The 56,923-nt window shown below is 56.1% G+C and carries 54 protein-coding genes and 1 pseudogene (1 of these 55 cut by a window edge); 23 read left to right on the top strand and 32 right to left on the bottom strand.

Annotated features, from left to right (window positions below):
* From recC to rppH, 9 genes are all read right to left on the bottom strand, one after another.
* Positions 1-23, bottom strand: the start of a protein-coding gene (recC, locus tag ABLU96_RS06680; RefSeq protein WP_064407263.1) for an exodeoxyribonuclease V subunit gamma. Its footprint begins 3,352 nt before the window's first position; 23 of the gene's 3,375 nt are visible here — the first part of the coding sequence; its start codon is at positions 21-23; the stop codon falls past the left edge of the window.
* 12 nt (positions 24-35) lie between these two features.
* On the bottom strand, positions 36-359 hold the full coding sequence (locus ABLU96_RS06675; RefSeq protein WP_014226656.1) for a prepilin-type N-terminal cleavage/methylation domain-containing protein: 324 nt from the start codon (positions 357-359) through the stop codon (positions 36-38).
* Positions 344-757: a DUF2509 family protein gene (locus ABLU96_RS06670; RefSeq protein WP_014226657.1), complete on the bottom strand. Its 414-nt coding sequence runs from the start codon at positions 755-757 to the stop codon at positions 344-346. Before ABLU96_RS06670 ends, ABLU96_RS06675 begins: the two co-directional genes overlap by 16 nt.
* The gene (locus ABLU96_RS06665; protein WP_064404175.1) at positions 754-1,317 is read right to left on the bottom strand and encodes a prepilin peptidase-dependent protein; all 564 of its coding nucleotides are present in this window, start codon (positions 1,315-1,317) and stop codon (positions 754-756) included. Before ABLU96_RS06665 ends, ABLU96_RS06670 begins: the two co-directional genes overlap by 4 nt.
* Positions 1,308-1,775, bottom strand: coding sequence for a prepilin peptidase-dependent protein (locus ABLU96_RS06660; protein ID WP_038423523.1), 468 nt, complete (start codon positions 1,773-1,775; stop codon positions 1,308-1,310). Before ABLU96_RS06660 ends, ABLU96_RS06665 begins: the two co-directional genes overlap by 10 nt.
* Positions 1,776-1,995: 220 nt before the next feature.
* Positions 1,996-2,790, bottom strand: a complete 795-nt coding sequence (gene thyA, locus ABLU96_RS06655) for a thymidylate synthase (RefSeq protein WP_004124584.1) — start codon at positions 2,788-2,790, stop codon at positions 1,996-1,998.
* Positions 2,791-2,796: 6 nt separating this feature from the next.
* Positions 2,797-3,672: a prolipoprotein diacylglyceryl transferase gene (gene lgt, locus ABLU96_RS06650; protein WP_014226659.1), complete on the bottom strand. Its 876-nt coding sequence runs from the start codon at positions 3,670-3,672 to the stop codon at positions 2,797-2,799.
* A 295-nt stretch (positions 3,673-3,967) separates the two neighbouring features.
* Positions 3,968-6,214 carry a phosphoenolpyruvate--protein phosphotransferase gene (gene ptsP, locus ABLU96_RS06645; protein WP_014226660.1) on the bottom strand — a complete coding sequence of 749 codons (2,247 nt, stop codon included), beginning with the start codon at positions 6,212-6,214 and terminating at the stop codon, positions 3,968-3,970.
* Positions 6,215-6,226: 12 nt separating this feature from the next.
* Positions 6,227-6,757 carry an RNA pyrophosphohydrolase gene (gene rppH, locus ABLU96_RS06640; protein WP_004124593.1) on the bottom strand — a complete coding sequence of 177 codons (531 nt, stop codon included), beginning with the start codon at positions 6,755-6,757 and terminating at the stop codon, positions 6,227-6,229.
* Positions 6,758-7,210: 453 nt separating this feature from the next.
* Here rppH and ABLU96_RS06635 point away from each other — a divergent pair.
* The 5 genes and pseudogenes from ABLU96_RS06635 to ABLU96_RS06615 form a co-directional block, all read left to right on the top strand.
* A pseudogene (locus ABLU96_RS06635) lies at positions 7,211-7,351 on the top strand (hypothetical protein); the annotation flags it as partial.
* 88 nt (positions 7,352-7,439) lie between these two features.
* On the top strand, positions 7,440-8,135 hold the full coding sequence (mutH, locus tag ABLU96_RS06630; protein ID WP_064358522.1) for a DNA mismatch repair endonuclease MutH: 696 nt from the start codon (positions 7,440-7,442) through the stop codon (positions 8,133-8,135).
* An 81-nt stretch (positions 8,136-8,216) separates the two neighbouring features.
* A complete protein-coding gene (locus ABLU96_RS06625; RefSeq protein WP_004105253.1) occupies positions 8,217-8,930 on the top strand; it encodes a TerC family protein in 714 nt (237 codons plus the stop codon).
* 124 nt (positions 8,931-9,054) lie between these two features.
* Positions 9,055-9,273, top strand: a complete 219-nt coding sequence (locus tag ABLU96_RS06620) for a YgdI/YgdR family lipoprotein (RefSeq protein ID WP_004105255.1) — start codon at positions 9,055-9,057, stop codon at positions 9,271-9,273.
* 237 nt (positions 9,274-9,510) lie between these two features.
* Complete coding sequence (locus tag ABLU96_RS06615; protein WP_064404177.1) at positions 9,511-10,551, top strand: NADP(H)-dependent aldo-keto reductase; 1,041 nt, start codon at positions 9,511-9,513, stop codon at positions 10,549-10,551.
* A gap of 99 nt (positions 10,552-10,650) precedes the next feature.
* Here ABLU96_RS06615 and lplT read toward each other — a convergent pair whose 3' ends face one another.
* A complete protein-coding gene (gene lplT, locus ABLU96_RS06610; protein ID WP_047722972.1) occupies positions 10,651-11,844 on the bottom strand; it encodes a lysophospholipid transporter LplT in 1,194 nt (397 codons plus the stop codon).
* Positions 11,837-13,996, bottom strand: a complete 2,160-nt coding sequence (aas, locus tag ABLU96_RS06605) for a bifunctional acyl-ACP--phospholipid O-acyltransferase/long-chain-fatty-acid--ACP ligase (RefSeq protein ID WP_025107411.1) — start codon at positions 13,994-13,996, stop codon at positions 11,837-11,839. Before aas ends, lplT begins: the two co-directional genes overlap by 8 nt.
* A 622-nt stretch (positions 13,997-14,618) precedes the next feature.
* Here aas and galR point away from each other — a divergent pair.
* Positions 14,619-15,635 (top strand): HTH-type transcriptional regulator GalR, encoded by a 1,017-nt coding sequence (gene galR, locus ABLU96_RS06600; protein ID WP_014839434.1) that lies wholly within the window; start codon positions 14,619-14,621, stop codon positions 15,633-15,635.
* On the opposite strand, the gene ABLU96_RS06595 is transcribed toward galR, so the two are convergent.
* From ABLU96_RS06595 to ABLU96_RS06580, 4 genes are all read right to left on the bottom strand, one after another.
* A complete protein-coding gene (locus ABLU96_RS06595; protein WP_014226666.1) occupies positions 15,596-16,075 on the bottom strand; it encodes a GNAT family N-acetyltransferase in 480 nt (159 codons plus the stop codon). The two genes, galR and ABLU96_RS06595, sit on opposite strands and share 40 nt — an antisense overlap.
* Complete coding sequence (locus ABLU96_RS06590) at positions 16,072-16,845, bottom strand: GntR family transcriptional regulator (protein ID WP_004105268.1); 774 nt, start codon at positions 16,843-16,845, stop codon at positions 16,072-16,074. Before ABLU96_RS06590 ends, ABLU96_RS06595 begins: the two co-directional genes overlap by 4 nt.
* Before the next feature lie 68 nt (positions 16,846-16,913).
* Positions 16,914-18,341 (bottom strand): glycoside hydrolase family 1 protein, encoded by a 1,428-nt coding sequence (locus ABLU96_RS06585; protein ID WP_064404179.1) that lies wholly within the window; start codon positions 18,339-18,341, stop codon positions 16,914-16,916.
* A gap of 7 nt (positions 18,342-18,348) precedes the next feature.
* On the bottom strand, positions 18,349-19,686 hold the full coding sequence (locus ABLU96_RS06580; protein ID WP_014226668.1) for a PTS transporter subunit EIIC: 1,338 nt from the start codon (positions 19,684-19,686) through the stop codon (positions 18,349-18,351).
* A gap of 303 nt (positions 19,687-19,989) precedes the next feature.
* On the opposite strand from ABLU96_RS06580, the gene ABLU96_RS06575 reads away from it, so the two are divergent.
* A complete protein-coding gene (locus ABLU96_RS06575; RefSeq protein ID WP_162140818.1) occupies positions 19,990-20,991 on the top strand; it encodes a LacI family DNA-binding transcriptional regulator in 1,002 nt (333 codons plus the stop codon).
* Positions 20,992-21,030: 39 nt separating this feature from the next.
* Here the strand turns inward: ABLU96_RS06575 and lysA are convergent, their stop codons facing one another.
* Entirely contained in the window at positions 21,031-22,293 is a 1,263-nt protein-coding gene (gene lysA / locus ABLU96_RS06570; protein ID WP_025107409.1) for a diaminopimelate decarboxylase, read from the bottom strand.
* A 133-nt stretch (positions 22,294-22,426) separates the two neighbouring features.
* Here lysA and ABLU96_RS06565 point away from each other — a divergent pair, with 133 nt between their 5' ends.
* Positions 22,427-23,353: a LysR family transcriptional regulator gene (locus ABLU96_RS06565; RefSeq protein WP_025107408.1), complete on the top strand. Its 927-nt coding sequence runs from the start codon at positions 22,427-22,429 to the stop codon at positions 23,351-23,353.
* Here ABLU96_RS06565 and ABLU96_RS06560 read toward each other — a convergent pair.
* Positions 23,340-24,032 carry an aspartate/glutamate racemase gene (locus tag ABLU96_RS06560; protein WP_025107407.1) on the bottom strand — a complete coding sequence of 231 codons (693 nt, stop codon included), beginning with the start codon at positions 24,030-24,032 and terminating at the stop codon, positions 23,340-23,342. The genes ABLU96_RS06565 and ABLU96_RS06560 overlap by 14 nt on opposite strands.
* A 136-nt stretch (positions 24,033-24,168) precedes the next feature.
* On the opposite strand from ABLU96_RS06560, the gene ABLU96_RS06555 reads away from it, so the two are divergent.
* From ABLU96_RS06555 to ABLU96_RS06530, 6 genes are all read left to right on the top strand, one after another.
* Complete coding sequence (locus ABLU96_RS06555; RefSeq protein ID WP_004853896.1) at positions 24,169-24,495, top strand: cupin domain-containing protein; 327 nt, start codon at positions 24,169-24,171, stop codon at positions 24,493-24,495.
* Positions 24,496-24,990: 495 nt separating this feature from the next.
* A complete protein-coding gene (locus ABLU96_RS06550) occupies positions 24,991-25,881 on the top strand; it encodes a sugar ABC transporter permease (RefSeq protein WP_014226679.1) in 891 nt (296 codons plus the stop codon).
* A complete protein-coding gene (locus tag ABLU96_RS06545; protein WP_014226680.1) occupies positions 25,874-26,776 on the top strand; it encodes a carbohydrate ABC transporter permease in 903 nt (300 codons plus the stop codon). The genes ABLU96_RS06550 and ABLU96_RS06545 overlap by 8 nt, the downstream gene beginning before the upstream one ends.
* Before the next feature lie 12 nt (positions 26,777-26,788).
* The gene (locus tag ABLU96_RS06540; protein WP_014226681.1) at positions 26,789-27,916 is read left to right on the top strand and encodes an ABC transporter ATP-binding protein; all 1,128 of its coding nucleotides are present in this window, start codon (positions 26,789-26,791) and stop codon (positions 27,914-27,916) included.
* Between the two features lie 16 nt (positions 27,917-27,932).
* Complete coding sequence (locus ABLU96_RS06535; protein ID WP_004105307.1) at positions 27,933-29,219, top strand: ABC transporter substrate-binding protein; 1,287 nt, start codon at positions 27,933-27,935, stop codon at positions 29,217-29,219.
* A 70-nt stretch (positions 29,220-29,289) separates the two neighbouring features.
* Complete coding sequence (locus tag ABLU96_RS06530; RefSeq protein WP_077267776.1) at positions 29,290-30,417, top strand: oligogalacturonate lyase family protein; 1,128 nt, start codon at positions 29,290-29,292, stop codon at positions 30,415-30,417.
* Positions 30,418-30,527: 110 nt separating this feature from the next.
* Here ABLU96_RS06530 and ABLU96_RS06525 read toward each other — a convergent pair whose 3' ends face one another.
* The 3 genes from ABLU96_RS06525 to ABLU96_RS06515 form a co-directional block, all read right to left on the bottom strand.
* Positions 30,528-31,874 (bottom strand): carbohydrate porin, encoded by a 1,347-nt coding sequence (locus ABLU96_RS06525; RefSeq protein WP_049078707.1) that lies wholly within the window; start codon positions 31,872-31,874, stop codon positions 30,528-30,530.
* Between the two features lie 122 nt (positions 31,875-31,996).
* Positions 31,997-33,430 carry a glycoside hydrolase family 32 protein gene (locus tag ABLU96_RS06520; RefSeq protein WP_049078706.1) on the bottom strand — a complete coding sequence of 478 codons (1,434 nt, stop codon included), beginning with the start codon at positions 33,428-33,430 and terminating at the stop codon, positions 31,997-31,999.
* An 18-nt stretch (positions 33,431-33,448) separates the two neighbouring features.
* Positions 33,449-34,690 carry an MFS transporter gene (locus ABLU96_RS06515; protein ID WP_014226685.1) on the bottom strand — a complete coding sequence of 414 codons (1,242 nt, stop codon included), beginning with the start codon at positions 34,688-34,690 and terminating at the stop codon, positions 33,449-33,451.
* Positions 34,691-34,930: 240 nt separating this feature from the next.
* Between ABLU96_RS06515 and ABLU96_RS06510 the strand changes: the two genes are divergently transcribed.
* On the top strand, positions 34,931-35,926 hold the full coding sequence (locus tag ABLU96_RS06510) for a LacI family DNA-binding transcriptional regulator (RefSeq protein ID WP_049083394.1): 996 nt from the start codon (positions 34,931-34,933) through the stop codon (positions 35,924-35,926).
* Here the strand turns inward: ABLU96_RS06510 and ABLU96_RS06505 are convergent, their stop codons facing one another.
* Together ABLU96_RS06505 and kduD are read right to left on the bottom strand one after the other, a co-directional pair.
* Positions 35,927-37,345, bottom strand: coding sequence for a sugar porter family MFS transporter (locus ABLU96_RS06505; RefSeq protein ID WP_064404184.1), 1,419 nt, complete (start codon positions 37,343-37,345; stop codon positions 35,927-35,929).
* 311 nt (positions 37,346-37,656) lie between these two features.
* Positions 37,657-38,418, bottom strand: coding sequence for a 2-dehydro-3-deoxy-D-gluconate 5-dehydrogenase KduD (gene kduD / locus ABLU96_RS06500; protein WP_004124661.1), 762 nt, complete (start codon positions 38,416-38,418; stop codon positions 37,657-37,659).
* Positions 38,419-38,960: 542 nt separating this feature from the next.
* On the opposite strand from kduD, the gene ABLU96_RS06495 reads away from it, so the two are divergent.
* Positions 38,961-40,136 (top strand): oligogalacturonate lyase family protein, encoded by a 1,176-nt coding sequence (locus tag ABLU96_RS06495; RefSeq protein ID WP_014226688.1) that lies wholly within the window; start codon positions 38,961-38,963, stop codon positions 40,134-40,136.
* Between the two features lie 216 nt (positions 40,137-40,352).
* Here the strand turns inward: ABLU96_RS06495 and ABLU96_RS06490 are convergent, their stop codons facing one another.
* The 3 genes from ABLU96_RS06490 to ABLU96_RS06480 form a co-directional block, all read right to left on the bottom strand.
* The gene (locus ABLU96_RS06490; RefSeq protein WP_032694720.1) at positions 40,353-41,048 is read right to left on the bottom strand and encodes a porin; all 696 of its coding nucleotides are present in this window, start codon (positions 41,046-41,048) and stop codon (positions 40,353-40,355) included.
* A 242-nt stretch (positions 41,049-41,290) separates the two neighbouring features.
* Complete coding sequence (locus ABLU96_RS06485) at positions 41,291-42,469, bottom strand: acetyl-CoA C-acetyltransferase (RefSeq protein ID WP_064378369.1); 1,179 nt, start codon at positions 42,467-42,469, stop codon at positions 41,291-41,293.
* A 130-nt stretch (positions 42,470-42,599) separates the two neighbouring features.
* Positions 42,600-43,472, bottom strand: a complete 873-nt coding sequence (locus ABLU96_RS06480; RefSeq protein ID WP_064404185.1) for a LysR family transcriptional regulator — start codon at positions 43,470-43,472, stop codon at positions 42,600-42,602.
* Positions 43,473-43,568: 96 nt separating this feature from the next.
* Here ABLU96_RS06480 and ABLU96_RS06475 point away from each other — a divergent pair, with 96 nt between their 5' ends.
* The 6 genes from ABLU96_RS06475 to ABLU96_RS06450 all read left to right on the top strand — a co-directional run bounded on the left by ABLU96_RS06475 (position 43,569) and on the right by ABLU96_RS06450 (position 48,919).
* Positions 43,569-44,030 (top strand): multidrug/biocide efflux PACE transporter, encoded by a 462-nt coding sequence (locus ABLU96_RS06475; protein WP_025107400.1) that lies wholly within the window; start codon positions 43,569-43,571, stop codon positions 44,028-44,030.
* Positions 44,031-44,166: 136 nt separating this feature from the next.
* Positions 44,167-45,396 (top strand): amino acid permease, encoded by a 1,230-nt coding sequence (locus ABLU96_RS06470; protein WP_032720123.1) that lies wholly within the window; start codon positions 44,167-44,169, stop codon positions 45,394-45,396.
* Between the two features lie 116 nt (positions 45,397-45,512).
* On the top strand, positions 45,513-46,385 hold the full coding sequence (locus tag ABLU96_RS06465; protein ID WP_014226693.1) for an aldo/keto reductase family oxidoreductase: 873 nt from the start codon (positions 45,513-45,515) through the stop codon (positions 46,383-46,385).
* Positions 46,386-46,773: 388 nt separating this feature from the next.
* Complete coding sequence (locus ABLU96_RS06460) at positions 46,774-47,475, top strand: pilus assembly protein PilZ (protein ID WP_014226694.1); 702 nt, start codon at positions 46,774-46,776, stop codon at positions 47,473-47,475.
* A 4-nt stretch (positions 47,476-47,479) separates the two neighbouring features.
* Positions 47,480-48,064 (top strand): helix-turn-helix transcriptional regulator, encoded by a 585-nt coding sequence (locus ABLU96_RS06455; protein WP_025107398.1) that lies wholly within the window; start codon positions 47,480-47,482, stop codon positions 48,062-48,064.
* Between the two features lie 138 nt (positions 48,065-48,202).
* A complete protein-coding gene (locus ABLU96_RS06450) occupies positions 48,203-48,919 on the top strand; it encodes an EAL domain-containing protein (protein WP_032694725.1) in 717 nt (238 codons plus the stop codon).
* A gap of 57 nt (positions 48,920-48,976) precedes the next feature.
* Here ABLU96_RS06450 and ABLU96_RS06445 read toward each other — a convergent pair whose 3' ends face one another.
* The 7 genes from ABLU96_RS06445 to ABLU96_RS06415 form a co-directional block, all read right to left on the bottom strand.
* Positions 48,977-49,564 (bottom strand): type 1 fimbrial protein, encoded by a 588-nt coding sequence (locus ABLU96_RS06445; RefSeq protein ID WP_142395354.1) that lies wholly within the window; start codon positions 49,562-49,564, stop codon positions 48,977-48,979.
* A 77-nt stretch (positions 49,565-49,641) separates the two neighbouring features.
* Positions 49,642-50,637 (bottom strand): fimbrial protein, encoded by a 996-nt coding sequence (locus ABLU96_RS06440; RefSeq protein ID WP_004124708.1) that lies wholly within the window; start codon positions 50,635-50,637, stop codon positions 49,642-49,644.
* The gene (locus ABLU96_RS06435) at positions 50,628-53,114 is read right to left on the bottom strand and encodes a fimbria/pilus outer membrane usher protein (RefSeq protein WP_014839452.1); all 2,487 of its coding nucleotides are present in this window, start codon (positions 53,112-53,114) and stop codon (positions 50,628-50,630) included. The genes ABLU96_RS06440 and ABLU96_RS06435 overlap by 10 nt, the downstream gene beginning before the upstream one ends.
* A gap of 11 nt (positions 53,115-53,125) precedes the next feature.
* Positions 53,126-53,827 (bottom strand): molecular chaperone, encoded by a 702-nt coding sequence (locus ABLU96_RS06430; protein WP_000820820.1) that lies wholly within the window; start codon positions 53,825-53,827, stop codon positions 53,126-53,128.
* Between the two features lie 193 nt (positions 53,828-54,020).
* Positions 54,021-54,629 (bottom strand): type 3 fimbria major subunit MrkA, encoded by a 609-nt coding sequence (mrkA, locus tag ABLU96_RS06425; RefSeq protein ID WP_001493056.1) that lies wholly within the window; start codon positions 54,627-54,629, stop codon positions 54,021-54,023.
* Between the two features lie 402 nt (positions 54,630-55,031).
* Positions 55,032-55,745 carry a winged helix-turn-helix domain-containing protein gene (locus ABLU96_RS06420; protein WP_348862400.1) on the bottom strand — a complete coding sequence of 238 codons (714 nt, stop codon included), beginning with the start codon at positions 55,743-55,745 and terminating at the stop codon, positions 55,032-55,034.
* A gap of 59 nt (positions 55,746-55,804) precedes the next feature.
* Entirely contained in the window at positions 55,805-56,104 is a 300-nt protein-coding gene (locus ABLU96_RS06415) for an antibiotic biosynthesis monooxygenase (protein ID WP_014226700.1), read from the bottom strand.
* A gap of 383 nt (positions 56,105-56,487) precedes the next feature.
* Here ABLU96_RS06415 and ABLU96_RS06410 point away from each other — a divergent pair, with 383 nt between their 5' ends.
* Complete coding sequence (locus ABLU96_RS06410) at positions 56,488-56,697, top strand: YdgH/BhsA/McbA-like domain containing protein (protein WP_014226701.1); 210 nt, start codon at positions 56,488-56,490, stop codon at positions 56,695-56,697.
* The last annotated feature ends 226 nt before the right edge of the window (positions 56,698-56,923 follow it).

Here is a 56,923-nt window from a genome sequence, read left to right as displayed (position 1 = left end):
TTTGAGTGGTACACCCTTAACATATTCGCTCCTGGCTACTGACTGACCGGGCAGTGCAGCCGGGTCATCTGCGCCCGCCTGGCTGCGGGCATCGTGATCGTTACCGTGATGCTGACACATCTTTGCACCGATGTCTGCATGCGGGATACCTGGCGATTCGCGGGAATCACCGGTGGGCTAAGCTGACTGAATCGCCACGCATCGCGCCACAGCTGACGGTACTGGTTGAGCTGCATAAAGCCGTTGGCCAGCCCACGCTGATAGCCCGCCAGCGCAGTCACGGTTGCGATAAGCAAGACTAAAGCCAGCAGCGTTTCGGGCAGGCTAAACCCTCTCTGCCGCCTCAGGGCATCTGGCATAGGCTTGCCTCCTTTAACGGGCAAAAATCGCTCCAGCCGTGAGGCGAAAAGCGGACGCGGTTTTGTTCGATTACGCCTGACTGCCACAGCAGTATGCCGCCGCCATCGCTGCCGCCAATCAGCAATACCGAGGCGTCGCTAAAGACTCGCAGGCAGGCGCGCCAGCCGAGCGCCGCGTTCTGCTGGCAGCTAACCGTTTCCTGAAGCGGCCAGACGAGCCCCTTTCCCCACTGCAGCGCGGAATGCGCGTCAGCGGCATCGCCAAGCGCCCGCGTTTCGCTGGCCGTCTGCGCTAACAGCGAACGCTGCTGCTGGTGCAGCCCCTGGAGTAATAGCGTGCCGAGCGCTAACAGCAGCAGCACCATCAGCAGCGAAGAGAGCCCGCGCTGGCGATTCACAGGTTATATCCCGTTACGCCGTATTCCGCCCGCGCGCGGATTTGCGGGTCGGCGACCGAGTGCGCCGCAAGGGTAATCGATAATTCAGGCGCGAAGCCCGCCCTCTCCAGGCGCGTAACCTGAAACGCGGTGATCTGAATCGCCGCCGGGTTGGTCATTTTCTCCCAGCCTTTGCCGCTGCAGGCGCTTGCGCCGCGCAGGGTTTCCAGCGCGCCATCGCGCAGGCGAAACCCGGTGGTATCCGATTCCGATGACGGCGCGCTATTCCAGACGCCATCGCTGTTGCTATCCCAGCTCACCAGCAGGCAATCACCGCCCTCTGCGATATACAGCGCCTGCCCGTAACAGCGGCCGCGGCAGTATCCGGCGCGCTGCAGATGCTTCGCGACGGTGTAGATTCGCTGCCAGAGCTCATTTTCCAGCGACTGCTGCCGGGTCTGGCGAAGCGCGGCCCACTGCAGCGCCGGAAGAAAACGCGCGCTGCCGAGCAGCAGCACGGAGCTGATGGCCATCGCGATCAGCGTTTCCGGCAGGGAAAAGCCGCGCTGTTTTACAGACACGATGCCGTCTCCTCGCCGGGACACAGGCGGATACGCCCCCAATGAGAAACGATAATGTTCCAGCCGCCCGCCGCGCTTTGCAGGCGGATATGCCCGGCCCAGGCAGTATTACGCAGGCCATAAAACCCCAGCCCCGGCGTCATCGCGCTGAGCGAGACCTCCGGCCATAGCGGTTGCAGCGTGAAAGCGTCCCTGAGGCGACAGTCGGCCATCGTCCCGCTGGCGCTCAGGCACCAGCCCTCCGCGCTTTGGCCGACGCTTAATACCCTGTCGCGGTTGTGCCAGTTGGCGTCATCGCGTAGCAGCACCAGGTAGTCGCGGACCTGGCAGGCGGTTTGCCACAGGCGCTGCTGCCGTTGCCAGCTCTGCCAGCCGTACAGCCCGCTGGCGCCGAGAATGACGACCACGACCATGGTGAGCAGGGTTTCAATCAGGGTATAGCCATGTTCTCTGTTCATGGGCCGAGTATGCGGAGCATTGAGGCTTTATTCGAACGGTAAAATGCGGGTTTGCGGCGCGCGCCGGAGAGTATTAAAGGCGTTGCAGCGGGTTTCAACAGTGCAGGAAATCTGCTCGCAAAAAAGCGTTCCGTCGGGGGAATAAAGCTGGCCGTCGGCCCGGCTGAGGCATAAAAAAACCGGCGCTCGCAGGCGCCGGTTTTTCGTCGTCACTTCCGGATTAAATCGCCACTGGCGCTTTAATCCCCGGATGCGGGTCGTAGCCTTCGATTTCGAAGTCTTCAAAACGGTAGTCGAAAATCGATGCCGGCTTACGTTTGATCACCAGCTTCGGCAGCGCCCGCGGTTCGCGGCTCAGCTGCAGATGCGTCTGCTCCATGTGGTTGCTGTACAGGTGCGTATCGCCGCCGGTCCAGACAAAATCGCCCACTTCGAGGTCGCACTGCTGCGCCACCATATGCACCAGCAGCGCGTAGCTGGCAATATTGAACGGCAGGCCGAGGAATACGTCGCACGAGCGCTGATAGAGCTGGCAGGAGAGCTTGCCGTCGGCGACGTAGAACTGGAAGAACGCGTGGCACGGGGCCAGCGCCATTTTGTTCAGCTCGCCGACGTTCCATGCCGAGACGATAATCCGGCGAGAATCCGGGTCGTTTTTCAGCTGTTCCATCACCGTGCTGATCTGGTCGATATGACGGCCGTCCGGCGCGGGCCAGGAGCGCCACTGCTTGCCGTAAACCGGCCCCAGATCGCCGTTTTCATCCGCCCATTCGTCCCAGATAGTGACGTTGTTTTCGTGCAGATACGCCACGTTGGTGTCACCCTGCAGGAACCACAGCAGTTCATGGATGATGGAGCGTAAATGACAGCGCTTGGTCGTCACCAACGGGAATCCTTCCTGCAGGTTAAAACGCATCTGGTGACCGAAGATGGAGACGGTGCCGGTACCGGTGCGGTCATTTTTTTGCGTGCCCTCATCGAGCACTTTCTGCATCAAATCAAGATACTGTTTCATGGTTCCTCAAGAATTTTGTTGCTGCGGACGACAACGGTACGCCCAGACCATCATGATGATACCCGCAAGCACCATCGGAATCGAAAGAATCTGCCCCATGCTGATGTACTGTACCCAGCCGCCGGTAAACTGGGCATCGGGCTGACGGAAGAACTCCACGATGATGCGGAACAGACCGTAGCCAATGAGGAACAGGCCGGAAACGGAACCGGCCGGACGCGGCTTGCGGATAAACAAGTTCAGGATCAGGAACAGCACGACGCCTTCCAGCGCCAGCTCATAGAGCTGAGAAGCATGACGCGGCAGCGCGCCGTAGGTATCGAACAGCGATTGCCACTCAGGATGCGACGGCAGCAGCGCCAGGTCTTCCGCCCGAGAGCCGGGGAAAATCATGGTGTAGTGGAAGTTCGGATCGACGCGACCCCACAGTTCGCCGTTGATAAAGTTGCCCAGACGCCCGGCGCCGAGGCCAAACGGAATCAGCGGCGCAATGAAGTCGGAAACCTGGAAGAAGGTACGCTTCGTGCGTTTGGCGAAAATAATCATCACCAGAATCACGCCGATCAGGCCGCCGTGGAAGGACATACCGCCGTCCCAGACGCGGAACAGATAGAGCGGATCGTCGAGGAACACCGGCAGGTTGTAGAAGAAGACATAGCCAAGACGCCCGCCGAGGAAAACCCCGAGGAAGCCGGCGTACAGCAGGTTTTCAACTTCGTTTTTTGTCCAACCGCTGCCCGGACGATTGGCCCGACGGGTGGCCAACCACATCGCAAAAACAAACCCAACCAGGTACATCAGACCGTACCAGTGGAGGGAGACCGGTCCAATGGAAAAAATTACCGGATCAAACTCCGGAAAATGCAGGTAGCCACTATTCATCTGTCACCATAAACACTTGTTATTCCGCCGAAAGTGGACAGCGGGGATCGTTCGCGCGCGTCAGAAACGGGCGCTCCAAAGGCTGCGAATGATAGCATAAGCGCGAAGGGCGATCCGCGCCGGACATGTAAAAGATATGTATACGAATGCGAATTCGCGGCTGAGCATTCCCGGAGGCGGCGCGCTGCGCCTGTCCGGGCTACCCAACCCTCAGGCCGCCCGAACCTCGTCAGCGTAGTCCCGGGTCACGGCTAACGCCTTACCCGGGCTACAAATTCATGAACCGTAGCCCGTGCTAGCGGCCGCCGCGAATCAGGCCGCCGAGTCCGCGTCGCTCCATAAAAGCCGCGACCTGATGGCGCACTTCGGCGGTCATCTGCGCTTCCAGGCTACGCTGGGAAAGCTCCTGGGCTTCATTGATATCGATGCGCCGCAGCAAATACTTCACTCTCGCCACCGAACGACCGTTCATCGACAGATGACGATAGCCCATACCAATCAGGATCGTCACGCACATCGGATCGCCCGCCATTTCGCCACACAGGCGCAGGTCGATACCAAAACGCTCGGCGTCGCGGGCAATCATCGCCAGCGCCCGCAGTACCCCCGGATGCAGGCTGTCATACATACTGGCGACCCGGGTGTTGTTGCGATCCACCGCCAGAATGTACTGGGTCAGATCGTTGGTGCCAACGGAGATAAAATCAACGCGGTTCGCCAGCTGCGGCAGCATAAAGACCATCGACGGCACTTCCAGCATCACGCCAAGACGCGGGCGGGGAATGGCGTAGCCGATCATCTCTTCCACTTCGCGGCTGGCGCGATCGATCAGGCGACGAGCCTCATCCACTTCATCCAGGCTGGTGACCATCGGTAGCAGGATGCTGAGGTTTCCGGTTGCCGCGTTGGCCCGCAGCATCGCGCGGACCTGTACCAGAAAGATCTCCGGCTGATCGAGCGTGATCCGAATACCGCGCCAGCCAAGGCACGGATTCTCTTCGCTAATTGGCATATACGGCAGCTGTTTATCCGCGCCGATGTCCAGCGTGCGCAGCGTCACCGATTTCTCGTTGAACATCTGCAGCATGCCCTGATACTGGGCAACCTGCTCCTCTTCGGAAGGGAAGCCGCTTTGCAGCATAAAGGGGATTTCGGTACGGTAAAGACCGATACCGTCGACGAAATTGCCGAGTTTTTCTTCATGCTCGGGGCTCAGGCCCGCGTTGAGCATGACTTTTACCCGCTCGCCGCTTTTCAGTTCGGAAGCGCGTTCAAGATCGTCCTCGGCCAGGCGGCTAAGCTCGTTCTCTTCGCTGATCAGGCGCTGATACTCTTGCAGCAGCACCGGCTCGGGATCGACCAGCAGCTCGCCGCGATAGCCGTCGACAATCAGCGTATGGCCGTGCAGCAGCGAAGGCTGAATATCCGCCCCCATCACCGTCGGAATGCCCAGCGCGCGCACCATAATCGCGGCGTGGGAGTTCGCCGCGCCATCGCGCACCACCACGCCGGCTAAACGATCCTGAGGAACCTCCGCTAAGGTGGTGGCCGACAGTTCATCCGCCACCAGCACGATGCGCTCCGGCCAGGTATTGGGCCCCTGGATACTGTCATCGAGATGGAAAAGCAGCCGCTGGCCCAGCGTGCGCAGATCGCCCGCGCGCTCTTTCAGATAGCCGTCGCTGAGCGCGGCAAACTGTTCGGCGAATTTCTCGATGATCTTCTTCACCGCCCATTCGGCCACCGCGCCTTTATCCACTTCAGCGAACAGCTCGCGGCGCAGGCGCGCGTCGGAAAGCAGGTGCGAATAGAGGTCAAAGATGGCCGCCGTCTCTTTCTGCGCGCCGGCAGCGTAGCGTTTGCTGTAGCGGCGAAACTCATTCGCCGCCTCTTCCAGCGCGCCGGTCAGCCGCTCGCGCTCGGAAGCGGTATCGAGCGTCGAGGCTTCATAAACCTGCTCCATCAGCGGCAGGCTGACGTCCATCCAGCCTTCGGCAATCGCCACGCCTGACGAGGCGGGCAGCGCGCGGATGCGGGTCTGACGATATTGACCAAACAGCGCGTTCAGCTGGGATTGAGAGAGAATGCCGGCGATTTGCGTGGCCAGGGTGACCAGGAAGGACTCTTCGCTTTCGTCAAACTGGCGCAGTTCGCGCTGCTGCACAACCAGCACGCCGAGCAGCTGACGCCGCTGGATAATCGGCACGCCGAGGAAGGCGCGAAAGCGGCCCTCTTTGACCGCGGGAATATATTTAAAGCTGGGGTGCTTTTGCGCGTCGGCGAGGTTAATGGGTTCGGCCAGGCGGCCAACCAGGCCCACGAGGCCTTCGTCAAAAGCGAGCGCAACGATGCGCCCGCGCGGCTTTTTCAACCCGCGCGTCGCCATCAGGTAATAACAGCGTCGGTCATTGTCAGCCAGATAAACCGAACAGACTTCCGTCTCCATCGCGGCGCAGATATCGGTGACCAGGATATCCAGCGCCTCGTTTAAACGCGGCGCACTCGCGACCTTCTCGACTATTTCTCGCAACCGAGTGAGCATAATGTGCGTGGCTTAACCTCTTTTACGTCGATATGCAGGCGCGCTTTGCGGCTTAGGCGTGCTTTCCGCCAGCGCCATGGTGACGCTGGCAAACTCTTTCATCACCCTGCGGTATACGTCGCGCTTAAACGACACCACCTGACGCACCGGGTACCAGTAGCTTACCCATCGCCAGCCATCAAACTCAGGTGTACTGCTGGTTTGCATATTGACATCCGCATCGCTGCCGATCAATTGCAGGAGAAACCACTTCTGTTTCTGGCCGATACATACCGGCTTTGTGTCCCAACGCACCAAACGTTTAGGCAATTTGTAACGCAACCAGTTACGGGTTGAAGCAAGGATCCGCACATCTTTACGGCTTAGCCCAACTTCTTCGAACAATTCCCGATACATCGCCTGCTCTGCTGATTCCCCTGGATTTATGCCCCCTTGCGGGAACTGCCACGAGTGCTGACCATAGCGCCTGGCCCACATAACCTGGCCCTGGCGATTACAGATTACAATACCGACATTTGGGCGGTAGCCATCGTCATCAATCACCGGACTACCTCAAAATAAGCTTCAATGTGAATGATTGTTTCACACTCGTTGGAAACGGTAAACCACTCTGTGAGGGGGATGAGATCGAATAACATTTGAATAACTCACAGTAATACCCGGAGTTATAAACAGCGAAAGCCATACCCGGACGATTTTATTCACTTTTTCTGTGGATAGAGTTGTGAAGAAGTACGGAATTAACCAGGGAAAACCCGGAATCATCCGAACAGCGTAGCGATAGCACATGATTATAATGACCTAATTTTCATAAAGTTAGCATGTTAAAATTTCATAATTCACAGTATAACGTGACGATCATCACATAAGAGATCCTGGAACTGATGAAAGATCGAGCAATGTTGGTTTTATCCACAGATTACGCATGTGCTCTGGGCATATTTTGTCTAAAAACTCGATTTTCCTCTCACGTCAAGGCTGTAAATGGAAACAGTAGTGGGGCTTTTCCCCAGTTATCCCATTTTTCTGTGGATAACAGGGTGTAAGATCCTGTTCATTGTCGGTGACCAGTTCTGGAAAACCCGGTTTCACCATTTTCACAGCGGCAAAAAATCGCAAAAAAAACCATATGAATCATCAAATTGTCATACTTACTCAAGAAAAGGTAAACTCTATCCACAACGGATGAAATTACTGCTCACTTTTTAGTCAGAGGTTTTACGCTATGCCGACCATCGCGCCGCTCTTATCCCCCCCGCAAAGCCAGGAGCAGCTTCTGACCCAGGCGCAGCAGCTGGCAGGCTATTCGCTGGGGGAGCTGGCCCAGCTTGCCGGAATTCCGATTCCGCGCGATTTAAAACGTGATAAAGGCTGGATCGGCATCCTGCTGGAGATATGGCTTGGCGCCAGCGCAGGCAGCAAGCCGGAGCAGGATTTCGCCGCCCTCGGCGTCGAGCTGAAAACCATCCCCATCGATTCATCAGGTCGCCCGCTGGAAACCACCTTTGTCTGCGTCGCGCCGCTGACCGGCAACAGCGGCGTCACCTGGGAGAGCAGCCACGTGCGTCATAAGCTCAAGCGGGTACTGTGGGTACCGGTAGAGGGCGATCGCGCGATTCCTTTGGCCGAACGCCGCGTCGGCGCACCGCTGCTGTGGAGCCCCAGCGAAGAAGAAGATCGCCAGCTGCGTATGGATTGGGAAGAGCTGATGGATTTGATCGTCCTCGGCCAGGTCGAGCGCATCACCGCCCGCCACGGCGAAGTGCTGCAGCTGCGCCCGAAAGCGGCAAACAGCAAAGCGCTGACCGAGGCGGTAGGCGCCCGCGGCGAACCGATCCTCACCCTACCGCGCGGTTTCTATCTGAAGAAAAACTTTACCGCCGCCCTGCTCGCCCGCCATTTCCTTCTCTCCTCGAAATAACGGCCTGGAGATGATTAATTTTTTGTTCTGCCGTGGCGGTTGCATATAATCGCATCTTTCTATTTTGCAGGACTTTGAACGATGTTATTTGCATGGGTAACCGATCCTAACGCCTGGCTGGCGCTTGGTACGCTGACGCTGCTGGAGATAGTGCTCGGGATCGATAATATTATTTTCCTCTCTCTGGTGGTGGCAAAACTGCCCACAGCGCAACGGGCCCACGCCCGCCGTATTGGGCTGATGGGGGCGATGATCATGCGTCTGGCGCTGCTGGCGTCAATCGCGTGGGTCGTCAAGCTCACTAATCCTCTCTTTACCGTGCTAGGCCAGGAGATCTCGTTTCGCGATCTGATCCTCCTGCTGGGCGGGCTGTTCCTGATCTGGAAGGCGAGTAAAGAAATTCACGAATCCATTGAAGGCGAAGAAGAAGGGCTGAAAACCAACGTCCATTCATTTATGGGCGCCATCGTGCAGATTATGCTGCTGGATATTATTTTCAGCCTCGATTCGGTGATCACCGCCGTCGGGCTGTCGGACCATCTGTTTATTATGATGGCGGCAGTGGTAATCGCGGTGCTGGTGATGATGGTTGCCGCCCGTTCGATAGGCGATTTTGTTGACCGCCATCCTTCGGTGAAAATGCTGGCGCTGTCGTTTTTGATCCTCGTCGGCTTTACGCTGATGCTCGAAAGTTTCGACGTGCACGTGCCGAAAGGCTACATCTATTTCGCGATGTTCTTTTCGATTGCGGTTGAAAGTCTCAACCTGCTGCGCAATAAAAAAAATCCGCTGTAGCCCGCTAAAACGCAGCCCTGAAACGGGCTGCAATTCTTTTTTAAGACTTAACTGCTTTTTATGTCTCACAAATCAGGCTATTAATATACTGGTACGAGGTGCGGCTATAATAGGGGTGATAGCGATGAAAAAATGGGCAGTATTGATTTCCGCCGTAGGACTGGCGTTCTCGGTTTCCGGTTGCAGCAGCGATTACGTCATGGCAACCAAAGATGGTCGCATGATTCTGACCGACGGCAAACCCGCCATAGACGACGACACCGGCCTTATCAGCTACGAAGATCAGCAGGGTAATAAAATGCAGATCAATCGTGACGACGTTTCGCAGATTATTAAACGTTAAGTCCCGCCGTCAGGTCGCGATTTAGCGTTTTATCGCACCGTTGAGCAGCGTTCTTTATTCTTCAGCATTCAGAGAAAAGTCGGGATAAACCTGATCTGTCCGCGAGGATTCATCAGGCCGGATTCCGTCAGCCCGGCTTTTTTGATTTTTTTACTTCCCCTTTTTCTCCCCCTCTGCCATTTTTATATTCCTTTGTCGGGGAACGCCTGACCTTGTTGATAAAAAAGGAAGCCGGCTATGCAGTATCACCGTATCCCACACAGTTCTCTTGAAATCAGCACGCTGGGGCTGGGCACAATGACGTTTGGTGAGCAGAATAGCGAGGCAGACGCGCACGAGCAGCTCGATTACGCGGTGAGTCAGGGCATTAACCTGATTGACGTCGCGGAAATGTATCCCGTCCCGCCGCGCCCGGAAACCCAGGGCCTGACGGAAACCTACGTCGGTAACTGGCTGGCGAAGCGCGGCAATCGCGAAAAGCTGATTATCGCCTCTAAAGTGAGCGGCCCTGCCCGCAATAACGACAGCAGCATTCGTCCTGACCACAAGCTGGATCGTAAAAATATCCGCGAGGCGCTGCACGACAGCCTGAAGCGCCTGCAGACCGATTATCTCGACCTCTATCAGGTACACTGGCCGCAGCGCCCGACCAACTGTTTCGGCAAGCTGGGCTACACCTGGGCCGATTCCGCCCCGGTCGTCACCCTGCTGGATACGCTGGACGCGCTGGCCGAATTCCAGCGCGCCGGCAAGATTCGCTATATCGGGGTCTCTAACGAAACGGCGTTTGGCGTGATGCGCTATCTTCATCTGGCGGACAAGCACGACCTGCCGCGCATCGTGACGATCCAGAACCCGTACAGCCTGGTGAACCGCAGCTTTGAAGTGGGCCTGGCGGAAGTCAGCCAGTATGAAGGCGTGGAGCTGCTGGCCTATTCCTGCCTGGCGTTCGGCACGCTGACCGGGAAATACCTCAACGGCGCAAAACCGGCAGGCGCACGCAATACGCTGTTCAGCCGTTTTACGCGCTACAGCGGCGAGCAGACGCAAAAAGCGGTGGCGGCCTATGTCGATATCGCGAAGCGGCACAACCTTGACCCGGCGCAGATGGCGCTGGCCTTCGTACGTCGTCAGCCGTTTGTCGCCAGCACCCTGCTGGGCGCGACCACCATGGAGCAGCTGAAAACCAACGTCGAAAGCCTGCATCTGGAGCTGAGAGCAGAGGTTTTAGCCGAGATTGAAGCGGTGCATCAGGTTTATACCTACCCGGCACCGTAAGGCCGTAAAAGCCCCCGGAGGCGATGCTACGCATCTGTCCGGGCTACAAGTTCGTGCGGTTTGTAGCCCGGACAGGCGCGACGCGCCGCCTCCGGGAGATTATTTACGCCGTCCCCAAATCCACAGGGCAGTAATCGCCAGGGCGAACACCACGCCAAAGCCAATCCCTACGCCGACGACAGGAATACCGATGCTCACCGCCAGCGAATAGAGGCCCAGCATCAGCAGCATCGCCACGTTTTCGCCGAGGTTCTGCACCGCGATAGCGTTGCCCGCGCCGACCGTATGTTTCCCTCGCTCCTGCAGCAGGGCGTTAAGCGGCACGATAAAGAAGCCGCCGAACGCGCCGAGCAGCAGCAGCAGGGCAAACGCCGGCAGCAGCGCCTGCTGGATGGCGAAAAAGATGACCGCCACGCCAATCAATATCCCGGCGGGCATGCAGCGCGACACCGTTTCCAGCGTCACCAGCTTCGCCGCCGCGCCGGCTCCCAGCACAATCCCCACCGCCACCATCGCGTTAAGGTAGGTCGGCATGGCGTTGCTGGTAATGCCCAGCGCCGCCGGCACCCACAGCACCAGCAGGAAGCGCAGCGTCACGCCCGCCCCCCAGAACAGGCTGGTGCCGACTAACGAAAAGCGGGTCTCACCGTTGCGCCATAGCGTCGTACAGGCGCTAAAGAAGCTGTGGGTCATCGGCCTGAAACGCCATGATTGCCCGGGACGCGCCGCTGGCAGCTTCGGGATCCACAGGTTGGCGACCACCGCGCCGGCGTACACCACCGCGCAGACGCCGAGCGCCGCCATGATATGCCAGTCCGCCAGGATACCGCCCGCCATCGAGCCGAGCAGGATCGCCGCAATGGTCGAGGACTCCATCAGGCCGTTCGCTTTCACTAACTTATCGCCGGTGGTCAGCTCGCCGAGAATGCCGTATTTAGCCGGAGAATAGGCGGCAGCGCCGATGCCCACCAGCGTATAGCCAACAAACGGATTCACGCCAAAGCAGATGCACCCCGCGCCGATCAGCTTCAGGCCGTTCGCCACCATCATCACCCGCCCTTTGGCAAAGCTATCGGCAAACTGTCCGACAAACGGCGCGAAGAGAATGTAAGCGCCCACAAACAACATCTGTAATACCGGTTGGCTCCACTCCGGGTAGAACAGCTGCTTCATCAGCGCCAGGGTGGCGAACAACAGCGCGTTATCGCCAAACGCCGAAAGAAACTGGGCGCAGATAACCGCCATCATCCCTTTCGAATACAGCGATGTGTTAGTGTGTACTGACTCACTCATTCGAATCTTCCGCCTGTTCAACCATGCCTTTAAGGGTGACAAAGTCCGGCTTGCCGCTGCCCAGTACCGGGAGCTGCTTCAGCCAGCGAATGTCGCGCGGTACCGCCAGCTCCGGTACGCCGTGTTCACGGGCATAGCGCAGCAGTTTTTCACGATTCAGTTCATTATCGGTGGTAAACAGCACCAGCGCCTCGCCTTTGCTGGCATCCTGTTTAATCGCCGTGGCGTGCATTTTGTCCGGCGAAACCGCCAGCGCCACCTGCTCGACCATCTCCAGGGACACCATCTCACCGGCGATTTTGGCAAAGCGCTTCGCGCGGCCCTGAATCCGCACATAGCCCTGTTCGTCAAAGCTGACGATATCCCCGGTGTCATACCAGCCGGCCTCGACTACGCCGTGCTGATTTTCCGCCGCGGGCGCTTCCAGCACGCCGGGATTCTCCACTCGCAGATAGCCGTTCATGATGTTCGGCCCTTTAAGCTGTAAACGGCCCCCCTCTTCAATACCGGGCATGGCCAGCAGACGCGCGTCCATCCCCGGCAGAATGCGGCCGACGGTGCCCACTTTCGCCGCCATCGGCACGTTGATCGATACCACCGGCGCGCATTCGGTGACGCCGTAGCCTTCAAGAATGCGCAGGCCAAACTTGTCCTGCCAGATCTGCTTTGTGCTCTCCTGCAGCTTCTCCGCCCCGGCGACAACGTAACGCAGGCGATAAAAATCATACGGATTCGCAAAGCGGGCGTAGTTGCCAAGGAAGGTGGAGGTGCCGAACAGCACGGTACAGTTGCGGTCATATACCAGCTCCGGCACCACGCGGTAGTGCAGCGGGCTGGGATAGAGGAAGACCTCCGCGCCGGTAAACAGCGGGGTCAGCAGGCCGACCGTCAGGCCAAAGGAGTGAAACAGCGGCAGCGCCGACATAAAGCGGTCGTTGGCGGTAAAGTCGGCAATGGTTTTAATCTGCTCGACGTTGGCCAGCAGGCTTTTATGGCTATGCACGACCCCTTTCGGATTGCCTTCCGAGCCGGAGGTAAACAGAATCATCGCCGCGTCTTCCGGCTGCTGCGTAACCTGAGCCAGCTTCGGCATCAGCAGATGGCCAAAAATCCACAGCTTATCGGCGGCGGTAACCTCGCCTTTTAAATCTTCGAGAAATACCCAGCGTACCTGCGTCAACTGCTCCGGCAGGTGCCAGAGCTTGCCTTTATCGAGGAAGGTGCGGGAGGTAAAGATGGTTTTGATTTCCGCCGCGGTAATGGCGCTGCTCAGGCCTTTGACCCCGGCGGTATAGTTCATCATCGCCGGGATTCGTCCGCGGGCGATCGCGCCAAAAATCACCGCCGCGCTTATTCCGGCGTTCGGCAGCATCAGGCCGATTTTTTCGCCCTGGGCGCTGTATTTTTCCAGAATGCGCGCCACGAAGAGGGTTTTGGTCAGCAGCTTACGGTAGGTGTCCGGCTGAAAATTGATATCTTCCACGCAGTGTTTGCGCGCGCCGAAGCGGTCCTGGGCCGCCAGCAGCGACTCATACAGCGTTTCGCGCGGGCGCACCGCCATCCGCGCCTCCATCATGATCTGATGCAGCATTTCACCGGCAATTTTACGCCGGTCGCGGGCGCGCGGCGCATCGGGCATCGGCAGATGCGTCGGCGGCAGCAGATGCAGCTGAATGCGCGGGAACAGGCGGCGCTTGACCAGCCCCTTCAGGCGGCTAAAGGGGGTTAGTTCAGCGCCTTCGATTCTCAGCGGCACGATGGTCGCCTGCGACTTCGCCGCCACAAAGGCGGCGCCGTCGTAAATTTTCATCAGCGAACCGCTCACCGAGATCCGCCCTTCCGGGAAAATCACCACCGGGCGCCCCTGCTCAATCAGGCGGACCAGATGTTTTATCGACATCGGTTTGGTCGGGTCCAGCGGCACAAAATCAATAATCGGCTTTAGCGCGCGCATAAACCAGCGATCGCTGATTGAGGAATAGACCGCGAACACCGGGCGCACCGGCAGGAAAAGCGCCAGCAGTACGCCGTCAATAAAGGAGACATGGTTTGGCGTAATCAGCACCTTTTGCTGCTGCAGCGCCTGGGGGTCACCGGTTAACTTGACCCGGTACAATCCTTTGAAAAGTAGTCTGAAAAATCCCAAAAGCATAACAACTCCGTTTGACCGGTTAATCAGTCAAAGCAGGTTACATGAGAAGGGACGGAAAATGCACCAGGAGGAGCGGAATTCAGGACAAAAAAAACCTGCGCATCCGCGCAGGTCGGTGCAAGATAATCAGTACGAAAAGCGTACTTAAAAAACTCACCAATCAATACCTCTGGGATCCTGATTGTCTCGTTTTTCCCGCCGCCGGCGCCAGCCATAAAACGCAAGGGAATGAGCCTAAGTGCAACCAGTTATTACTTTTTTCGCGAACTGTAACAACGGCTAGCAGCGGGCAAAAAAAAACCTGCGCATCTGCGCAGGCTGGTGTAATTAAGTGGTCAACCTGAAGTTGACTCCACCTATCAATACCTCTGGGATAGCCAGAGTATCAATGCAATGAATGGGTAAACCAGCGAACATTCGCAACAGCCAATCGCAAAGTGTAAGCAAAGGTGTGAATTGTCCGTTCCCGGAATAATTCTCCGCACCCCTGTGGGTAACTATTTCACCCGCAACGCTAATCTGCGTCACAATTGCATTAACCCAAAAGTACCAACCCTTGAATCTGCCGCGCTTTCCCGTAACATAAATGCCATGTAAACGCTTACCCTAAAAAAGGCCTGGTATGGCGACTATTAAGGATGTAGCCCGGCTCGCAGGAGTCTCCGTCGCTACCGTCTCCCGCGTTATTAACAATTCACCGAAAGCCAGCGAAGCCTCGCGCCAGTCGGTAGGCGCCGCGATGGAAACGCTAAATTATCACCCCAACGCCAACGCCCGCGCGCTGGCGCAGCAGTCAACGGAAACCGTCGGCCTGGTGGTGGGCGATGTCTCCGACCCCTTCTTCGGCGCGATGGTGAAAGCCGTCGAGCAGGTCGCCTACAATACCGGCAATTTTTTGCTGATCGGTAACGGCTATCACAACCTCCATAAAGAGCGCCAGGCGATTGAACAGCTGATTCGCCACCGCTGCGCGGCGCTGGTGGTCCACGCCAAAATGATCCCCGATGACGAACTGGCCTCGCTGATGCAGCAAATCCCCGGCATGGTGCTGATTAACCGCATCCTGCCCGGCTTCGAGCAGCGCTGCGTGGCGCTGGATGACCGCTACGGCGCATGGCTCGCGACCCGCCACCTGATTCAGCAGGGGCACACCCGCATCGGCTATCTCTGCTCTAATCACGCTATTTCCGATGCTGAAGACCGGCTGCAGGGCTACTGGGCAGCGTTAAAAGAGAGCGATCTGCCGTGCAACGATCGCCTGGTGACCTTTGCCGAGCCCGATGAGAGCGGCGGAGAACAGGCGATAACCGAGCTGCTGGGCCGCGGCAGGAACTTCAGCGCCGTCGCCTGCTATAACGACTCGATGGCCGCCGGCGCGATGGGCGTATTAAACGATAACGGGATTGATGTGCCGCGTGAGATTTCGCTGATTGGCTTTGATGACGTGCTGATTTCGCGCTACGTGCGCCCGCGTCTGACCACCGTACGCTATCCGATTGTCACCATGGCGACGCAGGCCGCGGAGCTGGCGTTAGCGCTGGCGGAGCATCGCCCGCCGCCGGAGATTACCCACCTTTTCAGCCCCACGCTGGTCCGCCGTCACTCGGTGATTGCGCCCCTCGACAGCGATAAATCGTAGCGGTATAAACTGACGGCGCTGGCCGGATAATCCAGGCCTTCGCCGATATACTGCCAGCCAAAACGCTCATAAAAATCGCGGCAGGCGGAGTAGAGAAATAGCTCGGTATAGCCCTGCGCTCTGGCATATCCGATGACGTGCTGCTGTAGTTTTCCCGCCAGCCCCTGCCCGCGCGCCTCAGGCGCCACGTAGAGCGCCGCCATCCACGGATAGAGATCCTGACGGCTGATTAAATCGCAGCGCCACAGGCCGACGGTGCCCAGCAGCCTCTCGCCCTCCACGGCCACAAAGGTAATGGGCAGCGCTCCCGGCGTCTGGCTATGTTCGACAATGCTGGCGAAGAACGCCCGCGGCAGCGCGTCAGCGCCAAACGCTCGCCAGAGCCACTCCGTCACGCATGAAGCGTGCTGCGGCGCAGCGTAGAGGGGGTGAATAATCATACCAGCTTTCCCTGAAAAATCGGTACCGATTCAAAGAGATAGCCGTCAAAGTCCGGCGCGTCTTCATCGGAGAGCTCCAGCAGGCTGTTTTTGACATTTTCAAGATGCTGCCACATTGCCTGCCAGGCCCCCATCACATCGCGTCGGCGCAGGGCGGCAAGCAGCGTTTGCCGGTCTCCGAGCCACTTCAGCCGGTACGCCCGGCTGGCGATATGCACGTTGAACTGCTGCCACAGCGGGCTGCTGTCCATCTGCAGCCAGATGCGCTCAACCGTCGCCAGCAGCATCTGATTTTGCGTCGCGCCGGCCAGCACCAGGTGAAACAGCCGGGCGTTATCCTGGCTGGTATCGTTGGCGGCAATCGCCCGCTGTTCCTGCTCGATAATCCGCTTCAGGTTATCGATATCGGCGCGGGTGGCCATTTTGGCGGCAAAAGCGGCGATATTGCTCTCCAGCAGCTGGCGGGCCTGCAGGATTTCGAACGGCCCGACGTCGCTGCTCAACATCTGTTCTTCCTCGCTATCGTCCTCGTGCGGGATGCGCATCACGTACACCCCGGAGCCCTGGCGAATGTCGACCGTCCCCTGCAGCTCCAGCATCAGCAGCGCTTCGCGGACGATGGTCCGGCTCACGCCGTAGGTCTCGGCGATATTGCGTTCCGGCGGCAGGCGCGACCCGATGGGATAGCGCCCCTGCGCAATCTGTGCGCGTAAATCATCACCTATTTCCTGGTAGGGTTTCTTTTCCGGCGGAATGATAGCCTTCTCCACAATATCACCTGTGCGTTATGAGCCTGCGAGTCAATATCGGCCGCTATCTTAGCAAAATTTCAGCCCGGCTAGCGCCACTCATCGTCAATATCCAGCGTCAATTCCCGGCTCTCGCCTAGCTTACGGAACCAGCTGGCGGACGCCTTGGGCCGCCGCGCACGATTATTTTGCAGATCGATTTCAATCAGCCCGTAGCGATTTTTAAACGCGTTCATCGGCGAAACGTTGTCGGTAAACGCCCACAGCATGTAGCCGTGACAGTTGGCCCCTGCTTCCCGCGCGCGCAGCGTTTGCCACAGATGCTCGCTGATAAAACGGATCCGGTAGTCGTCGGCGATGGTGCCTTCACCATTGCGAAACTGCCCTTCGTTTTCCACGCCCATGCCGCTTTCCGCCACGAACCACGGAATATTGCGGTAGTCCTGCTTGATCCGCATCGCCATATCAAAAACGATTTGCGGATAAATCTCCCAGCCGCGTGAGTGGTTCATCCGCCGCCCCGGTAGCTCAAAGGGCTCATAGTAGTAAGCCGGATGGAACGGCGTCTGCGGATGCCAGGCGCGCGATGGAGCCTTAACCCGATGCGGGTAGTAGAGGTTAATCCCCAGCTCATCAACGGTGTTGTCGCGGATTATCGCCAGCTCCTCCGAGTTATAATCCCAGGAGACCCCGTGCTGTTCGAGCAGAGCCAGTAGCTCAGGCGGGTAGAGGCCGTGGACCAGCGGATCGAGGAAAACCCGGTTATAAAACAGATCGTAGCGTTCGGCGGCGCGTACATCGTGCGGCGCTTTTGAGCGCGGATAGGTGACCTCCGGGTTAAGAATGCAGCCTACCGTGCCGCGATAGCCTTTCTCGCGAAACAGCCGGACCACTTTTGCCGTCGCCAGCACCTTGTGGTGATTCCACTGCATCCAGGTGCCGGTGTTCTGCTCGTAAGGCCAGCGCAGCGCATCCAGATAAACGCGGGTCTGCACCACGATCGGTTCATTGAAGGTGAACCAGCGCGTGACTTTGTGGTGATAGCGGGCGAACACTTTCTCCGCGTACTGCACAAACAGCTCAACCACCTTTTTCGACGCCCAGCCGCCGTACTGCTCCAGCAGATAGCCGGGCAGTTCATAGTGCTCAAGACAGATCATCGGCTCGATGCCGTTGGCCAGCACTTCATCGAAGAGCTGGTCGTAGTAAGCCGCATAGTCTTCATCGACCGTGACGTTTTCATAATCGGTGAGAAAGCGCGACCAGTTAATCGACGTGCGGTAGTGGGTCAGCCCCGCCAGCTTCATCAACTGCACGTCTTCGCGGAAGCGGTTGATAAAATCGGTCGCCACCGCCGGGCCGTAGCCGTTATGCCAGACGCGGCGGTCGTTCTTGTACCAGAGATCCGGCCAGGAATCCTGGCCCGCTTTCTTACCGCACCAGCCCTCGGTTTGCCACGCGGAAGCGGCGGCGCCGAGGATAAAGTCGTGGGGGATCGCCATCTTTACTGTCGTCATTGTGTCCTCATATCTGTTGGCTGGCCTGCTCGTTCTCCGCCTGGCGCTGAGCGTTTTCCGCGCGGCGGGAGGCTATTTTGACGAACGGCAGATAGATCAGCACCGCGGTCAGGATGCAGATAAGCTGCGTCACCACCGCCCCCATCGAACCCGCCGTAGAGAGCCAGGCGTTGATCAGCGGCGGGGTGGTCCACGGCACCATCACCACCGCTTTACCGGCAAAGCCGGCGGCGGTCGCGAAGTAGCCGATGCTGCCGGTCACCAGCGGCGTGATGATAAAAGGGATCGCGAGGATCGGATTGAGCATGATCGGCATGCCGAAAATCACCGGTTCGTTAATATTGAACAGACCCGGCCCAATCGACAGCTTGGCGATCTCTTTCATCTCTTTGCGTTTGGTGGCGATCATGACCGCGATCAGCAGGCCAATCGTCAGCCCCGATCCGCCGATGCTCATATAAACGTCCCAGAACGGCATGGTGATGATATTAGGCACCTCTTTGCCCTGCTCAAAGGCGCTCATATTGACGGTGATGGCTCCCAGCAGCAGCGGTTCGCGGATCGGTTTGATCATCTGGTTGCCGTGGATGCCGATAACCCAGAACAGCTGCGCGACAAACATCAGCAGCAGGATCCCCGGCAGGCTTTGCACCACCCGCTCCAGCGGCTGCTGCACCACCTGATAGACCGCGTCATACAGGTACATGCCGGTGGCCTGATGGAAAATAAAGCCAAAGGTGGCAATCACCGTGGTGGTGATAATGGCCGGGATGAGGGCGGAGAACGACGCCGATACGTTGGGCGGTACGGTATCCGGCATCTTGATCTTCAGCCCCTTGCGGCCCTCCAGCCAGCAGTAGATCTCCACCGACAGAATGGCGATAAACATACCGAGGAACAGGCTACGGGTATCGGAAAACTGGCGCAGCAGCACATCTTTCACTTCATGCATTTGCCCGTCGACCATCATTTCGACGGTGGTCGGCGTCACGCAGATAAAGCAGATCACCGCCAGCAGACCGGGGAACAGGCTCTTGATGCCGTTAATCCGCCCCAGCTCGATGCCGATAAGAAAGACCGCGCCAATATTGAGAAAGTTAAGGGTGGCGTAGTTGATCGCGCTGGTAATGGGTTTCAGCGCCGCCAGAAAAGAGAGCGCCTGAAAGCTGGCGAGTCCGTTTTTCGGATCCAGCACCATATTGGAGATCAGCACCGAAAAGGCGCCGACGATGATCACCGGCATCAGGGTAATAAAAGCGGATTTTATCGCCATGATGTAGCGGTAGCTGTTGAATTTCGTGGCGAAACTCCCCAGTGAGTCGATCAGTTTGTCCTGCAATGCCATAGAGGATACCTCAGGTTTAAGGGCTTTTAGCGCACCAGGTGTACAGCCAAACACCTATTGGCATACCAAAAAATAGCCACTGGGGAGAATAAGTTCTGTGATTAAGCTCCCAACCCGTTCATTGGCATTCCAGAAAGGCGATAATTGGCATACCGCATTTGCGATTTTCTTTTCCCTGCGATCAATTCCTGTAAAAGCGTGATCGCGATGGTTTTTTACCGCGCCATGAAGCCATATCCCCCTGAATGTCTGTGATAAACTGCGGTTCACCACGTGATATCAGGAATCGGATGAATGGCTACAATGCTGGATGTCTCAATTCGCGCAGGCGTCTCTAAAGCGACGGTTTCCCGCGTGTTGAACGGCACAGGTCAGGTGAAAGAGAGCACCCGCCAACAGGTTTTTAAGGCGATGGAAGAGCTGGGCTACCGGCCTAACTTTCTCGCCCGCTCGCTGGCGAACCGCACGAGCAACAGCATCGGTCTGGTGGTTTCCACCTTTGACGGCTTCTATTTTGGCCGCCTGCTGCAGCAGGCTTCTCGCCAGACGGAAGCCTGGGGCAAACAGCTGATCGTCACCGACGGCCACGATGCGCCGGAGCGTGAAGAAGAGGCAGTGCAGATGCTGGCCGATCGCCAGTGCGATGCCATCGTGCTCTACACGCGCCATATGAGCGAAAAGAAGATTATGTCGCTTATTGAGTCTATCGCCATGCCGCTGGTGGTGATCAACCGCGACGTTAGCCAGGCCCGGGAGCGCTGCGTGTTCTTCGAACAGCAGGACGCGGCGTTTCAGGCGGTTGAGTACCTCATTGCCCAGGGCCATCGCGATATTGCCTGTTTGACCGTGCCGATGCACACGCCGACGGGTAAAGCTCGCCTGGAAGGCTATCGCAACGCGCTGAAGAAGCACGGCATCAAGTGGGATCCGGCGAAGGTGAAATACGGCGACTCCACCATGAGCCGCGGCTATGAACTCTGCTGCGAGCTGCTGGAAGAGAAAACGCCGTTTAGCGCGCTGTTTTCCTGTAACGATGATATGGCGCTGGGCGCGTCGAAAGCGCTGCATCAGGCAGGGCTGCGGATCCCGCAGGATATTTCGCTGTTTGGTTTTGATGACGCGCCGAGCGCGAAATGGCTGGAGCCGGGGCTGTCGACGGTCTATCTGCCGATCGATAACATGATCACCACCGCTATCGATCAGGCCATCAAACTGGCCAACGGCCAGCCGATCGAGACCATACCGCCGTTTACCGGCAAGCTGGTGCTGCGCGAGTCGGTCACCACCGGGCCGTATTACGCATAATTAGCGGGCCCGATAAGCGAAGCGCCATCGGGCACCACCTTACAGCTGCTCGAGCGACAACAGCTCTTCAATGGTCTGGCGACGACGGATCAGCCGCGCTTTGCCGTTGTCGAACAGCACTTCCGGCAGCAGCGGACGGCTGTTGTAGTTAGAAGACATCGACGCGCCGTAAGCGCCGGTATCGTGCAGCACCAGATAATCCCCCGGCGCCACCGCAGGCAGCAGGCGGGTTTCCACTTTCCCCCCCTCCTGCTGGGTAAATACATCGCCCGATTCGCACAGCGGCCCGGCCACTACGGTTTCAACCTCCGCCGCGGCGCGCAGATCGCGGCCGTCCGCGGCGAGAGCGGTAATATGGTGATAGCTGCCGTACATCGCCGGGCGCATCAAATCATTAAAACCGGCGTCAATCAGCACGAAGTGGCGGCTGCCCATCTCCTTCACGCTGCGAACCTGAGAAACCAGCACGCCGGACTCCGCCACCAGGAAGCGACCCGGTTCGATCTCAAGCGCGACCGGATGGCCCAGATGTTTAGCGATCTGCTCGCGCGCCGCGTTCCACAGGCCGAAGTAGTGATCGGTATCGATCGCCTCCTCATCTTCGTGATACGGGATCGACAGTCCGCCGCCGGCGGAGATCGCCTGCAGATCCTGCCCGAATTCAACAACCTGACGCACCATCGCGCCGCAGACCTGTTCCAGGTGACCATAGTCGACCCCAGAACCGATATGCATGTGAATCCCCACCAGCTGGAGCTGATAGCGACGCATCACTTCCAGCGCCGCCGTTAAATGGCTGTGCCAGATCCCGTGCTTGCTGTTCTCGCCGCCGGTATTGGTTTTTTGGCTGTGGCCGTGGCCGAAGCCCGGGTTAACGCGCAGCCAGACGCGGTGGCCCGGAGAGACTTCGCCCAGCTGGCTCAGCATATCAATTGAGCCGGCGTTGACCGGGATCTGCAGCTCTTTAACCCGCGCCAGGGTTGCATCGTCGATCAGATCGGCGGTAAAGACGATATCTTCCGGATGCTGATGCGGATCGTACCCGGCCGCCAGCGCGCGCTCGATCTCGCCCAGCGACACCGAATCCACCTTCACGCCCTGCTCGCGCATCAGGCGCAGAATGTGGATATTGGAGCAGGCCTTCTGCGCAAAACGCACCACGTCGAACTGGCTCAATTGGGCAATCTGGCGGCGGATAATCTGCGCGTCGTAAACCCAAACCGGGCAACCGAATTCGGCGGGCAGACGCAGCAGGTTTTCTGCGCTCAGGTCGGTATCGGTAGCGTAAAGCGAGTGTGGCATAAGGAACTCCGGTGCTGTGTGTGCGTTATTTCTGTTTTTTACGATTACGCCACAGCGCGTACGCAATAAAAAATATCGTTTTATTGCCACTCTATGCAAAAATGATATGGCTTGCGCCACTTAAGGAACCCCCATGCCCGCCGTCAACCTGCGTCATATTGAAATCTTTCATGCGGTGATGACCACCGGCAATCTGACCGAGGCCGCACGCATGCTGCATACCTCGCAGCCCACCGTCAGCCGCGAGCTGGCGCGTTTTGAAAAGGTGCTGGGGTTGACGCTATTCTCCCGCACGCGCGGGCGCCTGCAGCCTACGGTTCAGGGATTACGTCTGTTTGAAGAGGTGCAGCGATCCTGGTACGGTCTGGACAGAATCGTCAGCGCCGCAGAAAGCCTGCGCGAGTTCCGCCAGGGCGAGCTGTCGATAGCCTGTCTGCCGGTCTTCTCCCAATCGCTATTGCCGCTGCTGCTGGCGCCGTTTTTAGCGCGCTACCCGGACGTCAGCCTGCAAATTGTCCCCCAGGAATCACCGCTGCTGGAGGAGTGGTTGTCGGCCCAGCGCCACGATCTGGGATTGACGGAAACCCTGCATACCCCCGCCGGAACCGAGCGTACGCCGCTGCTGACCCTGAATGAAGTGTGCGTACTGCCGCAGGGCCATCCGTTAGCGGCTAAGCCGATGCTGACGCCTGCGGATTTTCACGGCGAAAACTACATTAGCCTGTCGCGCACCGATAGCTATCGCCAGCTGCTCGATGCCCTGTTTGTCGAACATCAGGTCAAACGGCGGATGGTGGTGGAGACGCACAGCGCCGCCTCCATCTGCGCGATGGTAAGAGCCGGGGTCGGCATTTCGGTGGTTAACCCGCTCACCGCCCTCGATTATGCCGGGAACGGCGTGGTGGTACGCCGCTTTAGCGTTGAAGTGCCTTTTACCGTTAGCCTGGTGCGCCCGCTGCACCGCCCCGGCTCCGCGCTGGTCGATGCCTTCGCCCTGCATTTGCAAAACAGCATGTCGCGTATCCTGACGCCGCTCGAAGCGGTACTCACGACAGCATAAACTCCACCGCGTCCGCCGCGTGAATCGCGGCCGTATCAAACACCGGCAGCGGGCTGCTCTCTTCCGGCACCAGCAGGCCGATTTCGGTACAGCCGAAAATCACCCCTTCCGCCCCCTGCTCCGCCAGGAGCTCGATGACCTGAAGATAGTAGTCGCGTGAATGCTCGCTAAAGACGCCGAGGCACAGTTCATCAAAAATGATCTGGTTAATCCGCTCACGATCTTCAGCCTCCGGGATCAGCGTGTCGATAGCGAACTGCTGCTGCAGGCGCCCGCGATAAAAATCCTGCTCCATGGTATAGCGGGTCCCTAATAGCGCAACGCGGTTCTGCCCTTTCGCGGTAATCGCCCGTCCGGTCGCGTCGGCAATATGCAAAAACGGCACATCGCAGCGCGTTTCAATCGCCTGCGCGACTTTATGCATAGTGTTGGTACACAGGACAATCCCCTCTGCGCCCGCCTGCTGCAGGCCGGCCGCCGCCTGGGCGAGGATCTCGCCCGCGCGCTGCCAGTCGCCGCTTGACTGGCAGGCTTCAATTTCGTGGAAATCCACGCTGTGCAGCAGCAGGCTGGCGGAGTGCAGGCCGCCGAGGCGCGCTTTAATACCTTCGTTAATCAGCCGGTAGTAAGGAATCGTCGATTCCCAGCTCATGCCGCCTAACAGACCAATCGTTTTCATCATCCCTCCTTGTGTGAGGTTTTCAGTAAAACAAAGTTGTGATCGACTTTCCACTTCTCCCGACGATCGTTTCCTTTTAGAAGATTATGCGATAGATTAAATGAAACATTGTTTCATTTAATTACAGGACCAGCGGATGTTTATTTTTCATAAAGAGACCACCCTTGAAGATCTGGGCAATGGCGTCACCCGCCGCATCCTTGCGCACGATGGCAAGATGATGGCGGTTGAAGTGAACTTCGAAGCGGGCGCTATCGGGCCGATGCATAATCACCCGCACGAGCAGCTCACCTATGTGCTCTCCGGCGAGTTTGAGTTCACCATCGGTGATGAAAAGCACGTGGTCAGCGCCGGCGATACGCTCTATAAGAAGCCGGAAATTATGCACGGCTGCGTCTGCCTGAAGCCGGGCACGCTTCTTGATACCTTTACTCCCGTTCGTCAGGATTTTCTGCAAAAGTAATTTCTCCTGCCCCAGGGCATGCCGGGCGTGCCCACCATTTTCTGAACTTTTCCGCTAATAATAATTGTCATAAAGTATGTCCAGGCATAATGATTAGCAGAGCAATTAATCCCGCCTGAATAGCCTCACTGCGCCTGCCGCTCATCCTTTTTTATGACCTTTCCTCCTGCAAAATGCGCGCGCCAGCACCTTTTTGAAACATCGTTTCGACTTTGATCACATTTCCGCGATCAACCGAATGACTCCGTAATAAATAGCAATAAAATAAAATTAAAACGGCGTTTTACAAAATCAGGACGCCGGGTAAGACAAAATCAAAAAACAGATGTTCTCCAGGGACGACAAGCGCGCAAAAGCGCTCAACACACGCACCGTTAACAAGGAATGATTCACCGCTGACATACCAGGAACGCATTAACTTTCCGGCGGCACGGGCCGCGGGAAAGACAGTAACCCCGAATCCGTATTACAAACTCGTAAGCCAGGTAGGTATGTATGAATGAAAACAGAATGCTGGGATTGGCATGGATATCCCCCTATATCATAGGGTTGATAGTCTTTACCGCCTTTCCCTTTGTTTCATCTTTCTTCCTCAGTTTCACTGAGTACGATTTGATGAGTCCACCGGTGTTTAACGGCATCGAAAACTATCGCTACATGCTGACCGAAGATGGCCTCTTCTGGAAATCAATGGGCGTGACGTTTGCGTATGTCTTTTTAACCATCCCGTTAAAGCTGGCTTTCGCGCTGGGGATCGCTTTTGTCCTCAACTTTAAGCTGCGCGGCATCGGTTTTTTCCGTACCGCCTACTATATCCCGTCCATTCTCGGTAGCTCGGTGGCGATCGCCGTTCTGTGGCGCGCGCTGTTTGCTATCGACGGCCTGCTGAACAGCTTTATCGGCGTACTTGGCTTTGACCCGGTCAACTGGCTCGGCGAGCCCTCGCTGGCCCTGATGTCCGTCACCCTGCTGCGCGTCTGGCAGTTCGGTTCGGCGATGGTCATCTTCCTTGCGGCGCTGCAGAACGTTCCGCAATCACAATATGAAGCGGCGATGATCGATGGCGCGTCAAAATGGCAAATGTTTATGAAGGTCACGGTGCCGCTGATCACGCCGGTGATTTTCTTCAACTTCATCATGCAGACCACTCAGGCGTTCCAGGAGTTTACCGGCCCGTACGTCATCACCGGCGGCGGCCCAACCTACTCCACCTATCTGTTCTCGCTCTATATCTACGACACCGCCTTTAAGTACTTCGATATGGGCTACGGCGCGGCGCTGGCGTGGGTACTGTTCCTGGTGGTCGCGGTCTTTGCCGCCATTGCGTTTAAGTCTTCAAAATATTGGGTGTTCTACTCCGCCGATAAGGGAGGCAAAAATGGCTGATATCCAACAAATCTCTGAAGCAAGGGACATCGCCGAACGTGAAGTCGCGCGGACGCTGCGTCGTGAAAAAGTCAGCCGCTCAATTCGCTACGTGATACTGCTGTTCGTCGGCCTGCTGATGCTCTACCCGCTGGTATGGATGTTCTCGGCGTCGTTCAAACCAAACCACGAGATCTTCACCACCCTGAGCCTGTGGCCTGCCCACGCGACATGGGATGGCTTTATCAACGGCTGGAAAACCGGCACCGAGTACAACTTCGGCCACTACATGCTGAACACCTTCAAGTATGTGATCCCGAAGGTGCTGCTGACCATTATCTCCTCCACCATCGTGGCCTACGGCTTTGCCCGCTTCGAGATCCCGTGGAAGAAATTCTGGTTCGCCACGCTGATCACCACCATGCTCCTGCCGAGCACCGTACTGCTGATCCCGCAGTATCTGATGTTCCGTGAAATGGGCATGCTGAACAGCTATCTGCCGTTGTACCTGCCGCTGGCCTTTGCCACTCAGGGGTTCTTTGTCTTCATGCTGATTCAGTTCCTGCGCGGCGTTCCGCGCGACATGGAAGAAGCGGCGCAGATTGACGGCTGCAACTCTATTCAGGTGCTGTGGTACGTGGTGGTGCCGATTCTGAAACCGGCGATTATCTCGGTGGCGCTGTTCCAGTTCATGTGGTCCATGAACGACTTTATCGGTCCGCTGATTTACGTCTACAGCGTGGATAAATACCCCATCGCGCTGGCGCTGAAAATGTCCATCGACGTCACGGAAGGCGCTCCGTGGAACGAAATTCTGGCAATGGCGAGCATCTCCATTCTGCCGTCCATCATCGTGTTCTTCCTGGCACAACGCTACTTCGTACAGGGCGTTACCAGCAGCGGAATTAAAGGTTAAGAGGGAAATATCATGGCTGAAGTTATTTTCAACAAACTGGAAAAGGTCTACTCCAACGGCTTCAAGGCGGTACATGGTATCGATCTGAAAATCGCGGACGGCGAGTTTATGGTTATCGTTGGGCCGTCCGGCTGCGCCAAATCCACTACCCTGCGCATGCTGGCCGGTCTGGAAACCATCAGCGGCGGCGAAGTGCGGATTGGCGAAAAAATCGTGAATAACCTCGCGCCAAAAGCGCGCGGTATCGCGATGGTCTTCCAGAACTACGCGCTCTATCCGCATATGACGGTGCGCGAAAACCTTGCCTTCGGCCTGAAGCTGAGCAAGCTGCCAAAAGACCAGATTGAGGCCCAGGTTAACGAAGCGGCGAAAATCCTTGAGCTGGAAGAGCTGCTGGATCGTCTGCCGCGCCAGCTCTCCGGCGGCCAGGCACAGCGCGTGGCGGTTGGCCGCGCGATTGTGAAGAAACCGGATGTATTCCTGTTCGATGAACCGCTCTCTAACCTTGACGCCAAGCTGCGCGCCTCGATGCGCATCCGTATTTCCGACCTGCATAAGCAGCTGAAGAAATCCGGTAAACCGGCGACCACCGTGTACGTTACCCACGATCAGACCGAAGCGATGACCATGGGCGACCGCATTTGCGTGATGAAGCTGGGCCATATCATGCAGGTGGATACCCCGGACAACCTCTATCACAAGCCGAAAAACATGTTTGTGGCCGGGTTTATCGGCGCGCCGGAGATGAATATTCGTCCCAGCAAGCTGGTTGAGCAAGCGGGTCGCCTGCATCTGACCGTTGGCGACGGGCTGCTGCCGCTAAACGACAGATTGCAGAGTAAGGTCGAGACCCATAAGAACCAGCAGGTGTTCTTTGGCGTCCGCCCGGAGTTCGTCTCCATCTCCGATGAACCGTTTGCTGAAGGCTCCTGCGCCGGTGAAATGGTGCGGGTGGAAAACATGGGCCATGAATTCTTCGTCTACCTGAAGGTTGCCGATTATGAACTGACCGCCCGCGTGCCGTCCGATGAAGCGAAGCCAATGATTGAGAAAGGGCTTCATCGCACGGTGCATTTCAAGTTCGATCTCAACAAGTGTCATATCTTTGACGCCAAAACTGAACAGAACATCTCTCTGTGAACCCTGGAGTATTAAAATGAAAAAAGTGCTTTTAAGCGCCGCAATCTCCGCAACTTTGGGCCTTACCGCATTACCTTCCATGGCGAAGGATGTCGACCTGCGTATGTCATGGTGGGGCGGCAACGGCCGTCACCAGGTGACCCTGAAGGCGCTGGAAGAGTTTCATAAACAAAACCCGGATATCAACGTTAAAGCGGAATATACCGGCTGGGATGGCCACCTTTCGCGCCTGACCACGCAAATCGCCGGCGGCACCGAGCCGGACGTGATGCAAACTAACTGGAACTGGCTGCCGATCTTCTCGAAAAACGGCGAAGGCTTCTACGACCTCAACAAGATGAAGGACGTAATCGACCTGAGCCAGTTTGATGCCAAAGAGCTGCAAACCACCACGGTGGACGGCAAGCTTAACGGTATCCCCATTTCCGTCACCGCGCGCGTGTTCTACTTCAACGACGAGACCTGGAAAAAAGCCGGCGTTGAGTACCCGAAAACCTGGGACGAACTGATGGCGGCGGGTAAAACCTTTGAGAGCAAGCTGGGTAAACAGTATTACCCGGTGGTGCTGGAGCACCAGGACACCCTGGCGCTGCTCAATTCATATATGATTCAGAAGTACAACCAGCCGGCTATCGATGAAAAAACCAAAAAATTCTCCTACAGCAAAGAGCAGTGGGTCGAATTCTTCCAGATGTATAAAAAGCTTATCGACAGCCACGTCATGCCGGACACCAAGTACTATGCCTCGTTCGGTAAGAGCAATATGTATGAAATGAAGCCGTGGATTCAGGGCGAGTGGGCGGGGACCTATATGTGGAACTCCACCATTAACAAATACTCCGACAACCTGAAGCCGCCGGCGAAGCTGGAGCTGGGCAGCTATCCGATGCTGCCGGGCGCTACCGACGCGGGTCTGTTCTTTAAACCTGCGCAGATGCTCTCCATTGGTAAATCCACCAAAAATCCGGAAGCGGCGGCGAAGGTGATCAACTTCCTGCTGAACAGCAAAGAAGGCGTTGAGACGCTGGGACTTGAGCGCGGCGTGCCGCTGAGCAAAGTCGCGGTGCAATACCTGACCGAAAACGGCGCGATCAAAGAGGACGATCCGGCGGTATCAGGTCTGCGCCTGGCGCAGTCCCTACCGGCCAAACTCTCGGTGTCGCCATACTTTGATGACCCGCAGATCGTCGCCCAGTTTGGCACCTCTCTGCAGTACATCGACTACGGGCAGAAAACCGTAGAAGAGACGGCAATTGACTTCCAGCGTCAGTCTGACCGCATCCTGCGCCGCGCGATGCGCTAACAACCCGTTATCGGTCCCTACCCCGCAGCTCCGGCTGCGGGGTATTTTTTTAGCAAGGAGTGAATGAATCATGAAAGGCAAAATCATCCCGCTGAGCTTTCTGCATACGCAGGACAGCGAAACCGGTCACCAGGTGATCCGGATGACGCCACCGCATGTTATCTGCCACCGCAACTACTTCTATCAAAAATGCTTTACCCGGGACGGCAGCAAGCTGATTTTCGGCGGCGCGTTTGAAGGCCACTGGAACTACTATTTACTCGATATCGCTGGCCAACAGGCCACCCAGCTCACCGACGGGCCGGGCGATAACACCTTTGGCGGTTTCCTTTCCGCCGACGACCGGTCGCTGTGGTACGTGAAAAACAACCAGCAGCTGCGCCGCGTGGATCTGGCCTCGCTGGAGGAGCAGGTGGTGTATCAGGTGGATGACCAATGGGTGGCCTACGGGACCTGGGTCGCCAATAGCGATTGCAGCCAGATGGTGGGTATCGAAATCAAAAAAAGCGACTGGCAGCCGCTGACCGACTGGGGCAAGTTCCGCGCATTCTACTTCACCGAGCCAGAGTGCCGGCTGATTAATATCGACCTGCGCAGCGGCGAGCAGCGCGTGGTATTGCAGGAAAAACGCTGGCTCGGCCACCCGATTTACCGCCCGTTTGATGACGGCACCATCGCCTTCTGCCACGAAGGCCCGCGCGATGCTATCGATGCCCGAATGTGGCTTATCAACGCTGACGGCAGCCATATGCGCAAGGTTCGCCAGCACCGGTCGGGAGAGAGCTTTACCCACGAATTCTGGGTGCCGGATGGATCCGCGCTTTACTATGTCGCGCATCAGGAAAACGATCCGCACCGCTATCTGTATCGCGCCGACCCGGCAACGCTGGAAAATCGCCAGCTGATGGCCATTCCTCCCTGCTCACATCTGATGAGCAATCACGATGGCACCCTGGTAGTCGGCGACGGCGCGCCGCACAGCACCAGCGATATACAGCTTAACGATCCGTTTATCTGGGTGTTTGATATTGCCGCCGATAAGCAGACTGCGGTGTGCCGCCACGACTCCACCTGGAAAGTGATTGAAGGCGAGCGCCAGGCGACGCATCCGCATCCGTCATTTTCACCGGATAACCGCTGGGTGCTGTTTACCTCCGATAAAGAGGGTATGCCGGCGCTGTATCTGGCGGAGGTGTAGTGATTCGGCAACGTCCCGGCTCGCGCGGTGCTTAGCCGGGCTACATGTTCACAGCCGTCTGCGATCCAGTAGCCCGGGTAAGGCGTTTACGCCGCGACCCGGGAAGACCGTCAGAAGAAATATTTAAACCGCACCCGCGCGCCGTAGCGTTCATCGGTATTGCCGCTTTTCGCTGCCGATGAATCGAGCCATGACGCATAGGCTCCGAGATAAATATTAAAGTTCGGCATATCCATAATATTCGGCAGATGCCATGAGGTATGAATGGTGTGAATGTCGTAGCGCCCCGGAGCCAGAATCGCGCAGTCGCTATCGCACTCCGCGTTGACGCCGGACATATTAAACTGGTCGATTTTGTTATGCGCATAGATATAGCCCAGCTCCACGCGATGCCATAACGCATTGATACCGGCGCTGAAATCCTTTTCGTCCGCCGCGTCCAGATACGCGGTGCTTAAGTTCACCACCGCCCCGTCCTCGGCATCGGTTTTCAGCGTGTTCCAGCTCATCGTCATGCCGTAGCCGGTGCGGCTGGACTGATCGACCCAACGTCCATTCTGATTCTCATAACCGTAAGCATTATTAACGAGGTTACTCTCCATCGCCGCCGCCACCGACCAGGCGCCGGATTGCCAGGCCGCGACCGGACGCACGTAAACCACATTTTTACGGTTATCCAGCGCGTTGCCGTGATAATTCTGGTCCACGAACAGCGAGCTGCCGTCCTCCACCAGCGTATTCACCTCAAAATACCAGTTATCGAGATTTTTACTCAGCAGGAAGTTGCCGCCGCTGCTGCTGCGTCCGCGCCCCTCTTTCATCATATAAATATAGCCGTAGCCGTCGCTATACAGATCGTTCGCCGTGTTGCCGGAATATTCAACAAACGTATCCTGATTAAGCGGGAACATATCGTAGGCTTCGAAGCGACCGATTTTAATTTTCCAGTCGTCCTGCTGACCGAAGAAAAAGGCTGCATCATCAAGATTCATTTTACCGTTCATATCCGCCAGCGGCTGCACGCTGAATCCGGCATATTTACCGTTAGCCCCTTTGCGTAATCCATCAAAGCCCAGAAGAATACGGCCGTTAATATCCCAGCGCTCTTTATCTCCCGGCGCCCAGTTTTTATTGGCGCTGGTTTTCACCGACGTCAGGCTACCGGTGCGGCTGGCGCCGTCCATATTAAACTCAACGTCGCCATAGAATTTTAATTCACCATAATCATTAAGTTGTAAAGCGGGTTTAGCCGGTGCGGCGCTGGCCACCGTCGTCGCTTGTGCCTCCTGTTTTTTTAGCGCGCGGATTTCCGCCTCCGCGCTGGCCGCCCGCTGCTCTGTCGCCTTTAGCCGTTGTTCCATTTGCGCCAGCCGCTCCTCAAGGGATAACGGCGCCTGAGCATTAGCCAGAGGGGTAAATAAAGACGTCAGAACACACCCGACCCAGATTTTATTCATCGGAATAACCCTTTATTATTTAGTTAAATAGTATTTTTTATTTATGGGTAAAGCTCGACGACAGTGACAATAATAACCCGCCCATCGTCGAAGACGGGTTATTAACAACTATTCAGTAAAACTTATTCCAGCTGCCAGGCGCCGGCTTCGGTTAAATAAGCCGAACCGCTCCAGGCAAATAAAGCCAATTCGCGACGATCGGCATCCGGATATATACGACTGCTAAGACAGGCCTCGCCATCATTAACAAACACTTCGACGGAAGAGCTATCGAAGAATATCCTTAGCTGCAGATCGGCGCTTTCGTTCAACGGGACGCTGCGGGTGCCGCACAGGCCATACTGCGGATAGTGCCGCTCGAGCACCAGGCGCTGCATCTGCGCATCCACGTAAACGCGCAGACCTTCGCCGAAGCTGAGGCCATACTGCTCGGCGCTGCTGTTCAGGCCATCCCAGTGCAGGATCACCTCCATCGCTTCGCAGTTCTCCACCATCGTGGTCTGCTGGTTTTTCAGGGTCGTCACCGGCCACGGGAAGCTGGCGCCGCGCATGCTCTCGACCTCTTTCGCCGGACGCATCTGCAGTCGATTATCCGCGCTCAGGCTCAGTTCACGCGGCAGCGACAGCATGCCTGCCCAGCCGTCCTGCTGCTCCGGCAGCGGCGACTCCCACATATCCAGCCAGCCGATGACAATGCGGCGGCCGTCGGGAGTGAGGAAGCTTTGCGGGGCATAAAAGTCGTGGCCGTGATCCATTTCCACAAACTCGCCCTCACGCACAAACGCCTGCCCCGGCCGCCATTCACCGAGCAGATAGCCGCTCTGGAACAGGTTGCGGTTTTGATAGCCTTTAGCCGCCAGCCCCTGCGGAGAGAACATCAGAATATGCTTGCCGTTGAGGGCGAAGAAATCCGGGCATTCCCACATGTAGCCCATCTCTTTTTCCGCCTCATCGAGGACGCCAGCATCCTGCCACTGGCGCAGATCGGCTGAACGATACAGCCGCACCTGGCCGGTGTCGCCATCGCGAGCGCCGACGATCATGTACCAGCTGTCCCCTTCTCGCCACACTTTCGGGTCGCGGAAATGGTGCATGCCCGGCGGGGTGTCGACCACGATCCCCTGGCGCTCGAAGTGAATGCCGTCGCGGCTGGTGGCCAGACATTGCACCTGATACAGGTTGGCTTCATCGCTGGGATCGCCATGAAATTTATGCCCGGTATAAATCAATGCCAGCGTATCGCCATCCACCACCGCGGAGCCGGAGAAGCAGCCGTCTTTATCCTCCGGGCCTTCCGGGGCCAGCGCCACCGGCAGATGCTCCCAGTGCACCAGATCTTTACTGCGCGCGTGGCCCCAGTGCATCGGCCCCCATTTGGTGGAGTACGGATGGTGCTGGTAAAACGCGTGGTACCAGCCGTCAAACCAGACCAGGCCATTGGGATCGTTGATCCAGCCCGCACGGGCGGCCAGGTGATAGCGCGGATACCAGCGCAGGTTCAGCTGTTCATGTTTAGCCTGCAGTTCTTGCTCAGCCCGGGAAATTGAATACGTCATATTCATTACTCTTTTGGTTCAGATAGCGGAAGTTTGCGGCATTAGCGGGTCCGAAGAGGACTTACTGGAGCGCAACAAGAAGATGGAGATAAAGGTGGTGCAGAACACCAGCAGTCCCATAATCAGATAGGACTGGGCGAAGCCGTATTTCTCATAGCTATAGCCAGCGAGCGGCGACAGAACCGTCGCGATAACCGAGCTGGTGCAGGCAAAGCCGACCAGATACAGCGTGGATGAAAGACGCTTGTCGAAGTTTAAGCTGTTGTATTTAAAGATAGATACCAGCAGTACCGGCAGCTCGACGGCGTGGAGCAGCTTGGTGATGGAGATCAGCAGCGGCCCCTCCACCAGCCCAGAAGCCACCATACGCATGGCCATCACCATTCCGGCGAAGATCAGGCCGTTTTTCGCGCCGACGCGGTTAACCAGCCACGGTGCGCAGAACATACCGGCGGCTTCCAGGAACACCTGGAACGAGTTCAGGTAGCCGTACATCGCGTTGCCTTCCTGCAGGGTCGGGAACTGGGAAGAGAAGTAGACCGGGAACTGCTGGTCATAAACGCCGTAGATGCAGGTGCCGATGACGAAGAAGACCAGCGCCCAAAAGCGCGGCAGGGTCAGCAGACGCAGGGCGTCTTCCAGCGTGACTTTACCGCCGGATACCGCCTCCTGCATGGCATGCGGCGCGGAAGAGACCCGCAGTCGCGCCAGTAGGAAAAAAAAGACCAGTCCGGAGCAGCTGGCCACCGCGAAGTTTAAGTGCGGGTTAATGTTGAACAACAAACCGGCGAAGAAGGTCGCCACCGCCCAGCCCAGCGAGCCCCACATCCGCGCCTTGCCGAATTCAAACTGGCTCTGGCGCGCGACGCGCTCGGTGTAGGATTCCAGCACGCCGATACCGCCGTTAAAGGTCAGTCCGATATAAATCCCGCCGAAGATGCTGCCGAGTAAGACGTTAATTTTGAGGAGGTAGCCAAACGCCATATAGGCCGGGCCGGAGAGGATCAGCAGTACGGTGATGTACCAGAGCAAATTTTTACGCAGGCCGAGTTTGTCCTGAATAAAGCCGTAGCACACCTGGGCGAAAAGCGCGGAGACGGAAAGCACTGAGAAGATAATTCCCGTATCCCCCGGCTTAAGTCCCACTTCCTGATGTAGCCAGATAGAGAGCAGCGAACCTGAAGAGGACCAGGTCACGAAAAAGAAAAAGAGTAACGCACTGAGTAACGGATAGCTGTGAGAGTGATGCGCTTTCATCATGACATTCTCATGTTGGAGTAATGCTATTATGGTAACGTTAACAAAAAGCGAAACTCACTTCGTTTTGTTGCGATTCATGATGTTAATCACAAAAGTTAACGTTAACATAAAGGAGATGAGATCTCGATCAAATATTCATCTTCTTCGCTCGCGCTACGTGTACGATAGAATATTGTATGATCCTTTTACATCAGTAACTTAGTTGACCCCGCTGCTGGCGGCAAGGGTGGAGCACTTAATATGGCATCTCTGAAGGATGTAGCAAAGCTGGCGAATGTCTCGCTAATGACGGTCTCCCGGGCGCTTAATAGCCCGGAAAGGCTCAAGCCGGAGACCCTGGCTCGGGTCCAGGCGGCTATCGAAGAGACCAACTACGTCCCCGACCTGTCGGCGAAGAAAATCCGCGGCGCTCACGCGACGCCAAACACCATCGGTGTACTGGCGCTGGATACCGTCACCACGCCGTTTTCGGTGGAGATTACGCTCTCCATCGAAGAGACCGCGCGAGCGCACGGCTGGAACAGCTTCGTGGTCAACATGTTCTCTGACGATAGCCCGGACGCTATCGTCGACCTGCTGCTCTCCCATCGTCCGGACGGCATTATCTACACCACGATGGGTCTGCGTCAGGTACCGCTACCGGCCAAGCTGTTAACCCTCCCCTGCGTGCTGGCCAACTGCGAAAGCCTGCACGACCCGGTGGCCAGCTATATCCCGGACGACGAACAGGGTCAGTATACGGCGGTGCAGGCTCTGCTGGCCGCGGGCTATCGCCGGCCGCTGTGCCTGCATCTGCCGGCGAATCATCTGGCGACCGTCCGCCGCCGTCAGGGGCTGGAACGCGCCTGCCGGGAAGCGGGTATTGACCCGGATACGCTCGCTCACTGCTATATGGCCTACGGCGATGAGCACTATCGCGATATTCCCGCTGTCGTGCTGGCCCATATTCAACAGCGCAAGCCGCAGTTCGACTCGGTGATTTGCGGCAACGACCGCATCGCGTTTATGGTCTATCAGACGCTGCTGGCGCGCGGGCTGCGTATTCCGCAGGATGTGGCGGTGGTGGGTTATGACAATATGGTGGGGATTGGCGATCTGTTTTTCCCGTCGCTCTCAACGGTGCAGCTACCGCACTATGATATCGGGCGCCTGAGCGCCCAGCACATTATTAACGGCGACAGCCATCGGGAGACGGTGAAAGTAACCAGCCCGTGGCTGCCGCGCGAGTCTTTGTAATTAATTGCCGATATTGCGCAGCTTCTCGCCGGACATCAGCCTGCGTTCAATATGCTCCAGGGTGACGTTTTTGGTTTCCGGGATCAGCCAGAACGTCACGCCGATAAAGGCGACGTTCAGCGCGGTGTAAAGCCAGAAGGTTCCTGCCGCGCCGATCGCGTCCAGCAGCGTCAGGAAGGTCGCGCCGATAATCATGTTCGACACCCAGTTGGTGGTGGTTGAGCAGGTGATGCCGAAATCGCGGCACTTCAGCGGCTGAATTTCCGAACACAGGATCCACACCACCGGCGCGGCGCTCATCGCATAGCCGGCAATACACATCATGGTCATCCCCACCGACAGCCAGGAGAGACCGCTGGAGGCGGTGCCGTTATCAAACTGCATCAGACAGTAGCCCAGCACCAGCGTGCCGATGGCCATCACGCTAAAACCGATTTTCAGCGCCGGCTTACGTCCGGCCTTATCGACGGTAAAGACGGCGATAAAGGTAGCGAACATAAAGGTCAGGCCAACCACCAGGGTCGCGACCATCTGCTGTTCGGTGGTGGTGAAGCCCGCCATTTTAAAGATGCGCGGCGCGTAGTACATGATGATATTCATACCGGTAAACTGCTGCATCGCCTGCAACAGCATGCCGAGGAATACCGCCCGCCGCACGTTGCGGTTGACCTTAAACAGCGCCCAGCCGCCCTGCTTCAGCTTCAGGCTTTCGCGGATCTCGTTGAGCTCGTCACGGGCTTTTTCTGACGTGTCGCGCAGCATCTGCAGCACCTCTTCCGCTTCCACGTGACGCCCTTTTTCCGCCAGCCAGCGCGGGCTGTTCGGCAGGAAGATCACCAGAATAATCAGCACCACCGCCGGCAGCGCCAGTACGCCAAGCATCGCCCGCCAGTTGCCGCTATAGCTGAACGCGGTGTCGGAGAGAAACGCCATCACGATACCCAGCGTCACCATCAGCTGATACATGCTGATCATCTTGCCGCGCACGTTTTCGCTCGCCATTTCCGACAGGTACAGCGGCGCGGTATAAGAGGCGATCCCCACGGCGACCCCGAGAACGATCCTTGCCACCAGCAGCATTTCGACGCTGGTCGCAAACGCGGAGCCCACGGAACCGGCAACGAACAGCACCGCCCCCACCATCAGGCTGTATTTGCGCCCGAGGCGGAAAGAGAGCCAGCCGTTAAATAACGCGCCGATGGCGGCTCCCAGCATCATGCTGCTCACCACCCACTCCTGCAGGCGGCTGGATAAAACAAAATGATCGGTAATAAAGGGCAGCGCCCCGGCAATCACCCCGATATCGAGGCCAAACAGCAACCCTGCCACCGCGGCGGCAATGGAGACAAACTGATTCATACGCCGGGTATCGCGCTGCGTACGCGGCATGGTTGTAGAGTCGTGACTGAGAGTGGTCATTTTTTTCCTGCCAGACGAAGTAAGACATACGATGAAACTACGGGATCGGCGGCGTAAGGTGTCAGGCAGGACACGCCAAAGATATGGATTAAGTTGCTACAGGCAATGGTTTTGTGATGGACATTCAACTTTCATAAGAGCAGAAAATAAGCATTTCATCTTCAACAACCCCTGTTACATATAGATACTTACCTCAAAAACAAATAAACCATATGGACTATTTCAGTTTCATCATATGGACAATTGTTATTTAGACATAAAAAAACCCTGCCGAAGCAGGGTTCCATTTTGCGCTGATAACGCGGCAAATATCAGCGCGCCAGCCAGCCGCCATCCACCGCGACGGTGTAGCCATTGATGTAGTCAGAAGCGCTGGAGGCCAGGAAGACCACCGGCCCCATCAGGTCGCTCGGCAGACCCCAGCGTCCCGCCGGGATACGGTCGAGGATCTCGCTGCTGCGCTGTTCGTCGGCGCGCAGCTGCTGGGTATTGTTGGTCGCCATATAGCCCGGCGCCAGCGCGTTGACGTTGATGCCGTGCTTCGCCCACTCGTTCGCCAGCAGACGAGTCACGCCCATCACCGCGCTTTTTGACGCCGTGTAGGAAGGTACGCGGATCCCGCCCTGGAAAGAGAGCATCGAGGCAATATTGATAATCTTGCCGCCGGTCCCCTGGGCAATAAAGTGCTTCGCCGCCGCCTGAGACATAAAGAACACGCTCTTAATGTTCAGGTTCATCACGTCGTCCCAGTTTTTCTCGCTGAATTCGATCGCGTCTTCGCGACGGATCAGGCCGGCGTTGTTAACCAGGATGTCGATATGGCCGAACTCCGCCACCGCGCGCTCCAGCAGCTGCGGGATACCGTCAATCTGGCGCAGATCGGCGGTCAGGCTGAGAAAACGACGGCCCAGCGCCGTGACGCGCTCAATGGTTTCCGTCGGTTCAACAATATTGATACCCACGATATCGCAACCGGCTTCCGCCAGGCCCACCGCCATGCCCTGGCCCAGACCCGTATCACAACCGCTCACCACGGCTACTTTGCCCTGCAGGGAGAATGCGTCGAGAATCATACTTGGTTCCTTAATCTTTCAGAGCCTGTGTAGGTACAGGCAAGGTTCTGATAGTCCAGCCTGCGGCTTGTGCAGACCCTTATGGTTTGAAGAACTCGCAGGGATTGCCCCTTCTAAAAATAAAACAGAGTTCCGTTTTACAGTGAGCACATCTTAGCCCCGGCTAAAGTCATTTTCAATTATTATTAAAACATCGTTTCAATTTTAAGACTGTTAAATGTTAAAAATGCAAAACAGATCACGAAGCGGTGATTGATAAACCGTGAAACTCCTATTTAATTCAATAAAATACAATGAGTTATTCAAACTTTAAAAAAAGACGGCGGATCGAAAAAAAACGGCAGGAAAACAAAGAGAGCGGGGATGCCGGCCGTACTGTCAGCAAAAAAAGGCGATCTATAGCAAGAAGTTGTTGCGAATTGCGTCCGTCATCACAAATAATGAAACGATGTTTTGATAAATTAACACCCATCTTTTAAATCTACTTCCACTGGCCGGTCAACGCAGGCGGGCGACATCTCAGGAAGGAAAAGGAGTACATCATGGCTAAAGGCATGCGGGTTAAACTGAATTATGACGTCAGCCGCGATCCGGACACCGGCGCGGAGATCACCCGCTTAACCCCACCGGAAGTAACCTGTCATCGTAACTATTTCTATCAGAAGTGTTTTTTTAACGATGGCAGCCACCTGCTGTTTGCCGGCGAATTCGACGGCAACTGGAACTACTATCTGCTGGACCTCGCAAAGGCCGAGGCGGTGCAGCTAACGGAAGGCGCCGGTGATAACACGTTTGGTGGTTTCCTTTCTCCGGATGATAAATCCCTTTATTACGTGAAGAACGACCGTACGCTGCTGGAGGTTAACCTCACCACGCTGCAAGAGCGTGAAGTGTATCGCGTCGCCGATGACTGGGTGGGCTACGGTACCTGGGTGGCCAACAGCGATTGCACCAAACTGGTTGGCATCGAGATTGCCAAAAGCGACTGGACGCCGCTCAACGACTGGCAGATTTTCCATGATTTCTTCCACAAAGGCCCCCACTGCCGCCTGCTGCGCGTCGACCTGCAAACCGGCGAAAGCAGCGTGATCCACGAAGAGAGGAAATGGCTGGGCCATCCGATTTATCGTCCGTTCGATGACCATACCGTCGCCTTCTGCCATGAAGGGCCGCATGACCTGGTCGATGCGCGGATGTGGATGGTAAATGAAGACGGTAGCAACGTGCGTAAAGTCAAAGCGCATGCGGAAGGCGAAAGCTGCACCCACGAATTCTGGGTACCGAACGGCTCCGCGCTGGTGTACGTCTCTTATCTGAAGGGCCAGCAGGGCCGGACGATCTACAGCTTCAACCCGGATACCGGCGTTAATGAAGCGGTGATGCAGATGCCGGCCTGTTCGCATCTGATGAGTAACTTTGACGGCACGATGCTGGTTGGCGATGGTTCCGGTACCCCGGTGGACGTCAAAGACACCAGCGGCTACACCATTGATAACGACCCGTATCTGTACGCTTTCGATGTCGCGAAGCAGGCCTATTTCCGCGTTGCGCGTCACGATACCTCCTGGGCAACCGTGGCCAATAGTCGCCAGGTTACCCACCCGCACCCGTCCTTTACGCCGGACGATAGCGCCATTTTGTTCAGCTCCGATAAAGACGGCAAACCTGCCGTGTATATCGCGAAGCTGCCGCCCCAGCCTGAGATGCTGAAGGCATAGCGTTAGCCACTGTTTGAGTTAGTGTTTCTGTAACTGGCCTTGCCCTCCTTTCGGAGGGCTTTTTTATGCCCGGCGTTTTCCCCGGATCGCGCTGCGCTTATCCGGGCTACATTCCGTGCCGATGGGGCGCATTGCGCCGCTCCGGGAAGAGGGATTCATACCAACGGAAAACCCCGGCTGACCGCTCCGGGGTAAACGATGAGGACATTTTTTAAGTTAGAACGAGTAGGCAACACCTACGCGGAAACGGGTCTGGCGGTCGCTGCGATCGTTGACGCCAACGTTGCCGAGCTCGCCGTACGGCGCCCAGTTTTTATCCAGCTTGTAGGCAACCTTGAGATTGTACTCCTGCGAGTACGGTTTGTTGTCGTTGCGCTTAACCCCTTCGGTACTGCGCGCATAAACGTAGTTCAGCTCCGTACGCCAGTCGCCGAAGACGTAACCGGCCCACGCATCGCCGCGGTTAACTTTGTCATCCTCTTTCCCTGCATTCGCCGGGTAGCGGGTATAGTCGTAACGATAGCGGGCTGCGACGTAGAAGCCATTATCGAAGCTGTACTGCACGCGCAGGTTTGGCTTGTAGATCGAGCGGCTATCGTTACTTTCAATATTGAACCCCGGCGTGACCGAGAAGTTTTTATTCGCCTTCCACTGCCAGGTAATGCTCTCTTCATGACCATTACCGACGAAATCTGAATAAGGCTGGCTGGTGTTATCGCCGCCCGACTTCCACTTCGCCTCAACGGAGAAGCCAAAGCCGTTAGCGAAACGATGGGAGACGGAGACGCGGTCGGCGTTGCTCTTATCCGATTTGCCGCCGTCAATGAATTCGTGACGTAAATCTACCGTGACGGCTGAAGCCGCGAAAGACATGCCACAGAGTGCAGCAAGGGCCAGAGATCTTGCGAACATAAATTACCCCTCATAATTAAAATATCGTTTCGTTTTTATAAAACCGTATTTTATTTTTTAGGCAATAATGTTTTAGTGATCGCGATCGTAAATATTTGTTTCAAAAAAGGTGGCACAGAAAGACGTGACAACGCTCAACAAAATAGCGCGTCAGAAAGGAATTTTTGGCAGGGTAACGCCTGGCGGGAAGCAAAAAAAAGCCTCCACAGGGAGGCTCAGTTAACGCATATATCAGAAGGGGCTTATTCGCGTTCAACCGCCAGCGCCACGCCCTGGCCGCCGCCGATGCATAGCGTGGCCAGCCCTTTGCGGGCATCGCGTTTAATCATCTCGTGCACCAGGGAAACCAGAATGCGGCAGCCGGAAGCGCCAATCGGGTGGCCCAGCGCAATGGCGCCGCCGTTCACGTTCACCCGCCGCTCGTCCCATTCCAGTACCCTGCCCACCGAAATGGCCTGAGCGGCAAAGGCTTCGTTGGCTTCGATAAGATCGACTTCATCCAGCTTCCAGCCCGCGCGTTCAAGGCAGCGACGGGTGGCATGGACCGGCGCGATCCCCATCAGCGCCGGATCGACCCCCACGCTGGCAAAAGCGCGGATCCGCGCCAAAATCGGCAGCCCCAGCTCCTCGGCTTTAGCTTCGCTCATCATCATCACCGCCGCCGCGCCATCGTTAATGCTTGAGGCATTGCCGGCGGTGACCGAACCCTGCTGGTCAAAGGTCGGCAGCAGGCTGGCCAGCGCTTCTGCGCTGGGGTCGACGCGCGGCTGCTCATCGGTATCCACCAGGCGGGGGGTACCGTTGAGTTCACTGGCCACCGGCACGATTTCATCGCGAAAGCGTCCGGAATCAATCGCCCGCCGCGCTTTGTGCTGCGAGCTAAGCGCCCACGCATCCTGCAGTTCACGGCTGATGCCATACTCGCGCGCCAGGTTCTCCGCCGTCACGCCCATATGGTAGTCGTTAAACGCATCCCACAGGCCATCGTGGACAAGGCTGTCGATAAGCTGGCTATTGCCCAACTGGGCGCCGGTACGGCTGTCGGTCAGCACGTGCGGGGCGCGGCTCATATTCTCCTGCCCGCCGGCGATCACCACGTCCGCTTCGCCGCACTGAATCGCCTGGGTCGCCAGGTGCAGCGCCTTCAGTCCGGAACCGCAGACGTCGTTGATGGTAATAGCAGAAACGGTATTAGGCAGCCCGCCGCGGATCGCCGACTGACGCGCCGGATTCTGTCCGGTTCCTGCCGTCAGCACCTGGCCGAGGATCACCTCATCAATACTTTGCGGATCGACGCCGCTGCGCTCAACAAGCGCCTTCACCACCACGCTGCCCAGCTCCACCGCCGAATGACGCGACAGCGCGCCCTGAAAACAGCCGATTGGCGTTCGCAACGCGCCGACGATTACGACATCTTTCATCCTCTACCTCTGCTCCGCCTCTGCGCAAAGAAACAGCATCATAGTAGTGAATTGTTATCAAAAATTTTCGCAATTGTTTAAAAAAAGTGAGGGAAATCACAAAGATCGTCGGCGATGGTAAAAATGGCCCCTATTCGCGCCCGTGCCGCTGCAGATGCTGACGCAGCCAGCTTCCCGCTTCTCCCGGCGGCGCCTTTTTATTCCACAGCAAATCGGTGGAGATCATCCGCGGCCAGCCGGCAATATCCAGCGCCACCAGGCTTCCGCTCCCGGCGAACTCCTCCACCAGCGCGCTGGGCAAAATACACCATCCCAACCCCTGCGCCGCCATGCTGAACAGCAGCAGATAGTTAGGCGCCGACCATACCAGACCGCGCGCCGGTTCCGCCGTATTTTCCAGATAGGTGCTCAGGCGCAGCTCGCGCCAGCTGAACAGCTCGTCGCGGGTGACGCTGCCCTGGGCCGCCAGCGGGTGCCGGGGCGCCACGAAGATAGCCATTTCGGTTTGCATCGGCAGCCGGATACTGCCTATTTCTGTCGGGTAGCTGTCCCTGGCCTCAATCAGCCCCACCTGCGCCCGCTCCTTTTGCAGCAGATCGATAACGTCGTCGTCTTCGCCAATCAGGCACTCAAATTCGGTGTGCGGAAAACGACGATCGAACTGCGCCAGCAGATCTTCCAGCACATCGGGATGCAGCGTATCGGAGAGCACAAAGGTCAGACGCGCTTCGGTGTTGCCAGACAGCGAAATGGCCAGCTCATCCAGCCTGTCGCTGGCCGCCAGAATCGCCTTCACGTAGCTCAACACCTGTTCGCCCTGCGGCGTGAGCGTCGGCTGTCTGGAGGTGCGATCGAACAACGTCACGCCAAGATCGGCTTCCAGGTTGGCGATTGCGGTGCTGATGGTGGACTGGCTTTTGCGCAGCCGCCGCGCCGCGGCAGAGAATGAACCGCAGGCCACGGATTCGACAAACGCGGTTAAAGCTTCGGGAGAATAGCGCATGAACTATCTACTTTATCGATGGATACTATCTTTTGTTTATCATATTTATCCATAAAATGCCGGGTAATTTCATATAAAGACCGGAGGCAACAAGCCATGCAACAAGTCAACGCCCAGCGCAAAACGCTGACGGAACGGGTAATCCACGCGATAAGCTTTGAAGGTCTGGCGACGCTGATCCTCGCCCCAACCGCCGCATGGCTCATGCAGCGTTCGGTCGTTGAAATGGGCGGGCTCAGTATCCTGCTCGCGACGCTGGCGATGGTCTGGAACATTATCTATAACGCCCTCTTCGACCGGCTGTGGCCGGTAACCCGGGTCGTCCGTACCCTGCGGGTCCGCGCGCTGCACGCGATCGGCTTCGAGTCAGGCTTTATTATTATCGGCGTCACGATGGTCGCACTGGTGCTGGGCGTTTCGCTGATGCAGGCGTTTATGCTGGAAATCGGCTTTATGCTGTTCTTCCTGCCCTACACCATGGCCTTTAACTGGGTCTGGGATATGCTGCGCGAGCGGGTCATTAAGGTTCGCCAGCAGCGGATCGCCGCCCGCGAGTAATCTTTAGCAAAGCGCCCGGCCGGTAACGGGCGCTCCGCCGCTTCATTTCTGCGCCAGAAACTATCGCCACAGCTCATCCATAAATGTGATAAATTGCACTCCTTTTTGTTCGTTTTCTGGTTGATAAAGTCGCATAATGTCTAAAATTTGGTCTAAAGAAGAAACTCTCTGGAGTTTCGCCTTATATGGCACTGCTGTAGGCGCTGGCACGTTATTCTTGCCGATCCAACTGGGATCCGCGGGCGCTATCGTTCTGTTCATCACCGCGCTGGTCGCCTGGCCGTTAACCTACTGGCCGCATAAAGCGCTGAGCCAGTTTATTCTCTCCGCCAACATCGCCCCGGGCGCGGGGATCACCGGCGCCGTTAATCACTATTACGGTAAAAAGATCGGTAGCCTGATTACCGGCCTCTATTTCCTCGCCTTTTTCGTGGTGGTGCTGATCTACGCCGTCGCCATTACCAACTCGCTCGCGGAGCAGCTCTCCAGACATGTACCCATCACTTCTCAGGTCAGGGCGCTGCTCAGCCTGGGCGTGGTGCTGGTGCTGAATCTGATCTTTTTAATGGGCCGCCACGTCACGATTAAAGTCATGGGCTTTTTAGTCTTCCCGCTGATCGCCTGTTTCCTGTTCCTCTCCATCTATTTAATGGGCAGCTGGCAGCCGGCTTATCTGACCAGCCAGATGCAGCTGACCCCGCACACGTTCCACCAAATCTGGATCTCGATTCCCGTGATGGTTTTCGCTTTTAGCCATACGCCGATCATATCGACTTTTGCTATCGATCAGCAGGAGAAATACGGCGAGCAGGCCATGGGTAAATGCAAAAAAATCATGAAGGTGGCCTACACCCTCATCTGCGCCAGCGTGCTGTTTTTCGTCTTCAGCTGCCTGCTGTCGATACCGGCGAGCTATATTGAAACCGCCCGCCATCAAGGGGTCACCATTCTTTCCGCCCTGTCGATGATGCCGGGGTCGCCGGCGTGGCTGGCGATCACCGGAATTATTGTGGCGGTGGTGGCGATGTCGAAATCGTTCCTTGGCACCTATTTTGGCGTGATTGAAGGGGCCAGTGAAATCGTCAAAACGTCCCTCGCCCAGGCGGGGATTCGTAAAAGCCGCGCGTTTAACCGGGCGATGTCGATCCTGCTGGTTTCGACGCTGACCTTCGTGGTGTGCTTTATCAATCCCAACGCTATCTCAATGATTTACGCCGTCAGCGGCCCGCTTATCGCGATGATCCTGTTCATCATGCCAACCCTCTCCACGTATCTTATTCCGGCGCTGAAGCCCTACCGCTCGGTAGGTAGCTTTATTACCCTGGTTGTCGGTTTGCTCTGCGTGTCGGTAATGTTTTTTAGCTAATCCTCTCCGTGCGGTGAGTCTTTTCCTCGCCGCACGTTCTGCCAACATTCTCCCCCCACCAATCTCCCTGACGGACATACACTTATCCCTTGCACACCAAGAAAGCAGGGGTTTATATGTCCAGCGTAAAATTATCCGGTACTGCGACGTTAGGCGATCGTCAGGTTTATCGTCTGGGATACGGGGCGATGCAGCTTGCGGGGCCCGGCGTCTTCGGCCCGCCAAAAGATCCGCAAACCGCTATCCGCGTACTGCAGGAAGCGGTCGAGTCGGGCGTCAATCATATTGATACCTCCGATTTTTACGGTCCACACGTGACTAATCAGCTCATTCGCCAGGCGCTGCATCCCTATTCCGCCGATCTGTGCATCGTGACCAAAGTCAGCGCTCGCCGCGACGATAAAGGCAACTGGCTGCCCGCGATGTCGCCCGCGGAGCTCACTGCGGCGGTGGAGGACAATCTGCGCAATCTGGGCCTCGACGTGCTTGAGGTGGTGAACCTGCGCAGTATGCTCGGCACGCATGGCCCGGTTGAAGGTTCGCTGGAGGGGCCCTTAACCACCCTTCTGGAGCTGAAAGAACGCGGGTTGATTCGCCATATCGGGCTGAGTAACGTCACCGCCAGACAGGTGAGCGATGCGCAAAAACTGACGCCAATCGTCTGCGTTCAGAACCAATATAACGTGGCGAACCGTCAGGACGATCCGCTGATCGACGAGCTGGCGGCGCAAAATATCGCCTGGGTGCCCTTTTTCCCCCTCGGCGGTTTTACCCCGCTTCAGGCCCGGGAGCTTAACGACGTCGCCGCTTCGCTTGACGCCACGCCGATGCAGGTGGCGCTGGCCTGGCTACTCCAGCGCTCGCCGAATATCCTGCTCATTCCGGGCACCTCCTCGCTACAGCATCTGCACGAGAATCTTGCCGCCGCGCAATTAACGCTCCCACCAGAAGCGTTAGCCATTCTGGATAATCTCCAGCCCCACTCCTGATTTCAGGCTTCTGCGGATCGATATTCGCAGAAGCCTTCTCCTCAATATTTGCCTGGAATTACCTTAACGCCACTGGCACTATACATCCTACAAATTAGGCGTTATCCGCTTTATTCTCTTACGGATAACCCTATGCAAAGCATAGATTTAAACTTTCTCGACTGGCCTCCTAATTGGAGGCTTCTGTCGTTTTTGTCTCGCCAAAATTTTCGAACTCTTGATTACAGGAAAAACAATATCTCATTCAAAGTTTATACAAATCAATTTAGCTGCAAAGATAGCTAACAACATCAAATGCTCATAAAAACATCTGGTTAACACAATCAGAATGTTTGTATTGCTATATAAAAAATCGACCACACACAATAACAATTTACAAGGATTTCACATGACAGAGGGAACGATAAAGACGAGTAAGTATGAAATTATTGCTATTTTCAGGGAAGAGCTCCGAAAGCAGGCGGAGATAGAAGTTTTTGTTAATAACAAAAGCACTATTACCCAGCTAACGCGGGTAGATTTTGCCGAGTTTCATATCTCCACCACCAGCAAAATCCCCGCGGGGCATAAAGTTAAATTTATTCTGCATAGCGATTCAGGGAAAATCGAGTTTTGCTCTACGCTAAAGAAAAGCTATGCCGGCGGTGAAGGGAAATGCAGGAAGGTCGCATTTACCTTACCGGAATGTATCCAGGTGGTTCAACGCCGGCGCGATCCCCGATTCCGCCTGCGCCACGAGCACGAATTCTTCTGTCACGGCCGACACAAAAACGGAGAAAACTATCTATTCGAAATCAAAGACATTTCGGACGGCGGTTGCGCGCTGATGACCAGGAGCCCCAATCTGAAATTCCTCAGCCATAACGCCATCCTCAAGAACGCTATCCTCGCCCTCGCTGAATATGGCGAAATCACCGTAGATTTAGTTATAAAAAATGTTGTTATGGTGACTTTAGATGATAACGAGAAGTCAGATAGCTACTACCAGATTTCTTGTCAGTTTAAATTTCGCCATCTTGATAACAAGAAGCGAATAGAGAAAGTGCTGCTCGACTTGATTATGGAAGCCAAGAGAAAAAAGAGAGTCTGAACCATTGGACAGTATATTACTTTACACTGATGACAATATCATCGGGCAATCAATCCATGATTATATGATTGATCGCGCCAGGGATATCACCACCCTGAAATTTCAGGATATTGTGAAAGGGGTCGGCGCCTCCCCGGCAGCCACCGTTATTATCAATATCATCCACAAAGATATCTCTGCGGCCACAACGGTCGCATTACTGAACACTTTGCGCAAGCGCCTGACGCATTGCGCGCTGCTGGTGCTGATCGTCAAAAGCGAGCTGTCCAGCCTGTTCCGGGAGCTGCTTGATCTAGAAAACCTGTTGATTCTGACCGAAAAATCCTCGCTGGCAGATTACTCAGCCATCATCAGCAGGCCCTCAACCGCCGAAGGCTGCCAGGGGCTATGCACCCGCCGCAAGCTGACCGCCAGGGAACTTCAGGTGCTGGAGTTAATTATTGCCTGCAATAACAGTAAAAGGATTGCGGTGCTTCTCGACATTGATCATAAAACGGTCCACAGCCATAAGGTACATATTATGAAGAAACTCGGGATGAATAACTCGCGAATAATGAACAAAAGCATAGTCAATATGTATCAGTGCTAAAACCAAAAATATGTGGGTGACCAATCAAAACCCGATAATTTATTGGCGATAAGCCATTAATAATCATTCCCATCGGTAGAAAGGTCACCTATAATATTCTCCTCTCTTTACCTCTGACCTGATTTTTGACGAGAGATAATGAACGCAACTCTTTTTTCCAGGCATAATTTATCACGTAGCGATATATCCGTTCGTTATGTCTTTCAAAAAATGTTTTCCCCAAAAGGTACGCTCGTCGCCGTTGAGTGCCTGAGCCGCTTTGACCACCTCTCTATATCGCCGGAAAACTTCTTTCGCTACGCCAATACGGGACTACGCGAAAGCATTTTTATGGAACAGCTGGCGCTTATTGAAAAACATAAACAGTGGTTTAAGCAAAATGCTATCTCGGCGACGATTAATGTTGATGACCATATACTTAACGTATTGCAACGCCCGGAGATTAAAGCGCTCGTCGACCAAATCGGCTGCGTCCATTTTGAAGTGACCGAGAATTCCCATAATCTTTTGAATAATGCTCTCGCAACCTGGAATAACCCGCAAAGCACTACGCTCTGGCTCGATGATTTTGGCTCTGGCAACGCCGGTATTCACGCGATTCGCGACTATCATTTCGATTATGTCAAAATCGATAAAGACTTCTTCTGGCTTTTAATGCAAAAAGATTCCGGTCGTCCGTTAATGGATGCCCTCGTCACTTTCCTTTCCCGCAACCACCATAATGTGATTATTGAAGGTGTAGAAAGCGAAGCGCATAAGGCCTGGTTGCAGGGCATGGAATGGTTTGCTATTCAGGGACACTACTGGAAGGAAGTGAGCATTGAACAATTGGTCCAGGAAGATATCACCGCATAAATAAATGCCGGATAACTCCGGCATCAAAAGTCATACTCGCGCAATACCCTCTCCCCTTCAATTATAAACGAGCTCCCATGTTGCCCAACTGGTCAACGGGCCGCTGGTTGCTTTTTCCGGCGCGGGGGTCACGTAGCCGATGTAATAGGTAAATACGCCGCCATCGACCGCTTTTTCGACCAGCGGCACCCGGTTTTGCAAGGGGTCGGCCGGGACGATTTTATTACTTTTATCGAGGGTATTATTATCATTGGTCGACAGCGCGAGGAAAATATGGCTGGCGCCGTCCGCCCGCGTATTCCTCAGATAGCCAGCATTTTCATTGCCCACCGCATTGACCGTAAAGCCGTCAACCCAGCGGACGTTAACCAGGCGGATCTCGTCTTTATCCGCCGCGCCGCCGTCGTGACGCAGCTGGCAGTTCGAGAGTTCCAGCGTAAAAGGCTGCGGCTTCATAAATGCCCCGGCGCCGCGATCGTGTACTTCGGCCAGGCTGACCGGCGCCAGCCAGACGCTGCCGCTCCCCGCGTTGTTGCCGCCGTTCAGCGCCACGCTACAGGAGATATCCGTCACCCGTCCGGCAAAATCCACCCGCCCTCGATCGTAGTTGGTCTCAAAACCCGACGCCGGGGAGGCCATCAGCATCCCGCCGATCAGCGCCAGTTGAATGAGTCGTTTGCTATTTTTATATTGTGCTGAATCACGCATACCCGCCTCCCGAATTAATCGTACGTCAGGTTAAAGATCATGTGCGACTCTACCTCACCGGTACTGGTGGTCGGCGCATATTGATAGAAACGCGCATGCAGAGGCAGGGTGATGTATCGGGTTTCTTGCGTGCGCAGCGTACCGACGCTGTATTTCTTGTTGAATTCCAGCGGTACGCCCTCTTTCAGAACCTGGATACCAATTCCTTTCGCCAACGAGGAGCCGGATTTTTCGTTCAGCAGCGCGCCTCGGCTCACCGTGGTGCCGGTGGCCAGCGTGCCGGAGAAAGAGGTCTGGATATTGGCGTATCCCGACTCGCTTAACCCGCCGCTGCACTGCAGCTCAATATTAAAATCCTTCCCGCCCGCGGTGGTGCCGACGCCGTTGAGATCGCTGCGCTTGATGGTACCGACATCGACGTTCATATTTTTGCCGCTCAGGATGGTACATGAGGGCGATACCACGGTGATGGCGTTGGCGCTCAGGCGGGTTTCGAGGATCGGGTTATTGCCGTTCTCCCAGTCGTAAGAGGTGTACTTACCTGCCGCCAGGGTTCCGCTGCCGGTCACGCTCGCGGTTTTAATCACCTCCAGCGTAAAGCGGGAGCCTTCCAGCGAGTAATTCGTGGTCCGGCTGACGTAGCTGGAGAACGTGTCAGGGTAGATAATATTGACCGTCGCCCCGCCGCGGCTGAACCGCAGGCCGATCCCGGGCACGTTGGTGGAATAAATTTTATTTCCCAGATCGGTCGCCCCGGGGGCGACGATTTTGGCCACAAAGCGGTTAGTGCCGCTGCTGCAGCTATAGCTGGCCCCGCCCGGCGCCGACATGGTCCAGTCCCGGGACACGATCACCGATCCTACCGGCAGATCCGGCGGAACCACCACCCGGCCCACAACCATGTCGAGGCTAACCGTCGGCTGCGACAGGCGCGTACAGTACGCCCATGCCGACGTGGTCCCCATCGCCATTAAGCCAATAAAAAGCGTCAGTTTTTTCATTAGCGACATAGCGTTTCCTTTGTTTTTTCCTGACTTAATTCCACCGAGCACTGTCCGCCGCTCCACTTAACCGTGGCCTTCGGCGCGCTGGCGTCGCTGATAAACATCATGCTGCCCTGGCCCACCACGCCGATCTCTTTCCCGGAGGGGTTGTAAATCGTGGCGGCGAACGGTAGCGGCAGACCGTTTGCCTGACGCGCCTGCAGAGTGACGTTGTTCTGCAGCGTGGTATCGAAGGAGACCTTGACCACGCTCCCTTCCCACGGCACCACCTGCGCCACGGTACTGCCGAAGGCGACATCGTCGTTGCTGCCTTTCGGGTCAATTTCAACGGAATTTATCCGGTAAGGCCGCAGATACGGCAGAATGGCGTAGCCGTTGCTGTCGATGCGGGTACCCGGCGAGCCGGGCAACATCGCCCCCGCGGCGTCTTTCGCTTCGATCAGCGCCATGGTGGTGCCGCTTTCCGGCGAGAATACGACGCCGTGCTGATGCGCGATCAGCGTCCCGCTGGCGCCTACGCCGCTCTGGCGATAGCCTTCGCCCTGGCTATAGCTGCCGTTCAGCGTGGTCCACGGGGTACGGTAGCTGCCGTTCAGCGCCACATCGTGCTGACCGCCGGTAGAGGTCGTGGTCGACACGCCGTAGTTGAGGTTGTTTTCACTATCCAGCGAACCGTTGACGCCAATCTGCGAACTGGCGAAGCGTGAGTTATTAAACGCGGTATTCGATGTCAGGTTAGCCGTACGGTTTTCACCGAACCACAGCGGGTAGCTGAAGTTGAGTGACACGCGATCGTCGCGACGGTGGCCGGAGCTATCCGGGGTATAGACGCGCTGGGCGCTGACCGACCACGAGAGCCGACCGTACATGTTGTTGTAACTAAACTGGTACTGCTTCTCCGTTCCCGAACGGTTCCAGTAATCCGCCACCCGGCCGCTCAGGTAAAAACCGCCCCAGCCGTCCGGCAGGTTCTGGTTGACGGTAAAGGTCATCCCGTTTTTCTGGCGCCACACGGTGTAGTTGCTGTTGTAGTTCTTCTCCTGATCGACGGCGTAGAGGGCGTCGTTCAGGTTGTAGTAGCCTTTGGTGGAGTAGCGATACGCCGCCAGCACGATGCTGGTCTGGGTTTCGGTAAACATGCGGTTAAAGGTGGCGCGATAGCTTTGACCGTGCTCGTCAAGGGTATCGCTCTTCAGCCGCGAGTGAGTCACGTCGAAGGAGAGCGCGCCGATGCCGGTATTCATCCCGGTCCCCAGCAGGAACGCCTGATAGTCATCAAATCCGGTGACGCCGGTATAGCCGGTAAACAGGTTATTTAAACCATGCTGCCAGGTTCCCTGGTAGAGCATCGGTTTATTACGCAGCGAACTATCGTCGACTTTACCGGCGGAGAGCGCGTAGCGGGTCATTCCCGGACGCAGCAGCTGCGCTACCGAGGCGTAAGGTACGCTAAATACCTCGACCGAACCATCGGCCTCTTTAACCGACACTTCAAGGTCGCTACCGTAGCCGGAAGGATAGACATCCTGCAGGGTAAACGGCCCCGGCGGCACCGTGGTCTGATAGATAATATTGCTGCCCTGGCGCACCGTCACCAGGGCGTTGCTTTGCGCCACGCCGCGAATTTCAGGGGCGTAGGAGCGCATTCCGTCGGGGAACATATTGTCATCGGTCGCCAGGTTAACCCCGCGCAGGCCGATGGTGTCAAAGAACTCGCCGTTGGTAAAAATCTGCCCGCCGCTGACTATCGAGTTAATCTGCGGAATCGGCCGCTGCAGATAGGTCTGGTTGCTGTTCCAGTGCGCTTTCCCCTGCTGCTGCTGCCAGTTCAGGTTACCGATATGCTTGAGCAGCCAGCCGTCCCACGACAGGCCCGCGTTAACGCCAAGATACGCGCTGCTGTTATCGGAACCGTTGGCCGAGGAGATATGGCTGTTCCAGGCGTTGGCCATCCAGCCTAAATTCAGCGCCGCAACGCCTTTATCCCAGAACTGCGGGCTGACAAAGTTTTTCAGGCGCTGATCTTCGTAGATTTGCGGTACGGCAATATCCAGTCTCAGGGAGGACTGAATCAGCGTGTCTTTGACGTTATCTTCGTGACGCCACTCCTGTAGGCGTCCGCAGAAGCCCTCTTTTTCGCTGAGCTGCGGATTTAATTTTTCCGGCGAAATCCCATACTGCATCAGCATCGCTTTGGTATAGCAGACGCCCATTTTGCCGTCTTTACCGGCGGTGATTTTCAGGTCGTAGCGCCCTTTCCATTCGCCGTTGGTATAGACATCAAGGGAGTAGACGCCCTCGCTGATAGCGCTGGTCGAGAAGCGCGACAGGTCGACCTTTTCGCGACTGCCAACGATAAAACCATCGTTAAATTGATAGATCGTTCCCGGGTTTTCCTGTCCGCTGGAAAATGGCGGAAAGCAGCACAGCGCAACCGCGATAGCCGTGCTTAATCTTCCCGGGCAGATTGACCTCTGCTTCATGATCGTTTCCCTTATTTGACGGTAACTTTCACTGCGACATCTGCACCATAATCATTAATGTTGTTAACGGTCAGGGTCTCGCCTTTGCTCACCGCTGAAGAGAGGGCGATGGTCTGGCTGGACTGCGGGGCAAACATGACCGTTTTGCTGTTGAGCGCTTTGCCGCCGTTACGGGAGATACGGCTTACGGTGATATAAAAGGGCGTTGGGTTACTGACGGACAGGCTGCTGCCGTTAGCGGAGAGCGCCAGTTTTTCTGCCGCAGCGTCGCGATTGCCTAGCCCGGCAGGGCGATAAATAAACTTAAAGCGCGAACGAATCGCCAGCTGCAGAATATTTTGCCCTTCGTTTTTCTGGCTGGCCTCAACCGGCGGTATTTCCAGAAGGTTCAGCCACCACAGCGTCTCTTTATCTTTAGCCAGCCCTGCATTACTGCCGAGCTTAATACGCAGGGTTTGACCGCTTTTCGCATCAACCCGGGAAATAGGCGGCGTGATAATAAAGGGGGTAGTAATGGTATCCGGCGTCGCGTCGGCATTACCGTTATCCAGCCAGGCTTGCGCCAGCGCCGGACGGTCGGCGGTGTTAGAGAGCTGCACCGTTATTTCTTTTTCATTTCCTGGATAAATAAAGCGGGTACCGTTAACAATAATATTATTGGCATGGGCCGCAAAACTAAAAATGAAACAGAAAAAAAGGGCAATACGCTTCATGCTGACCTCAGAATAAAAAAATAAGCGGCAGCAGTGGCCGCTTTATTATTGTTGTATACCCTGAATAATTCGAATTACAGAAAGGCGGCCAGAGAGTGACTGGGGTGAGCAAACGTCGCCAACGCCTGTGCCATTCGAAGTATGACGGGTATAAACCGCCCCGGCGCGAGGCGGCTTTATCTCTCAGTCGATATTACTGATAAGTAATTTCGTAAGTCGCGTAGCTGTTAACCACACCGGTGGTAACCGTGGTCGGGGTGCTGGTCGCGTAGCCGACGTAGTAAGTGAAGCGCGCGCCATCCTGAACGGCAGAGGCATCACCGGCCGCTTTAGGCTGGGTGCTGTCGCCCGGGATGATTTTGTTGGTCAGCGCGGTGGCGTTGTCGGTGGAGAGAACCAGCTGGATATTCTGCGCGCCGGCGGCTTCGGTGTTAGCCAGGTAGCCCTGCTGTTTAGCGGTTGCGCCCGCCAGCAGGTTACCGCCGGTCCAGTTCACGCCCAGTTTGCTCACATCATCCTGTTTGGTGCCATCAGCCGCCTGGCAGTCAGAAACATCGATGGTGAAAGATTTCGGTTTCAGATAGGTATCCGCCGCGGCAGCTTTAACTTCCGTTAAAGTCACTGGTGACAGATAAACGTTCGCATCGCTGCCCTGGCCGTTTACGGAAACAGTACAAGATACGTCGGTAACTTTACCGAAGAAATTAACCTGACCGCCGCCTACATTGGTATCAGCAGCATTTGCCGCAGCCATACCAAAAAACGCAGTTGCCATTGCAGCAGAGAGAAGAACCTTTTTCATTGCCATTTCCTTGTCAGAGTGAATTAAGTATCAATGAGCAAACAGTTAATACGCACAAAAGTCAGAAGCGATTTGCGATGCTCACTTTTGCAACTGTTAATAGAAACTTCGACTGACCGGAAGCCGCAATATTTAAGGCGTCAGGAACGAACTCGATAAAAGAATTCGTCAAGGCTGTCGGCGTCAAAGAATGCTATTTTTCGCTGACAAATATACATATGTTCACGAGCTGTTAATCAATGTAACAGATAGCTCACAACTATTAATTACTGGAGATTGATAGCAAGAAACAAAGCTATTGTTATTTACACTGAAGGGGAAAAGACAATATGGAATTAACAATATAGCAACCTATAGTTGCATAAAAGGTTATTTCTCTACAGAAAGAACAATCCTAATCCGTCAGCAGTCTCCCTTTTTCGTCAGTTGAAAATGCAGATACAACGCGCGCCACCCTGCCGGCGTAATCGTCACTTCGCGAAATCCCGCGGTAGTGCTAAACCAGCCGTTCTCCAGACCGTGCTGCAGCAGCGCCGCGCCCGCTGCCCCCCCAAGATGAAAGCGTCGTTCGCTCCAGTCCAGACAGCCGCAGCAGGCTTTGCGCCGGGAGCCGCGCTTCACCACCACTCCCAGCCGGGCAAAGTGCGCTTTCCCGGCGGGCGTCAGCGCCGTTCCGTCAGGCGTTATCCACGCTTCACGCTGCAGAAAATCATACAGCGATACCGCCACTTCTCCGGCCAGATGATCGTAACAGGTGCGCGCCAGGCGCAAATTGACCGGCGTGCTGGTTGCGAGCGCCACCGCGCGCTTGCCGGCCATGGTCATCATATTCTCCAGCAAACCGGCGACATCGCTACCGGCGAGGCGGTAGTAGCGATGCCGGCCCTGAGCAAGGCAGATTAATAAACCGCTGTTGACCAGGCGGCTAAGATGCGCGCTGGCGGTCGAAGGGGAAATATCGGCGACGGCAGAAAGCTCGGTCGCCGTCCACGCCCGGCCGTCCATTAAGGCGCACAGTATCTTCAGGCGCGAGGCATCCGCCATCGCCGACGCCACTGCCGCCATCGCTTCGGCCAGGGACTCATCGTCTTCAATTAGCTCAACAGGTTTTAACATAGTGCCTCGCTTATTTTCCCTAACCACAAACAGCAGCCAGAGTACCGGGGATGGGCAGGTTAAGCACGGTATTCGCGCAGCACCTGAGCCACCCGAATGTGATAACAGGCGAAAATACTCTCCCGCCCCTCTTTCTGCGCAGCCTGATGGCAAAGGTTGCGTTTCCACGCCTGCACCGCTTCCTCATCCCGCCACCAGGAGAGCGACAAAATTTTCCCCGGTGTGGTCAGGCTTTGGAAACGCTCAATGGCAATAAAACCGTCAATATTGTTCAGCAGCGGCTTCAGCTCCGCCGCCAGCGCTAAGTAACGTTCCTGACTCGCCGGAGTGACCTCGGCTTCAAAGAGTACGGCAATCATCCCATTGTCCTCACGCAATCTGTGTGAGGGTCACTGTATCTTTTCACCCTGGCTCAATGCTTCGTTGACGGGCGAAATATCGCCGCCCCATTTGTTCAAAAAACAGCCAATGCATTCACATTAAAAATAATTAATCACGCGAGGCGAGAAAACTGCGCGGCTGTTGAGATCGTTTTCCACGGCGAAAGAGACGCTGCAGAATAAATCATCTGTTTGTTTTTATTGGAAATAAAAAATTAAAATTTAGACATTCGTCATCATACCGTCACAAAAGTGTGATCTAAATCGCACTTTTTGCAACGCGCGTTATAGTTAGCAGACTTATTATAAGTCCATCGAAAGCAACAACGCTTTCCACCATAAAAGTTAAAAGGATAAACACCATGAAAAACGTAAAATTACTTGCCGCTGCCGGTATGCTGTCTCTGGTCTCTTTCGCTAGCTTCGCTCAGCCTGTTAGCGTAACCGCTGATACGCTGGACAACGCCGAAGCCAAAATCGCCGCCATTGCTAAAGACCAGGGCCAGTCTTACCACATTACCGAAGCGTATACCGGTAACCAGGTTCATATGACCGCCGAGCTGTCTAAATAACCGAATGGTTGCAGAGGGAGCTGCCGGACAGGTCGCCTGACGGCGGCTGGTCTGGCTCCCGCCACATAATAAGCACACAGCAATGTCGAGCCCCTTGATGGGGCTTTTTTTGTTGCTGGCGAACAGTGCCCCCACAGCCTGGTTTGTGGGTTCACTGCCGTCTGCGGTGCCGTAGCCCGGACAGATGCGCAGCATCGCCTCCGGGAAATTCAGCCACTCTGCGCGC

This window comes from Klebsiella sp. CN_Kp106 (assembly GCF_040064575.1).
Lineage (GTDB): Bacteria > Pseudomonadota > Gammaproteobacteria > Enterobacterales > Enterobacteriaceae > Klebsiella > Klebsiella michiganensis.
This window is presented reverse-complemented; position numbering and strand designations above follow the sequence as displayed.

What these genes read in the sequence shown, in the direction of transcription:
- ABLU96_RS06530 (WP_077267776.1), top strand. Translation starts at nt 29,290, where the DNA reads ATGAAAGGCAAAATCATCCCGCTGAGCTTTCTGCATACGCAGGACAGC.
- ABLU96_RS06675 (WP_014226656.1), bottom strand. Translation starts at nt 359, where the DNA reads ATGCCAGATGCCCTGAGGCGGCAGAGAGGGTTTAGCCTGCCCGAAACG.
- ABLU96_RS06580 (WP_014226668.1), bottom strand. Translation starts at nt 19,686, where the DNA reads ATGGCATTGCAGGACAAACTGATCGACTCACTGGGGAGTTTCGCCACG.
- ABLU96_RS06555 (WP_004853896.1), top strand. Translation starts at nt 24,169, where the DNA reads ATGTTTATTTTTCATAAAGAGACCACCCTTGAAGATCTGGGCAATGGC.
- ABLU96_RS06620 (WP_004105255.1), top strand. Translation starts at nt 9,055, where the DNA reads ATGAAAAAATGGGCAGTATTGATTTCCGCCGTAGGACTGGCGTTCTCG.
- ABLU96_RS06420 (WP_348862400.1), bottom strand. Translation starts at nt 55,745, where the DNA reads ATGTTAAAACCTGTTGAGCTAATTGAAGACGATGAGTCCCTGGCCGAA.
- ptsP (WP_014226660.1), bottom strand. Translation starts at nt 6,214, where the DNA reads ATGCTCACTCGGTTGCGAGAAATAGTCGAGAAGGTCGCGAGTGCGCCG.
- ABLU96_RS06495 (WP_014226688.1), top strand. Translation starts at nt 38,961, where the DNA reads ATGGCTAAAGGCATGCGGGTTAAACTGAATTATGACGTCAGCCGCGAT.
- ABLU96_RS06465 (WP_014226693.1), top strand. Translation starts at nt 45,513, where the DNA reads ATGTCCAGCGTAAAATTATCCGGTACTGCGACGTTAGGCGATCGTCAG.
- ABLU96_RS06505 (WP_064404184.1), bottom strand. Translation starts at nt 37,345, where the DNA reads ATGACCACTCTCAGTCACGACTCTACAACCATGCCGCGTACGCAGCGC.
- thyA (WP_004124584.1), bottom strand. Translation starts at nt 2,790, where the DNA reads ATGAAACAGTATCTTGATTTGATGCAGAAAGTGCTCGATGAGGGCACG.
- ABLU96_RS06535 (WP_004105307.1), top strand. Translation starts at nt 27,933, where the DNA reads ATGAAAAAAGTGCTTTTAAGCGCCGCAATCTCCGCAACTTTGGGCCTT.
- lplT (WP_047722972.1), bottom strand. Translation starts at nt 11,844, where the DNA reads ATGAGTGAGTCAGTACACACTAACACATCGCTGTATTCGAAAGGGATG.
- ABLU96_RS06615 (WP_064404177.1), top strand. Translation starts at nt 9,511, where the DNA reads ATGCAGTATCACCGTATCCCACACAGTTCTCTTGAAATCAGCACGCTG.
- ABLU96_RS06575 (WP_162140818.1), top strand. Translation starts at nt 19,990, where the DNA reads ATGCTGGATGTCTCAATTCGCGCAGGCGTCTCTAAAGCGACGGTTTCC.
- ABLU96_RS06490 (WP_032694720.1), bottom strand. Translation starts at nt 41,048, where the DNA reads ATGTTCGCAAGATCTCTGGCCCTTGCTGCACTCTGTGGCATGTCTTTC.
- lgt (WP_014226659.1), bottom strand. Translation starts at nt 3,672, where the DNA reads ATGAATAGTGGCTACCTGCATTTTCCGGAGTTTGATCCGGTAATTTTT.
- ABLU96_RS06550 (WP_014226679.1), top strand. Translation starts at nt 24,991, where the DNA reads ATGAATGAAAACAGAATGCTGGGATTGGCATGGATATCCCCCTATATC.
- ABLU96_RS06565 (WP_025107408.1), top strand. Translation starts at nt 22,427, where the DNA reads ATGCCCGCCGTCAACCTGCGTCATATTGAAATCTTTCATGCGGTGATG.
- ABLU96_RS06430 (WP_000820820.1), bottom strand. Translation starts at nt 53,827, where the DNA reads ATGAAGCGTATTGCCCTTTTTTTCTGTTTCATTTTTAGTTTTGCGGCC.
- galR (WP_014839434.1), top strand. Translation starts at nt 14,619, where the DNA reads ATGGCGACTATTAAGGATGTAGCCCGGCTCGCAGGAGTCTCCGTCGCT.
- ABLU96_RS06445 (WP_142395354.1), bottom strand. Translation starts at nt 49,564, where the DNA reads ATGCTGATGGCCTCCCCGGCGTCGGGTTTTGAGACCAACTACGATCGA.
- ABLU96_RS06525 (WP_049078707.1), bottom strand. Translation starts at nt 31,874, where the DNA reads ATGAATAAAATCTGGGTCGGGTGTGTTCTGACGTCTTTATTTACCCCT.
- ABLU96_RS06435 (WP_014839452.1), bottom strand. Translation starts at nt 53,114, where the DNA reads ATGAAGCAGAGGTCAATCTGCCCGGGAAGATTAAGCACGGCTATCGCG.
- ABLU96_RS06540 (WP_014226681.1), top strand. Translation starts at nt 26,789, where the DNA reads ATGGCTGAAGTTATTTTCAACAAACTGGAAAAGGTCTACTCCAACGGC.
- ABLU96_RS06625 (WP_004105253.1), top strand. Translation starts at nt 8,217, where the DNA reads ATGTTATTTGCATGGGTAACCGATCCTAACGCCTGGCTGGCGCTTGGT.
- ABLU96_RS06560 (WP_025107407.1), bottom strand. Translation starts at nt 24,032, where the DNA reads ATGAAAACGATTGGTCTGTTAGGCGGCATGAGCTGGGAATCGACGATT.
- ABLU96_RS06545 (WP_014226680.1), top strand. Translation starts at nt 25,874, where the DNA reads ATGGCTGATATCCAACAAATCTCTGAAGCAAGGGACATCGCCGAACGT.
- aas (WP_025107411.1), bottom strand. Translation starts at nt 13,996, where the DNA reads ATGCTTTTGGGATTTTTCAGACTACTTTTCAAAGGATTGTACCGGGTC.
- mrkA (WP_001493056.1), bottom strand. Translation starts at nt 54,629, where the DNA reads ATGAAAAAGGTTCTTCTCTCTGCTGCAATGGCAACTGCGTTTTTTGGT.
- ABLU96_RS06440 (WP_004124708.1), bottom strand. Translation starts at nt 50,637, where the DNA reads ATGTCGCTAATGAAAAAACTGACGCTTTTTATTGGCTTAATGGCGATG.
- ABLU96_RS06460 (WP_014226694.1), top strand. Translation starts at nt 46,774, where the DNA reads ATGACAGAGGGAACGATAAAGACGAGTAAGTATGAAATTATTGCTATT.
- ABLU96_RS06510 (WP_049083394.1), top strand. Translation starts at nt 34,931, where the DNA reads ATGGCATCTCTGAAGGATGTAGCAAAGCTGGCGAATGTCTCGCTAATG.
- ABLU96_RS06515 (WP_014226685.1), bottom strand. Translation starts at nt 34,690, where the DNA reads ATGATGAAAGCGCATCACTCTCACAGCTATCCGTTACTCAGTGCGTTA.
- ABLU96_RS06520 (WP_049078706.1), bottom strand. Translation starts at nt 33,430, where the DNA reads ATGACGTATTCAATTTCCCGGGCTGAGCAAGAACTGCAGGCTAAACAT.
- ABLU96_RS06470 (WP_032720123.1), top strand. Translation starts at nt 44,167, where the DNA reads ATGTCTAAAATTTGGTCTAAAGAAGAAACTCTCTGGAGTTTCGCCTTA.
- ABLU96_RS06595 (WP_014226666.1), bottom strand. Translation starts at nt 16,075, where the DNA reads ATGATTATTCACCCCCTCTACGCTGCGCCGCAGCACGCTTCATGCGTG.
- mutH (WP_064358522.1), top strand. Translation starts at nt 7,440, where the DNA reads ATGCCGACCATCGCGCCGCTCTTATCCCCCCCGCAAAGCCAGGAGCAG.
- ABLU96_RS06585 (WP_064404179.1), bottom strand. Translation starts at nt 18,341, where the DNA reads ATGACGACAGTAAAGATGGCGATCCCCCACGACTTTATCCTCGGCGCC.
- ABLU96_RS06450 (WP_032694725.1), top strand. Translation starts at nt 48,203, where the DNA reads ATGAACGCAACTCTTTTTTCCAGGCATAATTTATCACGTAGCGATATA.
- ABLU96_RS06410 (WP_014226701.1), top strand. Translation starts at nt 56,488, where the DNA reads ATGAAAAACGTAAAATTACTTGCCGCTGCCGGTATGCTGTCTCTGGTC.
- kduD (WP_004124661.1), bottom strand. Translation starts at nt 38,418, where the DNA reads ATGATTCTCGACGCATTCTCCCTGCAGGGCAAAGTAGCCGTGGTGAGC.
- ABLU96_RS06475 (WP_025107400.1), top strand. Translation starts at nt 43,569, where the DNA reads ATGCAACAAGTCAACGCCCAGCGCAAAACGCTGACGGAACGGGTAATC.
- ABLU96_RS06480 (WP_064404185.1), bottom strand. Translation starts at nt 43,472, where the DNA reads ATGCGCTATTCTCCCGAAGCTTTAACCGCGTTTGTCGAATCCGTGGCC.
- ABLU96_RS06660 (WP_038423523.1), bottom strand. Translation starts at nt 1,775, where the DNA reads ATGAACAGAGAACATGGCTATACCCTGATTGAAACCCTGCTCACCATG.
- ABLU96_RS06415 (WP_014226700.1), bottom strand. Translation starts at nt 56,104, where the DNA reads ATGATTGCCGTACTCTTTGAAGCCGAGGTCACTCCGGCGAGTCAGGAA.
- lysA (WP_025107409.1), bottom strand. Translation starts at nt 22,293, where the DNA reads ATGCCACACTCGCTTTACGCTACCGATACCGACCTGAGCGCAGAAAAC.
- ABLU96_RS06485 (WP_064378369.1), bottom strand. Translation starts at nt 42,469, where the DNA reads ATGAAAGATGTCGTAATCGTCGGCGCGTTGCGAACGCCAATCGGCTGT.